The organism is Micromonospora sp. DT231 (assembly GCF_049847025.1).
In the GTDB taxonomy this organism is placed as follows: Bacteria; Actinomycetota; Actinomycetes; order Mycobacteriales; family Micromonosporaceae; genus Micromonospora.
Genome location: NZ_JBNCNO010000003.1, coordinates 126,086 through 182,381 on the forward strand (window position 1 = coordinate 126,086; position 56,296 = coordinate 182,381).

Consider the following 56,296-nt stretch of genomic DNA (forward strand, 5'->3'; position numbering starts at 1 on the left):
CCGCCGCCCCCCCCCCCCCGGGGCGCCCCGCGCCCCCCCCCCCCCCCCCCCCGCGGCCCCCCCCCCTCGCCGGGGGCCCCCCCGCGGCCGGGACCGGCTGGTTGTACGTCCTGCCCGCCCTGGTGATGTACGCGGTGTTCGTCCTGCGCCCGCTCGTCCTGACGCTCCAGTACTCGCTCTACGACTGGAACGGCATCGGGGTGGCCCGCTGGGTGGGCCTGGACAACTACCTCACCGTCTTCACCGACAGCGACCTGCTGAAAATCATCGGCAACGCGATGGTGCTGATCGTCTTCTTCAGCTTCATCCCCGTCGCGCTGGGGCTGTTGGTGGCGAGCATGGTTCGCCGGATCACCACCGGCGCGTTCGGCACCGTCGTCCGTACCATCCTGTTCCTGCCGCAGGTCATCCCCCTGGTGGCGGCGGGCATCGCGTGGAGTTGGCTGCTCTCGTCGAACGGTCTGGTCAACCAGGCGCTGCGCGCGGTCGGGCTGGGTGGCGTCGCCCGCGCCTGGCTCGGCGACTTCGACACGGCGCTGCCAGCCGTCGGCGTCATCGGGGCCTGGGTCCTGCTCGGCCTCTGCACGATCCTGCTGGTCACCGGCATGAGCAAGATCGATCCGGCGCTGTACGAGGCCGCCCGCCTCGACGGTGCCGGTCCGGTCCGCGAGTTCCTCGCCGTGACCCTGCCCAGCCTGCGCCAGGAGATCGGCGTCTGCCTCACCGTGACGATCATCGCGGCGTTGGCGAGCTTCGACATCGTCTACATCTCCACCAGCGGCGGCCCCGGCCTCCAGACCACGGTGCCGGGCCTGGAGATCTACCGGCTGGCCTTCTCGCAGCGGCAGGTCGGGCTGGCCTCGGCGCTCGCCGTCGTACTCATGCTGCTCGTGCTGGCGTGTGTGCTACCGATCCAGCGCCTGAGCCGAGGGGACAAGCAGTGAACCTGAGCCGACGCGAACAGTTGACCGGCCGGGTCTTCCTGATCGCCCTGATCGTCGTCACCCTGCTGCCGTTCGTGAGCATGCTCTCGGCGGCGTTGCAGCCCCGGGGCACAGTGCCCAGTGGGCTCGACTGGCCGTCCGACCCGCAGTGGGGCAACTTCGCCGACGCCTTCACCGCCGCGAACATGGGCGCCCTGCTCCGCTCCAGCCTGCTCATCGTGGCCGGTGTCGTACCGGTGTCGGTGCTCATCGCGACCATGGCCGGCTTCGGGCTCGGTCAGCTGCGGGTGCCCGGCGGCCGACTCGTCTTCGGTCTCTTCCTGCTGGGTCTGACCCTGCCGTTCGAGGCGGTGGTCACGCCGCTTTACTACCAGATGCAGGACCTCGGCCTGCTCAACACCCGTTGGGCCATCATCCTGCCGCTGATCGGGCTGTACATGCCGTTCGCGGTGTTCTGGATGCGGGCACACTTCACGAACGTGCCGGTCGAGTTGTCCGAGGCGGCCCGGGTGGACGGCAGCAGCACGTGGCAGTTGTTCTGGCGGGTCCAGGTGCCGCTCGCCCGGCCGGCGATCGCCTCGCTGACGATCCTGATGTTCCTCTGGACGTGGAACCAGTTCCTGCTCGCCATCGTCCTCGTGGACGACGCCACCAAACGCACCATGGCCGGGGCGCTCGGAGCGTTCCAGGGCCAGTGGGGCACCGACCTGGTGCTGCTGTGTGCCGGGTCGCTGCTGATCCTCACCCCGACCCTCATCGTGTTCCTGATCTTCCAGCGACAGTTCATCAAGGCCCTGATCCAGGGGTCAGTGAAGGGGTAGGCAGTGGTCACACAGCCGCAGATCCACGGCGACGTCGACGATCGCTTCGGGCGCGTCGCCGACGTCTTCCGCGACAACTTCACCTCCCGGGGAGAGGTCGGCGCCGCGGTCACCGTCTACGTGCGCGGCAGCAAGGTCGTCGACCTGTACGGCGGGGTGGCCGACACCCGTACCGGGCGGCCCTGGGACGCGCAAACGCCGGTCGTCGTCTTCTCCTGCACCAAGGGGATCCTGGCGATCTGCGCCTACCTGCTGGCCCAACAGGGCCGGCTCGACCTCGACGCTCCCGTGACGCGCTACTGGCCGGAGTTCGGACAGCACGGCAAGGCGGACATCCCCGTGCGCTGGCTGCTCACGCACCAGGCCGGTCTGCCCGCCGTGGACCGACCGCTGACCCTCGACGAGGTGCTGGCGTGGGATCCGGTCATCAAGGCGATCGAGGCGCAGGCCCCGCTGTGGGAGCCGGGCACGGCGCACGGCTACCACTCGATGACCTACGGCTGGCTGGTCGGAGAGGTGATCCACCGCATCACCGGCCAACTGCCCGGCGCGTTCTTCGCCGACACCGTCGCGGGCCCGCTCGGCCTGCACACCTGGCTGGGGCTCCCGGCCGCCGAGAGCGACACCGTCGCCTGGGGCCTGGCCCCGCCCCCGGACCCCGACCCGTTCGTGGACCCGGTCGCCGAACGGGGCATCACCATGGGTGGCGCATTCGCCTTCCCCGCCGACGCCGACGGCCTGGTGAGCTTCAACGACGACGCCATCCGGGCCGCCGGTGTCCCCGGCGCGGGCGCGGTGAGCACGGCCGAGGGCCTCGCACGCCTCTACGCCGCCTGCGTGTCGGAACTCCACCGTGGACCGCTGCTCACGGCGGCGTCGGTGGACGACGCGGTGGTGGTCCGTTCGCGTGGGCAGCAGCGGCACGGGCCGCCGGACACCGGGCAGCGCTGGGGCACCGGCTTCCTGTTGCACTCGCCACCGGCCCGGCCCCTGCTGGGTGAGCGCAGCTTCGGCCACGACGGCGCGGGCGGGAACCTGGCCTTCGCCGACGCCGAGCATCAGCTGGGCTTCGGCTACGTGGTCAACCAGATGCGCGGGATGGGCGACGAGCGCGCCAATCTGCTCACCGCCGCCGTCCGCGCCTGCCTGGACGACTGAGGCGACCGGGCCCAGCGCGGCTCCGGTGATCATGAAGTTGTTGCCATTAAGCCCGGCGCCTCGGCGCAACAACTTCATGATCACCGTGGTTCGGAACTCGCGTCACCGGTTCCGATCTCCCGGAGCACTGCAAAAAACCTGCAAGCGCTAACCCTTGCCTTCGGGGAAACCGCTTTCCTACCATTGCGTTACATCGATGTCTTATTCCTGGATCGGGTCATCGCGCATCGATCAACGTGGCCGGGGCGGTGCCGTTTGGGCGGCCAACCCCGCGCTTGTCAGGGCCGGGCAGCCCTCGGCAATTAATTCTCGTCAATGCAGCGTCTCCGTGATCGCACCCGAGTGCGGTCGGGCGACCGCGGCGCTCCGGCGATGGACCTGACGAATGCGAAGGTGAGGCAAAATGAGACGACCAGTCGCATTGCGACTTCAGGCAGCACTGGCCACGGCGGCCGTCGGGGTCGCCATCGGCGTGACTCTGCCGACGCCCCAGGCGTCGGCGGCGGTCGGCAGCGCCACCGGCTATGCCACCCAGAACGGCGGGACCACCGGCGGCGCGGGCGGCCAGACCGTACGGGCCACCACCGGCACCGCGATCCACGCGGCGCTGTGCGGTCGCGCCAGCGGCAGCACCCCGATCACCATCGAGGTCACCGGGACCATCAACCACGGCAACACCAGCAAGGTGTCGGGGTCGAGCTGCAACACGGCGGACGGTGTGATCGAGCTCAAGCAGATCAGCAACGTCACCATCATCGGTGTCGGCAGCGGCGCGCTGTTCGATCAGCTCGGCATCCACATCCGCGACTCCAGCAACATCATCATCCAGAACGTGACAGTCCGGAACGTCAAGAAGTCCGGCTCGCCCATCTCCAACGGTGGGGACGCCATTGGTATGGAGAGCACGGTCCGCAACGTCTGGGTCGACCACGTCACCCTGGAGGCCTCGGGCGGGGAGTCGCAGGGGTACGACGGTCTGTTCGACATGAAGGACAACACCCAGTACGTCACCCTGTCCTACAGCATCCTGCGCAACTCCGGGCGCGGCGGCCTCGTCGGGTCCAGCGAGACTGACCTCTCCAACAGCTTCATCACCTACCACCACAACCTGTACGAGAACATCGACTCCCGGACGCCGCTGCTGCGCGGCGGCACGGCCCACATCTACAACAATCACTACGTGAGCCTGCGCGAGTCGGGCATCAACTCCCGGGCCGGTGCGAAGGCGAAGGTGGAGAACAACTACTTCCGGAACTCCAAGGACGTGCTGGGCACCTTCTACACCGACCAGCGCGGCTACTGGCAGGTGAGCGGCAACATCTTCGACAACGTCACCTGGTCCGGCGCCGGCAGCGACAACTATCCCGCCGGCCCCAACCCGACGTCCAACACCACGGTCACCATCCCGTATCCGTACAGCCTCGACGGCGCGAGTTGCGTGCCGGAGATCGTCCGGCAGACGGTGGGCGCCAACACGGGCCTGCGGGTGTCGAACGGCAGTTGCTCTCCGCAGAGCCCGCCGCCGACCACGACTCCGCCGACGAGCGCCCCGCCGACCACGCCGCCGCCGGGTGGCGGGACCAACCTCAGCCTCGGCGCTGGTGCCGACGGATCCAGCAAGGCCAGCGGGACCAGCTACGGCAACGTGCGGGACGGCAACATCGGCACCTACTGGTCACCGGCCGGAGCGACGGGCACCATCTCGATCAAGTGGGGTTCCGCGACCCGGGTGTCCCGAGTGGTCATCCGTGAGCCGTCGGGGACCCAGGGCTCCATCGGAGCCTGGCAGCTCGTCAACAACGACAACGGGGCTGTCCTGGCCTCCGGCAACGGGGCGGGTTCCATCACCTTCTCCTCGACCGCCCTAAGCAAGATCAACTTCAGGATCAACAGCTCCAGCGGTACGCCGCGGGTCGGCGAGTTCGAGACGTACGCCAGCTAGCGCCTGTGGGCGGGAGCGGCGGAACCTGTCGCTCCCGCCCGGGCTGACGGTCACCGCTGGTTGTGGATGAGAGTCAGGAGGGCGCCGTGCGTCCGCTCGTCGGCGGCGACGACAAGACCTTTCCCGCCGGGGTGAACCGGCCCGCCGTCGATCCCGGTGACCACACACCCGGCAGCCTGGCCGAGGGCGATTCCGGCCGCGAAGTGGACGCTGTCGCAGAGGTGCTCGCCATCGGTGACGTAGCCGGCGCGCCGACCGGCGGCCACCCAGGCCACGGCCAGCGTGGTGGAGACGACGCGTGGGCGGAACTGTTCGACGAACCCCTCGTCCGCGAGCATCCGGGCGGCCAGGAAGACGTGCCGGTGGGGAAACGGCGGGTCGAGATTGACGTCGACGAGTCGTGACTCGGCCGACGGGGTGAGCGGCTCGTCGACGCCACCACGCCTGGCGTACGCGGCGGTGCCGTCGGTCCAGAACACCTCGTCGGTGAACGGGTCGGCCGAAGCGGCCACGGAGACGCGTGTCCCGGCCCGGAGAGCGACGTTGACCGAGGTCAGCATGGTCCGTACGGCATAGTTCAGCGTTCCGCACAACGGGTCGACCAGCCACGTACGTCCGTTCCCGCCGGTGCCGGTGCGCCCGCTCTCCTCCGCCAGCACGGCGTCTTGCGGGCGTCCGGCGCGCAGGACGTCGAGGATTGCCTTCTCGGCCTCGACGTCCGCCGTGGTGGCGAAGTCGTCCCCGGTCTTGCTGAAGCGTGCCAGCGATGTGCCGTACTGCTCGCGGACGACAGCGGCTCCGGCTTCCGCCGCCGCGATGGCCAGTGCGTGGTCGGTGATTGACATGTCCGACATGATGCCGCCCGCCCCCACGACGGGCGGGCGGGCGGCATCGCAGGCACCTCAGCAGCCGCACTCCGGCGGCACGATGTAGAAGAAGACACTGCCCGTGGTCGTCCGGTACGTGGCGGTGCCGGACCAGGAGAACTCGTACTGGAACTGCGGGTAGGTGCTGGCGTCCATGGTCGGCGGCGAGTCGCGGTAGGAGAAGGTGCCGTCGGCGGCGGTGGTCACGCTCGGGAGGGTGAGCGATGAGCCGTCCGGGCCGATCCGCTGCACGGTCAGCTTCAACCGCCCGCTGATCGACTCGCCGTGGAGATCCGTGACCGTGCCCTCGATGACCGCCTGCTGCCCGTTGAGCAGGGTGCGGTCGGGAGAGGTGGCCTCGATGAACGACGGCTGTTTCTGCACGGTGACGGAGATGGCGCCGGTGGTCCTGCGCTGGGTGGAGTTGCCGTCCCAGGCCACGGTGTAGGTCACCGGCCCCGTCCTGCCCACGGTGTCGTCGAAACCGAACCCGCACGAGGCGTCGGTGGTGACGTCCGGCAGTCGCTTCGCCGCACCGCCGTTGATCCGCCGGCTCAACTGCACCACGGTCGGGCCCTGGCACACGCCGACGTCGTAGGTCACGGCACCGGTGACCCGCAACGGCACCCCGATGTACGCGGGCTCCGCCACCTGCCCGGCGATGTGCGAGTCCGCGGATGTCACCGCGACCTCGTGGCTGGCGGACGGTGACGCGTACACGGAGTCGCCGTGCCAGGTGACGGTGTAGACGTGCCGGCCGCCCTGGCTGGGTGTGTCGAGGATGGTGAAGGCGCCACGGCTGTCGGTGGTGACGTTCGGCAGTTGTTCGACGGCGCCGTCGAGGCGGTTGTTCCAGATCGTCCGGGTCACCGCCAGGGTCTGTGGCTGCTCCGGAGCCTTGCCGTCGAGGCCCAGGACGCCGGAGAGCGAGAGCCGGCTGCCGTCCCTGCCGTTGCTCGGTCCGCCGAGGGTGAGCGTCGCGGTGCGGCCGTCGACCGGGACGGTTACCGAGGCGGTGCTGCGTTGATAGTCCGCGGTCGGATTCCAGTAGACGTCGTAGCGGATCTGACCACTCAGCGGGGGGACGTCGGTGAGGGTGAAGGTGCCGTCGGCCGCGGTGGTGACCGAGAGGGTGGCCCAGGTGCCGTCCGGAATCGTGCGGGTGACCTGCAGCTCCTGCACCCCCGGAGCGGCGCCGTCGGCAAGGGTGAGCCGGCCGGTGATGCGCAGCGGGTCGAGCGCGGTCCCGGAGGCGGGCGCGGTCAGGGAGATGGCGGACGCCGGAAGCGTCGCGTCAGCCACTCGCCAGAGCCAGAAACTCTCGGCCCCCTCCATGACCGCGAAGGCGTCGTTGCCGAGGAAGCTCACGGCACCACCCACCAGGTAACCCCTCTCGGGGCGGGCGGTGTTGACCACCGTGCCGTTGGCGGTGTCGTGGATGACCAGCGCCGGACCGTCAGGGGAGCGGTGGCCGGCAGCGAGGTGTCGGCCGTCCGAGCTGAACGCCGCCGCCGTCGCCCAGGCCGAGGAGGAGTCGCCGTAGCGGCGCACCTCGGCGAGGGTGGTGGTGTCGTACGCGAAGTGCAGGAAATCCGCTCCCCAGGCGACGACCAGCAGCGAGCCGTCCGGGGTCAGCGCCAGGTCGTTGAGAGTGGGCACCTCGATCGTGCCGCGCTCGGTCGCCTGCTGGCCGTCGACGGAGTAGACGTGAACCACCGACGGATGCAGATCAGTCTCACCGAGGGCCAGCACACCGCCGGCCACGGCGACGGCCGGCGCACCGAACGTGTTGTCGATGATGGCGGCGACGGTGGGGGTGGCCGCGGCGACGTCGAGGGTCAGCACTCCGCCCTCGTGGACACCCTCGCAGCCGTAGCCGATCCAGAGCCGACTGCCGGAGAGCGCGAGGTGCCGGGGGCAGCGCCGCCCAACGTCGATCTTGCGGGTGACCTTCGCGGTGCTCGGGTCGATCTCCGCCACCTCGCCGCTGTCGTACAGCGCCACGTAGAGGCGGTCTCCGCTGGGCGTGCTGGCGAGGCCGTTCGCGCCGGCAAGCCCCGTCACCGTGTCGGTGATGGCGCCTGTCGCGTCGGCGACGATCACCCGGTCCTCCGCGGAGACGAAGACCCGGCCGCCGCCGGCAGCGGTGTCGGCGACGTCGGTGACATCTGGCAGGAGCGTCATGCTGTCAGCGGAAGCGCTGGGTGGGGCCGCGGCGACGGCCGGCCCGGCCACGCCGACCGCGGCGGCGGCGACCAGGGTCGCCACGGCGGTCACGCCCGCGATCCGGCGCGGTAGTGCGGCGCGCGCCCGTGCGGATGATTGTCGGTGCAGCATCGATGTCCCCCGTCTGGGGCGTCAGGTCGGCACCCCGCAGGGGATCATGGCTGGCCCCTCCGGCGGGAATCCACCCGACTTCGCCAGGCGACCGGACATCTTCACATGTCGATAACTGCGACATTGTGCGTGCCGCACCTCGCGGCGACGGGCGGGTGACGGTCAGGAGACCGCCGCCCGCACCAGCTCGACGACCCTCTTCTCCACGGCGGGGCTCCACTTCTGCAGCGCGTACGCCACCGGCCACAGGTCGCCGTCGTCGAGGTTTGCCGCGTCCTGGAAGCCCAGGGTCGAGTAGCGGTAGTTGAACTTGCCGGAGTCCTGGAAGAAGACGACGATCTTGCCGTCGGCGTTCGCGTACGCGGGCATCCCGTACCAGGTCTTAGGGGACAGCTCGGGGGCGGCGGCGGTCACCGCCACATGGACGCGCTCGGCGAGCGCACGGTCGTCCGGCTCCATCTGCGCGATCCGGTCGAGGAGCGCCTGGAGCCCGTCGGCCTTCTTCGCGCCCTTCTTGCCCTCGGCGCGCAACTCGGCGGCGCGCTCCTGCATCGCCGCCCGCTCCTCGGCGCTGAAACCGTCGGACGTGGTCGTGGTGGTCTTCGCGGACATGCGCGGGCTCCCTCTCGATCAGGTGCGGCACCATGCCGCGACCTGGGAAAAGGTTAGGCCGGACGACACCGGCCGGGCTTCTCGATTCCTGATCGGTTAGGCCGACGCTCGGGCAGCGGCGATGGTTCGTCCGCGTTCGGACTCTCCGAAGCGGTCGAGCATGGCCCGCACCTCGTCGGCGCTGACGTTGGCGCCGAACAACTCACTGCCGGGTTCGAGTCGTACGCCCTCGGCCAGGGGGCCGGCGACGACCGGATCGAAGCCCAGCGCGTCCACCAGAGTCGCGACCGTGGCAAGGTCCGTGGCGTCGTCGCCGGCGATCGCGATGGCCTTGCGGTCCGGCGTTCCCCTCGGCCGCGACCCGTCCTCCAGATCGTGGTAGCCCATGTGGTTGAACGCCTTGACGACGCGCGACCCGGGCAGGAACGCCTGGACGATCTCGCTGGACGAGGTACGCGCGTCGGTGAGGTCGTCGCGGATGCCGTCGATCTCCCACCAGTAGTTCATCGCGTCGACGACGAGCTTGCCGCGCAGCGCCTCGGCGGGAACGCTGCGGTACTTACCCAGCGGCAGGGCGAGGATCACGATGTCGGCGGCGGCCACCGCGTCGACGGCCGTGGTGGCCGCCGCCCCCGGAGCGAGCACCTCGACGGTGAGGGCGATCTTCGCCGGGTCGCCGGAGCCGGCGACCAGCACCCGGTAGCCGGCGGCGACGGCGAGCCGAGCGAGCACCGTGCCCACCTTGCCGGCCCCGAGCACACCAAGGGTCTGGGGTCGGTCGTTGTCGAACATGTCGTCCTCTCGGTTCTGACGTGCTGATCAGGCCAGCAGTTCGCGGACCATGGGGATCACCCTGGAGCCGTACAGTTCCACGGCCCGCATCCGTGCGCTCGCCGGTTGCGCCCCGGCCGAGTAGATGAGGTCGAACCGGCCGACTCCGAGGCTGCGGATCGCGCGGGCCATCCGGCGGGCCACCGTCTCGGGTGAGCCGATGTAGAGGGAGCCGTGCTCCACCTCGGAGTCGAACTCCTGGCGGCGGATCGGTGGCCAGCCGCGCAGCGCGCCGATCCGGTCGCGCATGACGCGGTAGTGCGGCCAGTAGATCTCCTTGGCCTCCTCGTCGGTGTCGGCGATGAAGCCCGGCGAGTGCATGCCGACCGGGTGCGCCGTCGTACCGAGTTGGTCGGCCGCCCGGCGGTACAGGTCGATGTAGGGCGCGAAGCGTTCGGGAGCGCCGCCGATGATGGCGAGCATGAGTGGCAGCCCGTACTGGGCGGTGCGGACGACCGACTGTGGTGAGCCACCGACGCCGACCCAGGTGTCCAGGTGACCCGACTCCGTCTTCGGAAAGACGTCGGCGTTGTCCAACGGGGCACGCAGGGTGCCACTCCAGGTGACCGGCTTCTCGTCGAGCAACTTCACGAACAGCTCGATCTTCTCCTCGAACAGCGTGTCGTAGTCGCGCAGGTCGTAGCCGAAGAGGGGGAACGACTCGGTGAACGAGCCGCGCCCGAGGATGACCTCGGCCCGGCCGTGCGACAGCGCGTCCACAGTGGCGAAACGCTGGAACACCCGGACCGGGTCGTCCGAACTCAGCACGGTCACCCCGGAGGCCAGCCGGATCCGTGAGGTACGGGTGGCGATGCCCGCCAGCACCGTCTCCGGGGTCGACACCGAGTACTCCGGCCGGTGGTGCTCGCCCAACGCGATGACGTCGACGCCGAGTTGGTCGGCGAGCACCGCCTCGTCGACGACCTGGCGGATCGCCGCGGCGTGGGAGACGAGATTGCCGGCGTCGTCCTCCGGTACGTCGCCGAACGTGTCGAGGCCGAACAAGAGATCAGACATGGGTGGGCTCCTTCGCCAGCAGCTCCCGGACCCGCGGCGCGACCTCACTGCCCAGCAGTTGGATGGTGCGCGCGCGTGCCTCGCGGGGCAGGTGCATGATGTCGTACTTCAGGTCGAAGCGGTTGAGCCGCAGGTCGCGGGCGACCGTGGCGATCTTCTGCGCCACCGTCTCGGGTGATCCGACGAAGAGCGCCCCGTGGTCGATTTCGGCCTCGTAGCGTGCGCGGTCCGGTTTGTAGAAGCCGCGTTCCGCGGCGAGCGCCGCCGCGACCGGCTGCCAGTACCGCCACCACGTCTCCACCGCCTCCTCGTCGGTGTCTGCGACAAGGCCGAGTGAGTGCTGCCCGATTGGCTGCGGGGTATGCCCGAACTGTTCGAGCGCTTTGGTGTACAGGTCGACGTGGCCGGCGAACCGCTGGGGTCGCCCACCGATGATCGCCAGCATGAGCGGGAGACCGTGCCGGGCGGCGCGGACCACCGAGTTCGGGCTGCCCCCGACGCCGATCCACGTCGGGATCCCGCCGGGTCGCATCCGTGGGTGCAGGCGCTTCTCGGTCAGCGGGCTTCGTACGGTTCCCGACCAGGTGACCGTTTCGTCGCGTCGCAGCCGCAGGAAGAGGTCCAACTTCTCCTCGAACAACCGCTCGTAGTCGGCCAGGTCGTAGCCAAACAGTGGAAACGACTCGGTCGCCGACGCGCGTCCGAGGACGAGCTGGGCGCGGCCGTTGGACACGGCGTCGAGGGTGGCGAACTCGTGGTAGAGGCGTACCGGGTCGTTCGTGCTGAGCACGGTGACCGAGGTGCCGAGGCGGATCCGCTCGGTCGCCGTCGCGGCCGCCGCGAGCAACACGGGTGTCGCCGAGTCGTTGTGGCCCTCCCGGTAGTGCTCACCGAGGCTGAACACGTCGAGTCCGACCGACTCGGCGAGTCGTGCCTCGTCCACGAGGAGTCGGACGGTCTCGGCGTCGCTCAGGACCCGGTCGCCGTCGGTGGCCACCTCCCCGAACGAGTTGAGCCCCAGTTCGAAACCTGTAGCTGTCATCGTGACCTCCTCGGCTCCCGTCGGCGACCCGCGGGAAGCGGACCTACCGGTTGACGTGTCAATGATGCTAACTTGGCGATTGACACGTCAATTCCCGGGAGAGGTGAGATGACGGAGACCACACCCGCCCGGCGGGGAGGACGCCAGCTGCCGGCGGCCGAGGAGTTGCGGATCTGGCGGGACTTCATCGAGACGACGGCGGCGCTCAGCTCCCGGCTCGAGTCCCGCCTCCAGGGTGACTCCTCTCTCTCGACCGGGGACTACGCCGTGCTGCTCGCTCTCAGCGAGGCGCCGGACCGGGCGATGCGTTCGTCCGCGCTCGCGGCGCACATCGGCTGGGAGCGGAGCCGGCTCTCCCACCACCTGGGCCGGATGGAGCGGCGCGGCCTCATCCGCCGTCAGGAGTGCGCGACGGTCCCCCGGGGAGCGGAGGTGCAGCTCACCGCCGCCGGTGCCGAGGCGTTCGGCAACGCGACATTTCCCCACCTGCGCGCCATTCGCGAGCTCTTCGTCGACGCCCTCACGCCGGAGCAGATCGTCGCGGCCGGCGAGATCGCGGCCGCGCTGCGAGCGCGCCTCGACGCGCCGGACGCGGGGTGATCACCAGGGAGGCTCCGGTCACCTGGTGAGTTGCCCGAGCACCGTGGGGTCGGTGATCGTGTCGTCGGCCGCCAGCATGATCGCCTTGGACAGGATCGTCGACAGCATGGGGTCGTCGTCGAACGGCAGGTGCAGCCGGCCGGTGCGGTCGCGCGCCGCGACGATGCACAGGTAGGCGTCGTCGGGCTCCATCAGGATGGTGCCGGACCCGAGGTGGATCCGGTACGTGCGGATGGTGCCGCGGACGTGCAGGTACCGCTCGGAGAGGCGCACCCGGTCGGCGATGGTGGTGCGCGGCAGCAGCCGGGCCAGCGCGTCCCGTCGTACCTGCGCCGAGGGTGCCAACTCCGCGACGACAGTGCTGCGCCAGTAGTCGTGGAAGCGGTCCTCGCCGCGGTCGGCCCACTGTGGGTCGCTGGCGATCGAGGTGACGCCGACGAACAGGTCCACGTCGCGCATGGCCTCGCTGAACACCAGTGGTGGCACGTCGACGACAGGCGTCGGTTGCCACGTCGCGCCGTCGCGGCGGGCGAAACGAACCTGGTCGGTGGAGCAGTACTCCACGTCGAAGCGGCGTTCATCCGCGTTGTCGACAAGTTGGTGGTGAAACGACGCCCGCCACGCGCCACCGCCGAAGGGCTTGGTGGCTTCGCTCTCGTAGCCGCCGTCCCAGGTGCCGAGGTATCCGGCCTGCCAACCCCGGGCGCGCAGGAGCGCGTTCGCCTGCCGGTACCGCAGGATGTGGGCGGCGAACCTGTTGGAATAGGTGTGGGTCAGCTCCTCGGCGGGCGTGCGCAGATAGACCTCCCGGAAGGCCTGCTTGAACGGCTGTGTCAGACCGGTGGCGAGGATGTGCTCGCGCCAGGCGAAGACCTCGTCCGTCGTCGCGCGGGCCGGATGCCAGAGCCTGACCCGGTCGCCGGGAACGGCCCGGCCCTCCCGGTCGGCGATCGTCCAGCCGTCGCTGTCGCGTCGGGGCAGACCCGCCGTCCACAGGTGGCCGTCGGTGCTGGTCTCCCACACCAACCGCCGGCCGTAGGCCGACGTGATCGGGTGGTCGAGGAATCGGGACGACCAGTCCGAGGGCGACCAGGTGCGCTCCTCGGAGAGCAGCCCCTCCACCCGCTGGCGCTCGGCGGTGAGGGTCGCACCGACGCGTTTGGCGAGGTCACGCAGCTGCTTGAGCTCGTCACCGTACGCCTGCTTGACCGCGGCTGGCACGCCCTTGAGCGCGACGGCGTCACGGGCGAAGGCCAGGCGCGCCTTCTCGCCGGTCACCTCGACCGCCGCGTCGTACGGCCCGACCCGCGCGCACAGTCGCCCGTCGGGGCCGAGCCCGTGGTCGTCGACGGTGAGGTCCATCATCTCGCTGACCGACCACCCGCGCAGCGCCCCGAGGTGGGACAGTGCGGCCTGGATCCGGCTCTGCACCGCCTTGTTGCGGACCGTGACCGCCAGCCTCGCCAGCGTGCGGACCGGCGCCTCGCCGCCCCGCCCCGCGAGTAGCGCGATGGCCGCCACTGCCGTCCTCTGCGCGTGGGGAAAGCCGGGCGCCTGTCGTGGCGCCGCTGCCGCGGCGGTGGTGACACGTGCCAACAGGTCGGTGGCCGGCTCGTCCGGCTGCCGGGACAGCGCCCAGGCCAGGCCGCGGAGCAGGCGGTCCGAGTCGTCGTGCAGGGGCCGACCGTAGCCGGCGAACGCGTCGAGGATCGATCGCACGGCAGCGGTGCCGCCCGGTGTGGTGTCGAGGAGTTCGTCCAGGCGGCGTTGCCATTTCGCGGGCGCTGCCGGCCTCTCCAGCGAGGCGCAGTGCGCCAGCAGCTCCGGCACGCCCGGCGCGGCGAGGACGGTATCCAGCTCGGCGCGGACGAGCGGCCCGAACCCGTCTCCGTCGTGGAGCAGCCAGGGCGGCACGCGTCGGCCGGTGGCGCGATCGAGGGCCTCGCCGATCAGCCGGACAGCGCGCCGCCGGGGCTCGACGGCGACGACGTGGTCGCCGACCAGGTCGTTGACCAGGGCGTCGAGGGTCGGCACCAGGTCGGCCAGCTCGGCCGGTGTCAGACGCGCGGCGATCAGAGCCGGCAGCTCCAGGTGGGCGCCGTTGTCGTAGCACTCTCCCCGTGCGACGACCTCCAGGCACCACACCAGATCCGCCCGCGTCCAGGGCAGGGCGCCGTCGGCCAGAGCGCGCAGCACATCGTTGAGCGCGGTGGGCACCGAACCTGTCGACACCTCCAGGTGCCCGGCCAGCGCGGCGCTGCGGCGGACCTCGACCGGCCACGACTCGACCGCGCTCCACTCCGGGACGCTCGTTGCCGACGAGCCCCAGTGGTGAGTGCTGGCGGCGTGCAGAACGGCCCGGATCCGAGCGTCGGCCTCGCTGAGACCGCGCTCCACCCGCCGTCGGTCACCATCGGTCAGGTCGGGAAGGAGGGCTGCCCAGTCACCCATGTCAGCCCCCCACCAGCGGAACGAGCCGCACGAACGCCACATCCGGGTCGGTGCGCAGGTCGATCTCCTCGTCGAGGTCGTCGATCTGGCGGTGCCCGACCAGCAGCAGGAAGCCGTTACGGGCGAAGGCGGCGCAGGCGGCATCCGCCTGCCGCTCCCAGTCGAGCCGCCGGCCCGGGGCGACCCGGTAACCGTTGAGTGTGGCCTCCGTGTCGGTCGGCTGCACCAACCCTCGGAAGTGCCGGGGCTGCTCGGCGTTGAAGCGGGCGACCTCCTCGCGAACCCGCAGGCGCACCAGCTCCCGAGCGGAGATGCGCTCCGGCAGCCCGGTCAACGACCAGTGGTCGATGGCCTTTCCTGTCGCTGTCTCGTCCCGAACGATCGCCGTGGCCATGCCGCCGTGCTCCTTGCTGTGAGGTGAGCGCGAGCATGGCACGAGCCTCCGACGAATTCAGCGGCGCATTCCGTCCCGACCTCACCACCCATGACTACACGTGATCAGTCAATTGCGGGGAGCTATCTGGGGGTGGTCCAATCCTCCAGGAACCCGCCAATCCGCCTGCACAGGCTGAGACGGCGACGGCTGCGCCGCCCGGGAGGTACGACCATGATCGAGACCGCCGCCGCAGAGGCCCACCGCACCCCACCAGCCCGCTCCGGCCCCGGAAGCGCCGAGTCGGTGTTGCCGGAGCTGCGGGAGATGTGGTGGGAGACGGGGGTGCGGGCGCGCGCCGAGGCCGGTGTCTTCGCCGTCTTCGCGGAGCTGCCCAGGCTCGTGCGGACAGCCCTGGGCATCAGTTGGCGCGCGGACCGACTCCGTACCGGCGTGGTGGCCGCGGCGACGGTCGGCGCGGGGGTGATGGCGGCCTTCGGGTTGCTGGCCACCCAGCGGGTGCTCGTGGAGTTGTTCGCCGGCGGCCCGACCGCGGACAAGGTGCGGGCCGCGATGCCCGCCCTGGCCGTGCTGGCGGTGGCGACCGCGCTGCGCGCCGGGATGGGCATCGCCACCGGGTACGCGCAGAACGGGTTGACGCCGCGGGTGAACCGCGAGGTGGAGCGGGGTCTGTTCGAGGTGTCCACAGCGGTACGCCTGGAGGCGTTCGACGCCGACGCGTTCGCCGACGACATGGAACGCGCCTCGCGGGGCACCGAGTCGACGATCGGGCTGGTGCAGGCGTCGATGAACCTGCTGGCCGGGCTGGCCGGGCTGCTCGCCGTGGTGGCCGCCGTCGTCATCATCCACCCGCTGCTGCTGTTGGCGCTGCTGGTGGCCACGGTGCCGAACGCCTGGGCGTCGTTGCGGGCCGGGCACCTGCGCTACCAGACGTACACCGCCGGATCGGTGCGCAGACGTCGACTGTGGCTGCTGCACAAGCTGATGGCCGAACGGGCCTCGGCCCCGGAGCTGCGCTCGTACGGGTTGCGCGGTTTCCTCCTCGACCAGTACGACCGGGTGATGCGGGTGGAGACCGACATCCAACTCGCCCTGGCCCGTCGGGTCACCACGACCACAACGGTCGGGGCGATCATCGGCGGTCTCGCCACCGGCACCGTCTACGTCCTGCTCGGCCTGCTGCTCCTGGACGGGCAGATCCCGCTCGCCGCCGCGGCGACCTGTGTCATCGCGGTGCAGTCCGCGCAGCGGTCCCTGGCCATCGCCACCTTCCAGGTCGACCACGTCTACACCGAGGGTCAGCACTTCGGCGACTACACAGGCTTCATGACCCGTGCCGACGCCTACCTTCCGGACGCCACCCGGCCGTCGGCCGCCGCCAGTCCGCAACGGCTGCGGGAGTTGACGATCAGCGAGGTCAGCCTGCGCTATCCGGACCGGGACACCCCGGCCGTCGACGGCGTCACGTTGCGGATCGCCGCCGGCCAGACCGTTGCGTTCGTCGGGGAGAACGGCTCGGGCAAGACGACCCTCGCCGCGATGATCGCCGGCCTCCGGGCGCCCTCCGAGGGCAGCATCGAGTGGAACGGTCGACCGCTCGCGGACTGGAACGTCGCGGGGCTGCGGGCCCGGATCGCTGTGGTGACGCAGGAATACCACAAGTGGCCGTTCACCGCGGCGACGAACATCGCCATCGGCGACGTCGACACCGAGGCCCGGCAGGACCTCATCGAGGCCGCCGCCGCCCGCGCGGTCGCCCACGACATGATCAACGAGCTTCCACACGGGTACGAGACGCTGCTCGACCGCACCTTCGCCAGAGGTCAGGATCTCTCCGGCGGGCAGTGGCAGCGGATCACCGCGGCCCGCGGGTTCCTCCGTGACGCCGAACTGCTGATCATGGACGAGCCGTCCTCCGCCCTCGACCCCCGGGCCGAGGACGCCCTGTTCCAGGCCATCCGTGATCGTCGAGGCCGCGCCACCACGATCCTCATCACGCACCGGCTCGCGAACGTCCGCCACGCCGACCGGATCTTCGTCCTGCACCACGGCCGGCTGGTGGAGGCGGGCACCCACGACGAGCTCGTGGCCAGCGGCGGCCGCTACGCCGAGCTGTTCGCTCTCCAGGCTGCCGGCTACGACGCCAACCTGGCCGAGCGGCCGCGGCTACCGCACCAGGACCCCTCGTCCTCGCACTGAGGAGCGACGCCAGGACGGAGGGGTACGTCCACCGGTGAGGTCCGACGCTCCGGGCGTTCGTCCGCCTGCCTGCCGGAGGCTAGGCTGCGCGTATGTCAGGGGCGCGATGGCGTGGCCGGGCGGCGGATGTCGCCCTGGTGGTCGCCGTCGGTCTGGTCGCCTGCGCCGGCCTGGTGGTGCAGGCGCGGGGCATCGACACCACCGCCGAGTGGACGACACTGCTGGTGGTGCTCGCCTCCTCCGCCGCGCTGAGCGCCCGCCGCCGCCACCCGGTGCCGGTGGGTGTGGTGGCGCTGGCCGCCGTCGTCGCGTACGGGGCGTTGCTGCACAAGGCCGGCCCGATCATGCTGGTCTTCGTCGTGGCGCTCTACACGGTTGTCGACGAGGGACATCTCTGGATCGCCACAGGTCTCGGTCTCGCCTCGGTGATCGCCTTCGCCGCCGCGGACGACGACAACCGGTCCCCGGACACCATGAACGGGGCGACGCTGCTGCACGCGGGTTGGCTCGTCGCGGTCATCGTCGGCGTGACCCGCAACCGCCGGGCCTACCTCGCCGAAGCGCAGGCCCGCGCGGTCGTCGCCGAGCAGCGGATGGAGGAGGAGGCCCGGCGGCGGGCCACCGAGGAGCGGTTGCGCATCGCCCGTGAGGTGCACGATGTCCTCGGCCACCACCTCTCGCTGATCAATGTGCAGGCCAGCGCCGCGTTGCACCGGCCGGACCCGGACCGCTCCGAGCAGGCGCTCACCGCGATCAAACAGACGAGCAAGGAGACGTTGCGGGAGCTGCGGGCGACGCTCGGCGTGCTACGGCGGGAGGGCGGTGCTCCGACCGCGCCCGGCCCCGGCCTCGATCGCCTGGGCGATCTGATCCGGACGGCCGGACGGCCCGAGTTGACGATCAGCACCGACCTTGCCGAAACCAGGTCGCTGCCCCCGGAGGTCGACCTGGCGGTGTACCGGATCGTCCAGGAGGCACTCACGAACGTGGCCCGGCACGCGGGCGCCTCCGCCGCGGTGGTCCGGGTGCGACCCGACCGCGACGACGTGGTGGTGGAGGTGGAGGACGACGGCACCGCCACACCCGGGGCTCCGGGCAGCGGGATCATCGGCATGCGTGAGCGTGCGAGCGCGCTCGGCGGTTCACTGACCACTGGCACGCGGCCGGACGGCGGTTTCCGGGTCCGCGCCCGACTGCCGCTGCGGCCCGGCCCGGCGACTGTGGGAGAGCCCGCGTGATCCGACTGCTGCTCGCCGACGACCAGACCCTGGTCCGCGCCGGCTTCCGTTCCATTCTGGACGGCGAGGAGGGCATCGAGGTGGTCGGCGAGGCCGCCGACGGCGCCGAGGCGGTGCGGCTCGCCGCGCACCTGCGGCCGGAGGTCGTCCTCATGGACATCCGGATGCCCGTCCTGGACGGCCTCGCCGCCACCCGGCAGATCGTCGCGACCTGCGCGGCCCGGGTGATCATCCTGACCACGTTCGACCTGGACGACTACGTCTACGGCGCGCTCCGGGCCGGCGCCAGCGGCTTCCTGGTCAAGGACACCGAGCCGGCCGAGCTGATCCACGGGGTGCGGGTGGTAGCCCGGGGCGACGCGCTCATCGCGCCGTCGATCACCCGTCGGTTGATCGCCGAGTTCAGCGCCCGGGCCACGCATCCGGACCCCGGGCCGCGACTGAGCGTGCTCACCACCCGGGAGCGCGAAGTGCTCGCGCTTGTCGCCGCGGGCCTGTCGAACGACGAGATCGCCGCGCGGTTGGTGCTGAGCCCCGCCACCGCCAAGACGCATGTCAGCCGGATCATGACCAAGGCGCAGGTCCGGGACCGTGCCCAGTTGGTGATCCTCGCCTACGAGTCCGGTCTGGCCGTTCCCGGCTGGCTCACCCGCCCCTGACCGCGACCTCAGGCGGTCAGGCGGGCACTGCGGCGGGCCCGGGCCAGGGCCAGTCCACCGAGGACCACGCCGACCAGCCCGACCGCCAGGGCCACGAAGGCCCCGCCGCGCCCGTTACCCGTACCGATGCCGCCGTCGGAGGTGGCGACCACCACCCCGCCGAGCACCATGCCGGCCAGTCCCAGGGTCAGGGCCAGGACGGCTCCGAGTGGCGCCGAGCCGGAGCCGACGCGGCTGGCGGGGCGAGCCAGCGCCAGCCCGCCGACGACGACGCCGACCAGCCCCAGCAGTACGGCCGTGGTCGCGCCGAGTCGCCCGGTACTCATGGCGAGAGCGGTGGCGGCGGCCGGCTGACCCGAGGCGTGGGCGGTCAGCTCGATCCCGGCGGGCGGGGCGGCTACGGCGGCGACAAGCAGATGACGGACGGACATCAGGGGTTCCCTTCGGCGGTGTGACAGCTTCCGGTGGCAGCGTAGGTAACGCAGCGCACACGAGTCGTCATGCCGGAGTTGCCGATCGGCCCACAACCCGGGAGGTACGCGCCCGGGGCGACGTACCGCCGCAGTCGTCTCCCCGAGCCTTCGACGTACGCCCACCACCCCCGGTCTGTCGGCGGCCGGACAGTTGCCCGATCGACGAACGGCACCCGTAACCCCCGTGCGGTGAGCGCTAAATAGGGCTCTGACCTGCGGATCTGTCGGATCCCAGCAGTGGCTTTCCGGCCCCGCGGGTGGTACGACTGGTGCGTTGCCGGGCCGGACTGTGCGGCGGCAGGAGGAGGTCTTGCCTTGCGTCTCGCAGATACCACGTCTTCGCGGCGGCCCCGGCACGTGTCGCTGGCCGCGGGCGGGATCGACGCCGCACCGCCGCCGACGGTGACACCGCGGTGACCGGCCCGGAGACCACCGACGACAGGGCCGCCGCCTACAGCCGTGGTGTCGACGCGGGTCGGATCGAGCAGCGTCTCCAGGGGCACGACGAGCACCTGCGGCACATCAACGGCTCGATCGAATCGATGACCCAGGCGTTGCGGAGTCTCACCGAGGAGCTTCGCGCCAACGTCGCCCTGTTCACTGCCGGCGCGACCGCGGCTCGTCGGGACACCAAGGAACGGGACCGGATCGCGGAGGTCCGGGTGGAGGAGGCGGGCATCGTCGAGTCCCAGCGGACGGTCCGGTGGACGGCCTGGCAACGCGGGTTCGCCGTGGTCGGCGCGATCATCCTGATGGTGAACTTCGGCCTCGGCCTCTACGTGGCCTTCTACCGCTGACGCCTCTACGTGGCCTTCAACCGCTGACGCCTCTACATGGCCTTCAACCGCTGACGCGACGCACCGTGGCCAGGAGGAACGCCTGATCGTCCCGCTCGGTGCCCCGAGCGCGCCGCACCAGGCGGCACTCCTCCCGCAGGCCGGCGGCCTCGAGCTCGGCGGCGACCTGGTCCGCCGTGTAACGGTGTCGCTCCAGGTGGATCTCGTGGCCGAAGCGGCGGCGGTAGGGCCCGGACAGGTCGCGCGTTCCCTCGCCGGCCTGGAAGCCGACGAGCAGGTGGCCCGTGGGTCGAAGGACCCGGGCCACCTCGGCGAAGACGTGTGCCTGCCCGGCGGGGGGTGTGTGGATGGTGGAGTACCAGAGCAGGACGCCGGCGAACCTGCCGTCCGGGTAGGGGAGGGCGGTCAGCGAGCCCACGGTGAACATCAGGTCGGGGTGGTCCCGTCGTGCTCTGACGACCATGCCCGGCGACAGGTCGACGCCGTGCACGAGACACCCACGGTCGGTGAGGTACCTGCTCATCCGGCCTGCGCCGCATCCGGCGTCGAGGACCCGGGTGTCGCCGCCCGCCGTCACCGCCTCGGCGAACGCGTCGACAACGGCGAGGTCGAGTGCGGCCTCGGCGCGGGTGTCCGGCAGGAGGGTGGCGTAGTCCTCGGCGACGGTGTCGTAGGCACGTCGCACACTTCGTAGGTCGTGGGGATCGGCGGGCGAGGGGGTCACGGGCCGCATCATCGCACCGGGGGATCACCCGTCGATCCGGCGGCGGGTCTTCGGCGCGTGCATCGCCACGAGCGACGGTGTCGCGCCGAAGACCCGGGTGCCGAGCCCCGCGCCGGAGCCGGCCGTGGGGGTACTACCGCTGCCAGGTGTCGATGGTCCGCACGCCGTCGCGGACGACCCGGTCCAGGATGGCGGGATTGCCGCTGGAACCCTCCCACCCCTGGTCGTCGAACACCGTCACCACCGTGTCGACGCGGGCCACCGCGATCTGGCTGGTCCCGTCGCCGCCGGTGTGTTCACCGTTCAGGTTCGTGTAGGGCCACGTCCGGGTCAGCAACAGCGCCTCGTCGCCGACGCCGGGCAGGGCCTGGCTCTTGACGGTGGCCCGGTTGCCGGAGTGCTGGTAGGTGGGACACGCCTGCAGGTCGGTGCGCAGACGCGTCATGTACTCGGCGGCCCCGGTGCCCCCGAAGGTGAAGATGGTCTGGTGGATCATCCCCTGGGGCGTGTTGGAGGGATTGTCGTCGGCCTTCTTGTAGGTGACGGTCATCGCCGCGGAGGCGGTGACCTGGCGGCCTCCGGTGCCGAACTCGTTGCCGCAGAGCTTCGGCAGGGCCTCCTCGACCGGCACCGTCCGGCGCGGAGACTTCCGCAGCTCGGTCGGCAGCTCGACGAACGCTGACGTCGGGATGGTCGTCGGGCCGCTCGCGCTCGGCGAGGGCTGGCCCGTCGGGTCCACCCCTGCCGCCGCGGAGGTCGGTGCCGCGCTCGACGTGGTCGAGCCGGGTGGGTCCGCGGTGGTGGTGCAGGCGGCGGCGAATGTGATGGTGCCCAGCAACGGGACAAGCGCAAGCACGCGTCGCGTACGGGCGGGCGGTAGCGGTGTGTGTCGGCTCATGATCACCTTTCGTCGATGTCGGGGCAGTTCCCGGTGGCGTCCCGTCCCAAACGACACATCACGACCACCGGACGTTCACCCGGGCGGTGGTAATCGGGATGCCGACACATCCACCGGCCGGCTAGGGTGCCCGCATGACAAGCGTGATCGCCACCTGCACCGGAGCGTCGTGTGACGTCCAGGTCGGTGCACGGCGACGCCGGCGATCCGTCGCCCGCCCGCGCTGACCTGTTTCCCTGCGACCGGCGGATCGAGCCGCCGGTTGTGCGCTGTCGTCCTCGGTCCGCCCGCATCTCCTGTCGTCCGAGGCCCGCCTGACCGTGCGGGTCCGAGTGAGATCGGCGTACTCATGGATCTTGAAAGGTTGTTGTCCGACCGGCTGGCACCGGCGTTCGCCGCGGTGGCCGGCGGACCTGTCGACCCGCTCGTGCGGCGCTCTCCGCGCGCGGATTTCCAGTCCGACGCGGCGCTGGCGCTGGCCCGGCGGCTCGGCCGCCCGCCGCGCGACATCGCCGCCGCGGTGCTGACACACGCGGTGCTCGACGACGTCGGCGTGTCGGCGGAGGTCTCCGGGCCGGGGTTCATCAACCTCACGGTCGCCGACCCGGCACTCGCCGACCTGGTCTCCGGGCTGGCCGGCGACGCCCGGCTCGGCGTGCCGGTGACGGCGGCCCCGCAGACCGTGGTGGTCGACTATTCGGCGCCGAACGTGGCGAAGGAGATGCACGTCGGGCATCTGCGCTCCACGGTCATCGGCGACGCGGCGGTACGGCTGCTGGACTGGCTGGGGCACCGGGTGGTGCGGGTCAACCACCTGGGTGACTGGGGGACACCGTTCGGCATGCTGATCGAGCACCTGGCCGACCTCGGCGAGGTCGGGGCGGCGCACGAGTTGTCGATGGGTGACCTGGACGGCTTCTACCGGGCGGCGCGGGTGAAGTTCGACGCCGACGAGACGTTCCGGGAACGCGCGCGGCTGCGGGTGGTCGCGCTGCAGGGCGGCGACGAGCGGACGCTGCGGTGGTGGCGGCTGCTGGTGGCGCAGTCCGAGCGGTACCTCCTGACCGTCTACGACCTGCTCGACGTGACGTTGTCCGCGGACGACTTCCGGGGCGAGAGCGCCTACAACGATCTGCTCGCGGGGGTCGTCGACGACCTGGACCGGTTGGGCATGCTGACGTCCAGCGGTGGGGCCGACTGTGTCTTCCCGGCCGGGTTCGGCGGCCGCGACGGCGAGCCGATGCCGCTCATCGTGCGCAAGAGCGACGGAGGGTACGGCTATCCCGCCACCGATCTGGCCGCGCTGCGGCAGCGTGTCGGTGAGCTGGGCGCCACCCGGCTGCTCTACGTCGTCGGGCTGCCGCAGCGGCAGCACTTCGCGATGGTGTTCGCGGTTGCCCGGGCGGCCGGTTGGCTGCGTCCGCCGGCCCGGGCCGAGCATCTGGGCTTCGGGTCGATCCTCGGCGCGGACGGGCGGATGCTGCGCAGCCGGGCGGGCGAGTCGGTGAAGCTGGTCGGGCTGCTGGAGGAGGCCGTCACCCGGGCCACCGACCTGGCCCGGAGGAGGAACCCGGAGCTGGACGACGAAGCCGCCGCCGAGATCGGCCGCGCGGTGGGGATCGGCGCGGTCAAGTACGCCGACCTGTCCACCGATCGGACCAAGGACTATGTCCTGGACTGGGAGCGGATGCTCGCCCTGGACGGCAACACCGCGCCCTACCTGCAGTACGTGTACGCCCGGATCCGGTCGATGTCCAGGCGCGCCGGGACCACCGCGCGGCCGGACACGCCCCTCGTGCTCACGCTGCCGGCGGAGCGGGCGCTCGCGGTCGAGCTGCTCGGCTTCGCCGCGGTGGTCGGCGAGGTGGAGCGCAGCCTCGAGTTTCACCACCTCGCCGGTTACCTGCACCGGCTCGCCACCGTGTTCAACGCGTTCTACGAGCGCTGCCCGGTGCTGCGGGCACCGGACGAGCTGCGGGAGAGCCGCCTGCTGCTGGCCGAGCTGACGGCCCGGACGCTGCGGCAGGGGCTGCACCTGCTCGGCATCCGCACCCCGGAGCGGATGTGAGGGGTCAGCGGGTCTTCTTCGTCGCCCGCTTTCGGGGCGGCGTCAACAGGTCGGCGATCTGTGCGATGGCGGCGGGCACCAGGCGGTAGTAGGCCCACACCCCCCGCTTGTCGCGCTCGAGTAGGCCAGCCTCGGTGAGGATCCGCAGGTGATGACTCACGGTCGGCTGGGACAGGTTGAGCGCCCCGGTGAGGTCACTGACGGACGCCTCACCTTCGGGCGCGGACTGGATCAGGCTGAGCAGACGCAGTCGCGCTGGATCGGCGAAGGCCTTCAGCACCCCCGCCAGCCGTTCGGCATCGGCCCGCTTGATTGGATCGCCGGTGAGCGGCGAGATCGCAGGCATGGCAGTTTTCGCAGTTCCCACGCCTGCCATAGTGACACCAACGCGATCGATAAGCCGGTAAAACCGACATCAATACTCCGATGGCGTCCGGATGGCCGCGCGGGGCGACTGAACGTGGTCACGTACCGGCCGTGTGGGGCGCCGCCGCACCCCACACGGCCCTACGCCGACGGACATGCCGTCGAGGCGGCCGCGACCGGAGGTCAGCGGCGAGGTCGGGGTGTGCTGCGCTGCTGCACGTACGGCGGTCCAGCGAGGAGCAGGTCCGACTTCAGCTCCTGGTACGCCCGCTTGGGCTGGTAGTTCTCGTCGTAGATGGTGGCCAGGCCCTCCGGCGGGTCGTCGAACCAGTCCGGCACCCAGGAGTGCTTGTCACTGAAACCCCAGACCGTGTACGACAGGCAGCTCCGCACCGCGAGGCACGCCTTCATCAGCACGCTGAAGTTGGCGGCCGACGCCTGCAACCGGGGGTTGATCTCCTCCGCGTTGCCGGCCTGGACGCCCGCCGTCATCTGGCTGCGGACGTCGACCTCGGTGAACGCGGTGGCGACGCCGAGCCCACTGAACTTCTTCAGCGCGGCGGTCACCTGGAGGGTGTCGAAGTTGCCGTACTGGGTGCCCAGGTGACCCTGGGAGCCGACGCCGTCGATCGGCACACCCTGGGCGCGCAGCCCCTTGGTCATCTCGTAGACGAACTGGGTCTTGTCGTCCGCCGGGTTACCGGAGCCGAACGCCTCGATGTTGTAGTCGTTGTAGAACAGCAGGGCCTTGGGGTCGGCCGCCCGCGCCCAGCGGAACGCGTCGGCGATGTAGCCGGGCCCGAGGTTCTCCGCCCAGAAACCCTTGTAGTGCAGGGTCGACGGGGTGTCCCAGGGGTCGCTGACCGCCTCGTTGACCACGTCCCACTGCCAGATCTTGCCCCGGTACCGGTTGACGACAGTGGTGATGTGCTTGCGCAGCAGCTCGCGCAGCTCCTGCTTGCTGATGGAGCCGTCGGCGACACCACTCGTCAGCCAGGCGGGCAGTTGGTTGTGCCAGACCAGCACGTGGCCGCGTACGCTCTGCCGGTTGCGCTTGGCGAAGTCGATGAGCTGGTCGGCCGCGGCCCAGTCGTAGGTGCCGCGGGTGGGCTCCAGGACCTCCCACTTCATCACGTTCTCGGCGGTGACCGAGGTGAACTCCGAGGAGGCCAACGCGCGGTACTGCGGGTCACCGGCGTCGTCGAGCGCGTCCATGTTGACCGCGGTGCCGACGTGGAGGCCGTGGCGCAGGCCGAGGGCGCCGAGGCTCTGCGCGGTGGGGTCGTACGGCCGGCTCGCGGTGGCGGGCACCGAGTTCAGCGCCGCAACGGTGACGACGGCGACCACGCCGACGGTGGTCCACTGTCTCAGCAACATGTGCCTTCCTTTCCAGACCTTGATCGACATACGTCGATCCATAAGGTGCGGGTCCGGTGTTGGCGGATGGGGAGCGGGATTCGCGATCGAGCGCCCTGGCGCGGGCAGTGGGCCGGTAGTTCCGGCCGGTGACCGGAAACCTGCTCGAAACGTTAAGGCCGTCCATGTCCGGGCGTCAACGCTGAAAACTTCCGGAAATTCGTCATATGACCTGCGCTGGCTCGCCGGAGATGCTCCCGAAATTTCCGGAGACCCGCGACCTGCTGCGACCACGCTGCCGACATCGCCGGACAACATGAAGCGCCCGCCTCCGATAACGGAGGCGGGCGCTTCATGCGTCTGGCGTTGCTTACGGTCGCTCGGCGACCTGACCAACGAAGGCCCGCCAGGACTCCGGTGCGAAGATCAGCGCCGGCCCGGCCGGATCCTTCGAGTCCCGTACGCCGACGATGCCGGGAAGGTTGTCGGCGACCTCTACGCAGGCCCCTTGATTGCTGCCGCTGCGGGTGCTCTTGTGCCAACGTGCGCCGGTCAGGTCCATGACTTTGCCGCTTCCGTTATCAGCTCGGTGGACTGTCGCAGGGTCAGCGCCTCGGCGAGGATGGCTTCCCACTGCTCACGCAGGGCCGCTACCTCGGCAGTCCGCTCGACCACCTGACCCCGGAGCCGGTTGTCGAGGTAGCCCACATCAACCACATCCGCCAGGGTCGCGAGGACAAACGGCCCGTCGAGGCCAGCGTACGCGCCGACCCCGCGCGGAACGACATGGATTCTCACGCGCCGCCGGTCCTGGTTGAGCTGCGCCAAGTGGAACAGTTGCTCACGCATCACCGCCGCGCCACCGACGGGACGCCGAAGGACGGCATCGTCCAGGACGGCGACGAGGTGCGGTGGGTCGTCACTGGTAAGGATCTTTTGCCGGGCAAGCCTTCCAGCTACCCGGGTCTCGACCTCCTCGGCGCTAACCCGGCCATCGCTGGCGAACACGGCACGGGCGTACGCCTCGGTCTGCACGAGACCCGGCACCCACGCGACCTCACACCATCGCAACGCGCGGGCCTGCTGCTCGAAAGTGATCCACTCGCGCAGCCAGAGCGGCGCGGCGTCAAGGTCGGAGAGCCGATCGAGCAGCCGGGCGAACATTCCTCCGGTCTTCAGCGCACGATCGATGGCCGTGGCGTAGTCGCCCGTCGGCGGCCGCGAACCAGTCTCGACGGCGCTGACGTGTGTACCCGAATAGCTGATGAGCTTGCCAAAGTCGTCCTGACTTATCCCGCGTGAGGCACGAGCGTGCCGTAGCTCATCGAGAAGGATTTCGGCAGCCGTCATGCTCATGTCCCCCGGCCCTTCCCCGCCTCTAGCTCGCGTACCCCCATGTGTCCCCACCAGGGCGAACGCTGGCCTTCGCGGTCTCTCCAACGTGGTCGAACACCTTCCGACACTAGGCGGTCACGCACAAGAGTGGAACCAGGTGGCGCGGCCGGCAGGGACCCGAACCCGGCGGACGCGTTCGCACCGGGGCCGCCCCTGCGGGCGAGCGCTCATGGGGCGGCCCCTTCCCAACAGCAGCAGGGGGAGAACTGTGCCCGACGAGAAGCCGAAGCCGAAACGTGAGCCGACGCCGCCCGCCAACCCCGACGCACCGATAGCGCCGTTTGACCCCTGGTCGCCTGGACCGATGATCCCGTCCGCTGGCCTACCGCCGCCGGCCGATCGCCGCGTCCGCCGCTGGACTTCTCGCGTCGCCCGCGCCCATATCCCGATGCGCCCCGCGTGGCTGTGCCGCAACTGCGCCGCGCCCTGGCCGTGCAACCCGGCGCAACTCCACCTCGCGACCGAGTTCTACGGCCACTCGATCGCTCTCTCGTTCTACCTGGCGTTGAACCTGCAAGACGCGATCGACGACCTGTACGCCCTCGGCGCACGTCCCGACGTACGAGCGCTGCACCTGCGCTTCCTCGGGTGGCTGTCGATCTCCCGCCGACCCCGCCGCGCCGCCGAGCATGGGTAGCCCTCACCGCTCTAAAGGCCCGCACCCATCGCCCCGGAAGAAACCCGTGCCGCCTGCTCGCGTGCCGCTACGGGAAGTGACCTGTGCGGTCAGCGCAGGCCGGCGAAGAGGTCGTCCTCGGGGGTCGGCGCGTCGGTGTGGTCGCGGACCCGAACGAAGGTCTCCACTCCCATCAGCTCCGTGAACCGCTCCCGGCCCAGTTGCAGGAAGAAGATGTTCTCGGTCTGGCTGGCGTGGGTGGCCAGGGCGTCGAACTTCTGCGCCCCGAAGCTGCTCGTGTCGACCCACGTGCTGATCTCGTCGTCGGGCAGGCCGAGCTGCGGCATCGGCTCCGGCTCCGCCCCCGGGGCCGGCTCGTCCCACTCGACGCCGAGCTCCTGCATGATCTGACCGAACTGCTCGAACGCGGTGCGCGGCACAGTGGTCCAGTAGACCTTCGCCGGGGTGTCCGTCAGCTCCACGGCGGCCATGGTGATCCGGTGCGCCTGGATGTGGTCCGGGTGGCCGTAGAAGCCGTTCTCGTCGTACGTGACGATCACGTCGGGCTGGTACTGACGGATCAGCTCGGCGAGGCGGTCCGCCGCCTCCGCCACCGGCGTGGTCCAGAACGCGCCGGGCTGGTCGTTCGTCGGCCAGCCCATCATCCCGGAGTCGGCGTAACCGAGGGTTTCCAGGTGGCTGACCTTCAACACCGCGCAGCTGGCCTCCAACTCGGCCTGGCGCATCGCCACGACGGCGGCGGGGTCGTGCTTCGGGTCACCCGGCTTGACCCCACCCGGGCCGTCGCCGCACCGCCCGTCGGTGCAGGTCACCAGCACCGTCGTGATCCCCTCCGCGGCGTAGCGGGCAAGGACGCCACCGGTGCTCGTCGCCTCGTCGTCGGGATGGGCGTGCACCGCCATCAGGGTCAGAGGTCGCTCAGCCATGCCATCACCCTACGGTCGTTTCCGCACCCGGAGTCGCGCGGGGCGACGCTGTGTGCATCCTAGCCAGCGCGCGGCGGGCCGGGGCCGAGCACCGGCAAACCCCGATCGCCCACCCGGCGGTTCCCTACATTGAAGCGTGGCCAGCACGTCCGAGGGGTTGGTACGCGAGGAGAGGTCCGGCATGGGGGCATCGTTCGGTGACGTGCGGCAGGTCGACGCCGGGGTCCTGACCATCGGGTACGTGGACGCCGGCCCGTCCGATGGTCCCGCGGTGATCCTCCTGCACGGCTGGCCGTACGACATCCACAGCTTCGTCGACGTCGTGCCGCTGCTCACCGACGCCGGCTACCGGGTCGTCGTGCCGTACCTGCGCGGCTACGGCACGACCCGGTTCCTCTCCGACGACACCATGCGCAACGGCGAACCGGCGGCCATCGGGCTCGACCTCATCGCCCTCATGGACGCCCTGAAGATCGACGCCGCGAAGCTGGCCGGGTTCGACTGGGGCGCGCGGACGGCCGACGTCGTGGCCGCCCTGTGGCCCGAGCGCTGCCGGGGGCTGGTCTCGGTGAGCGGCTACCTGATCGACGGCCAGGCATCGGGCACGGTGCCGCTGCCCCCGAAGGCGGAACTGGCCTGGTGGTACCAGTACTACTTCGCCACCGAACGTGGCCGGGAGGGCTACGACAGGAACCGGCGCGACTTCGCCAGGTTGATCTGGCACACCGCGTCCCCACAGTGGTCGTTCGACGACGCCACCTTCGACCGCAGCGCGGCCGCGTTCGACAACCCCGACCACGTGGACATCGTGATCCACAACTACCGGTGGCGGCTGGCCCTCGCCCCCGGCGAGTCGCAGTACGACGAGGTGGAGAAGCGGCTGGCCGCGAAACCGAAGATCACGGTGCCCAGCATCTCGCTGGAAGGGGACGCCAACGGCGCGCCGCACCTGGAACCCGCCGTCTACGGCAAGCAGTTCGCCGGGCGGTACGAGCACCGGACCATCGGCGGTGGCGTCGGGCACAACCTGCCCCAGGAGGCGCCCCGGGCGTTCGCGGACGCCGTGCTGGACGTCTGAGGCCTGTCGCTATCCCCGGCGGCCCGGTCGCTGGGGCTCCGGACGTTCCACCCGCACCGGGTCGCCGCGGACCAGGTCGTCGTGCACCCGCCACTGGGCGGTGGTGACGGCGGCGCGGGCCGCCTCGTCGCCCTGCTCGACGCGTTGGCGCAGCAGTCGCAGGGCGACCCGGCGGTTGAGGCTGAACTGCCGTTCCTCGTCCACCACGACGACGAGGCCCGACGGGCGGTGCGTCGCGCGGACCGCCGTGCTGGCCTTGTTGCGGTGCTGACCACCCGGACCGCCGGTGCGGCAGCCGACGATGTCGACGTCCGCCTCGGCGAACGGCGTCGGCGCGGCGTCGGGCAGCGGCTGCTGCGCGGTGACGTACCAGTTCTTCCGGCCCGTGCTCGTCCGGTACGGGCTCGGCGCCTGCCAGCACAGCGTCCCGGTCCACGAGGCCGCGAACGCGTCCGCGTCCGCGCCGGTGATCCGGATGAGCGCCGAGCGGTGGGTGCCGGGCCGATCGCCGGGCGTCACCTGGACCTGTTCGATCGTCAGACCTCGGCGGGCGCCGGCGTCGCTCAGCCGATGCAGGAGCTGGGCCAGCGCCCAGGCGCACTCGCGCGGACCACGACCGGCGGACAGCAGCAGGAGCACGCTCACGACCGGCCCCGTCCGTCGCGGTGGCCCCGCCGCTGGCTGCGGGAGGTGGACCCGAGGTCGGGCGTCTTGTAGGTGACGAGGGGAGTCGTCCGGACCACCGGAGTGGCCAACCGGTGCGCGACGAGATCGGCGATCACCTGCTCGATCCGCTTGTACGCCGTGGGCGCCTCCTCGAAGAGCAGCTGGCGGTCGCCGCACACCACGAGCGAGCCGACGGGCGTGCGGCGGAGCTCCTCCACCGTGTGCTTGGCCCGGCCCCGCCGCAGGGCGTCGGCGCGCGACATCTTGCGGCCGGCGCCGTGCGCCACCGAATGGTTGGCCTCCGGGCCGGCGTGGGCGGCCACCAGGTAGGAGGCCGTGCCCCGGGTGCCGGCGACGAGGACGTCGCGGCCGTCGCCCGGGGCCGCGCCCTTGCGGTGCAGGTAGACCCCGTCGGAGACCTCGACCAGGTTGTGGCACTGATCGACGATCGGCGCGGTCGGCTCCGCCCCCAACGCGTACGCGACCCGGGCCGCCAGCACCCGGCGGTTGAGCGAACCCCAGCGCACGGCGTCGTCGTGCATCGCCAGGTAGGCGGCGGGGTCGGGAGCGGCGCCTGCGCCGTGCACCTCGGTGTGCGCCCGCAGGATCCGCTCGCCCAGGCCACGGGAACCGCTGTGGACGATGAGCACGAGATCGCCGGCGTCGAGGCCGAGACGACTCGCGTGCTGCGCGTCGAGGACGGTGTCGACGCGCGCCAGCTCGACGAAGTGGTTGCCGCGACCGACCGTCCCGAGCCCCTCCAGGTGACCGGCCGGGACGTCACCCTCGACGACAGCCCAGGCCGGGTCGTCGGCGTCCCGCTCCGGGTCCAACGCGCGGTCGAGGTCGGGAAACCGGGTGGCGAGACGCTCCGGCACGGCACGCTTGAGCGCGATGGGGAACACGGCGATGCCGCAGCCGATGTCGGAGCCCACCAGGAACGGGTACAGCACCCGCGACGTCATGGCCGCGCCGATGGGCGCGCCCTTGCCGGGGTGCAGGTCCGGCATCGCCGCAACGTGGATCATGCCGTCGAGGGCGGCAACCTGCTGGCACTGGTCGAGCGCGGCGGACTCGATCCAGCTCGCGGGTGAGGCGAACACCGTGACGGTGGCCGGGACCGACGGGGACAGGGACTCCCGAGGGGAGTGGTGCTGCGACAAGGAGGCTCATTTCGCACAAGACGCGGGAACGGACGACGGCGCGCCCGCCGGGAGATGTCACCGGGGGCGGATGCGTGGGGGAGTTCCGTCAGTACGTCATGGACGTCACTCTCGTGCAGTCCGCGAAGTAGGGCAAACGATTTTCCGCCCCGACGGACGCCGCCGCAGCGGCCCGCCGCGCGGGCACTGACGGTAGCGCGACAGCTGTCGGATGACTGATCGCCCCTGGCCAGCAGTTGGTTCACTATGCGTTCATGCTGACTGGGCGTGACGGCCTGCTGGTGGAGGCCCGTACCGCGCTGGTCCGGGCCGCCGGTGCGGTGTTGGTCGGCCCGGCCGGTGTCGGGCGCACCGCCCTCGCCCGGACCGCCGTCGCCGACCTGCCGCCCCGACTGTTCCGCGAGGTCTGGATCACCGCGACCGAAGCGAGCAAGGAGGTGCCGTTCGGCGCGCTCGGCCAACTCCTCAGCGGCGGTCACCTTCCCCTGCACCCGGCCCTGGTGCACACGAGTGTGCTGGCCGCACTCCGCGACAGGTGCGGCCCCGGTCGTACCCCGGTCCTGGTCGTCGACGACGCCCACCTGCTCGACGGGCCGTCGGCCGCGGTGCTGCTCGGTCTCGTCCAGGCCCGCGCGGTCCGTGCGCTCGTCACCGTCCGGTCCGGGGTCGCGGCCCCGGACGCGGTGGTCGCGCTCTGGAAGGACGTCGGGCTGCCCCGGCTGATCGTGCCGGCCCTCGCCGAGGACGCGGTCGGCGCCCTGGCCGAGCAACTGTTGTCCGGCCCGGTCAGTCGCGCCACCACCGGGCTGCTGTGGCAGTGGACGGGCGGGCTGCCACAACTGGCGGTCGCGCTGATCGACCACGGACGCGAGATCGGTGCGCTGGTACGCGACACCGACCAGTGGCGGTGGCGGGCCGCCCTGGCGGTGCCGGCGCAGGTGGCCGACCTGCTCGACCGCGAACTGGACCGCGTCGGCCGTCCCGGCGAGGACGCCCTGGCCGCGTTGGCCCTCGGCGGACCCCTGCCGCTGTCCGTCGTGGAGGCGGCCGCGTCGGCGGAGGTGATCGCCGATCTCGAACAACTCGGCATGGTCCGCAGCGAGCAGAGCGACGATCAGATCCTGGTACGACTCCGCCACCCGATGCTCGGTGCCGCGGTGCGTCGCCGGATGTCGCCCGCGCGACGTCGCCGGGTGTCCGCCGCCCTGTTGGCCAGCACGCCCCCGGGCGCGACCCGAGGAGCACACGCGATGGCCAGCGCGCTCTGGGCGGTGCACGCCGGTCGACCGGCCGGGTCGGCAGAGCTGATCAGGTCCGCCAACCTCTGCCGGTACGCGGATCCGGCCGCCTCCGAACAGCTCGCCCGACGGGCCCGGGAGCACGGTGGCGGGGCGCCGGCGGCGGTGGCGCTCGCCGCCGCCCTCGTCGAGCAGAGCCGCACCGTCGAGGCGTACGAGACGCTGGCGGCGGCACACCGGGATGCCGAGGCAACCGGTGACCGGGGCGCCCAGTTGACCGTCCGGGTGGCGCTGGCCCGGCACCGGGCCTGGGTGGGGCGTGCGCCTCGGCAGGCGTACGACGATCTGCTGCGGATCCGCGCGGACGCCGAGGCCACCGGCGACGTGGACGTCCGGGCGGAGGCGGCGACGGTCGCCGTGGTGGTGCGTCTCTTCAGCGGGCAGGCGGCGCAGGCGCTGCACGGTGCCCGCGAGTTACTCGCCGCGTCGCTTCCGCCGGCCGGCCGGCTCCGTGTCACGTTGGCGTCGGTGGTCGCGCTGGCGCTGACCGGGCGCACCGAGGAGGCGGCGCGGGTGGGCCGTGCGGCGGTCGCGGCGGTGGAGCGGTCCGGCTCGTCGGCACTGCCGTTCGCCCGGGGGATGGCCGGGGCGGCACTGGCGTTCGCCGAGCTGTGGCGGGAGCCCGTCCCGACCGGCCCGGTCTCCGACCCGGCCACGGGACGGTGGCCGATGCCCAGTGATCCGCTGGTCTCCGGTCTGTCCCACACCGCGTGGCCGGTCTTCGACGGGTACGCCCAGCGGGTCAGCGGGGACCGGGCCGGGGCGATCAGCCGGCTCCGGGACGCCGTCGCGCAGCAGGCCGACGGGGAGGGGCTGTTCCGCTCCGAGGCCACCGGCTGGCTTGCCATCACCCTGGCCGAGGACGGCCACCCGGACGAGGCCGAGGCGGTGCTGTGGGAGCACCCCGTCGACGCGGTCGCGTTGGTGCCGGGGCTGCGGCCGTGGGCGACGGCCGCGGTAGCCGCGGCGTCCGGTCAGCGAACGCGTGCGGCACTGTTGATGGACGAGGCGATCGCCGTCGCCCGCACGTCCGGGTGCTGGCTCGTGGAGCTGGGGTATCTCATCTACGCGGCGCACCTCGATCCGGTCGCCGGCCCGTCCCGGTACGCGGCCCGCATCGCCGAAGCCCTCGGACACGTGGACGCCGAACGGCTGGTCACCGCCGGCCGGGCGGTGATCGCGCTGGCCGGCCGGAACCCGACGGTGATGCTGGAACACGCCCACCGCCTGGTGGAGCTGAACCTGAACGGTGAGGCGCTGCGGATGGTCGACGAGGTCGCCCGGCGATCCGGCACCCCGACCAGCACCCGGCTCTTCGTCGACCTGCGCACCCGCCTGCGGGCCGCGGCGCCCGGCGACCCGGCGGTGGCGGCGGGGCTCACCGCACGGGAGACCCAGATCGCCGGGTTCGCCGCCCGTGGCCTGTCCGACCGGGAGATCGCCGACCAGTTGGTGCTGTCGGTGCGTACGGTGCAGACCCATCTGGGTCGGGCGTACCGCAAACTCGCGGTGACCTCCCGGCGTGAGCTGTCCGACGCGTTACGTCTGGCCGGTTGAGGGCTGGGCGACGGCCGTGGGTGTGCCACGGCCGTCGCCTCCGGCGAAACCACTAGCTGTTCTTCGTGTAGCAGGTGATCTTGCCGTTGGAGTCCTCGTGGCACTCCGCTCCTTTGGCGCCGAGGAGGTTGACCGCGCCGACCAGCAACGTGATGCCCAGCCCGGTCAGGATCCCCTTGCCCACCGTCTTGGCCAACTCCTCGAAGTTGGCCGTGACGTCCAGGCGGAACGTGACCGACGCGTACCGGATCTGCTCCCACAGCTCGGCGATGCGCGGGTCGTGGCCGGTGATGCTGAAGTCGTCGCTGCTGTGCTCGTCGGTCACCCGACCGGTCGCGACGGCCACGAACACGTTCCTGTTCTGGTGCACCACGTTCGGTCCGGCGGCGAAACTCCAACTGTGGCTGAGGAGACCGTTCTCGTGGACGTGCCCCTGGAACCAGTAGTGGCCGTCGCTGGCCATCCGCAGCCACGCGGTGCCCTTGACGCTCGACGGCAACAGGCTGCCGGAGAACGTGTTGCTCCACTCCTGCTCCAGCCGGTCCATCGCCGTCCGGGTCGACCCGGACGGATGCCCGACCTGCTCGCCGACCTGGCGCAGGGTCAGCGGCGCCCGGATGTCGAGAAACTGCGCGGCGGCCGTACGGACGCTTGCCATGCCGTCACTCTCTCGACTTCCACATGTGCACGGTGCCGTTCTCGTCCTTGTAGGCGTGGACCTTGCCCGGCTGACCGAAGAACGCGACCCACCCGGCGACCACCGCCCCGAGGATGACAAGCGGAATCCACTTCAGGATGTTGCCGATGAGCTGGCCCACGTTCATCGTCACGCTCAGCCGGAAGTTCACCGTGGCGTTGGTGAGCTGATCCCAGTACTGCGCGATCCGCGGATCGTGCCCGTGCTCGGCGAAGTCGTCACTGCTCTCGTTGTCCGACACCTTGCCGCTGGCGGAGAAGACGAAGGCATTGCCGTCCGCGTCCACGAAGGCAGGCGTGGCCACCATCGACCAACTGTGCGCGACGGCGCCGTTCTCGTGCACGTGCCCCTCGAACATGTAGAAACCGTCGCTGAACAGCCGCAGCCACGCGCTGCCCTTCACACTCGAGGGCAGCAGGCTGCCGGAGAACCACTCGCTCGACGTCTGGTCGAGCTGCACCAGCAACTGTCGGGTGGACCCGGTGGGGCGGCCGAGGTCGGCACCGACCGCCCGCACCGTCATCGGCGCCTCGAACCGGAGATACTTGCCGGCCGCCTGACGCAGGCTGGTCATGACGTGGTCACCAGGATCGGCACCAGCGCCCGACCGGTCGGCAGCGGACCCAGCGCCTTGCCCAGGATCGCCCCGACCGCCTTGAGCGGGTCGGCCACCCGCATGGCGTGCCCCCGGGTGGGGGAGGTGGTCAACAGGTCGCCGGGTCGCACCGGGCCGTGTGTCGCGTCGACCAGGCAGTAGACCTTGCCGGCCAGGGCCAGCGGTCGACGCGTGTCGCTGTCCGGCTGCCGGTCCAGGACCATCGCCGGGGCGAAGCTGTCCGCCCCGGAGACCACGCCGGCCACCGCGCTGTCGTACGGCTTGTCGGCCAGTTCCAGCGCACCGGTCTCGCCGATCACCAGCACCGCGCCGGGAATCGCCGCGGTCAGGTGACCGTCGGCGACATCGAACTCCTCGGCCAGATCCGCGTTGCTGAGCGAGATGTCGCCGTGCACACCGTCGATGACCACCGTGTACTGCCGGGTGTCCGGGTTGGCGAAGGCCATCGAGCTCTGGTCGCCATTGATGCCGATGGTGTAGGTGCGGGTCTTGCTGTGGCAGAACTTGATGTGGTTGTTCGTGCCGTCCAGGTCGACCTGGTTCGCCGCGACGATCTTCGAGCTGACCGCGTTCGTCGCGGACATGTTCGTCGCGGTGACGCTGGGGCTGTTCAGGTTGTTGGCCGCCCACAGGTCACCGGTGGTGCCGTTGAGCAGCAGCTTGTACTGCCGGGTGTCCGGGTGCGCGAACGCCATCGAACTCTTCTCACCGTCGATCCCGACGGTGTAGGTGCGGGTCTTGCTGTGGCAGAACTTGACGTGGTTGTTCGGGCCGTCCAGGTCGACCTGGTTGGCGCTGAGGCTGCGGCTGTTGACGTTGTTGGCCGCCCACAGGTTGCCGTTCTGCCCGTCCAGGATTGTGGTGTAGGCGCGCTTGTCGTTCGCCAGGCTGATGGTGCTGGTGCCACCGTTCATCCCGATCGTGTACGCCCGGGTCGTGAAGTTGGTCAGCACCAGACCGTTGTCGGCGCCGTCGAGCACGACGGCCCGCGCGGCCACCGTGTCGGCGGTGATGGTGGTCGGCGGCGACGGGGTCGGCGTCGTCGGTGCCGCCTGGGCGTCGCCCTTGACGACCGGAGCGGACGTGGCCGGCGGTCCCTCGGCGCGCTGCGCCTGCTCGGTCTGCCGGGTCTGCTCGGGTGCGCGCACCGGCGGCGGCGCCGGTGCGGCGATGTCCGCCTTGGCCGGCGCGTCGTCCGGGGTGGTCCGCTGCGGAGGTGTGCTCGGTGGGGTGCTGGGGCGGACGATCGCCTCGGCGCTGTCCGGGTTGCTGGCCTTCGCGGCCTCGTTGCTTGTCATGCGTCCATTGCACCGGCCAGCCGGCCGGCGATCGTCGGTAGTCGCTACGTAGGTCGGTCCGCCCGACTACGCAGCCACTGCCCCGGCGTACGCTGCCGCGATGACCGTACCGCGTCGCATCCTGGTCTACGGGGTGCACGGCTCGGGCAAGTCCACTCTCGCCGAACGCCTGGCCGAGCGCCTCGGGTTGCCGTGGCATCCGGTGGACGACCTGGTGTGGCGGCCGGGTTGGGTCGAGGTGCCGGTTGCCGAGCAGCGCGGCCGGATCGAGGAGATCTGCCGTCGGGACACGTGGATCCTCGACGGCGCGTACCACGGGTGGCGGGACGTGCCGCTGGCGCGTGCCGACCTGGTGGTGGCCCTGGACTACCCGTGGTGGCGCTCGTTCTGGCGGTTGCTGCGCCGTACCCTGCGCCGCCTGGGCTCGGGCGAGGTGATCTGCAACGGGAACCGCGAATCACTTGGCAGCGTGCTGTCCGCGGACTCGATCCTGGTCTGGCACGTCGCCGCGTTCGGCCGGGAACGGCGGCGGATGCGGGCCTGGCAGGCCGATCCGGCCGGGCCGCCGGTGCTGCTGTTCGCGAGCCCGGCGGGACTGGACGACTGGGTGGCGGGCCTGCCCACCAGGTGACGCCGGTCGCGTGCGGATCCACACCGGCGCACCCACCGACCAGTCGGCCCACCCCGCTGGGGAGTGGGCCGACTGGTGGTGTGCGTGGTCAGTCCCGGAGGCGCCCGACCGGTGCGTCACCGGCCGGGCCTCCGATCAGGACTCCCGGGTGCGACGCCGGGCGAGGAAGAACGCGGACGCGCCCAGCAGGACGAGCACACTTCCGATGCCCGTCATGGCGGGGACCGCTCCACCGCCGGTCACCGGCAGGACGGGGCGATCCCTGCCGCCGGGGCTACGGGGTGCGCCAGGCGATCCGGGTGCTCCCTGTGGCCCTCGCGCTCCGGGTGCGCCCTGCGGCCCGGGTGCGCCTTGCGGTCCTCGTGCTCCGGGTGCGCCTTGCGGCCCGGGTGCGCCCTGCGGTCCAGGTGCTCCGGGGCTGCCGGGCGCGCCAGGCGCTCCGGGTGCTCCGGGACTGCCGGGTGCGCCGGGGCTACCGGGTGCGCCGGGACTGCCGGGTGCGCCAGGGCTACCGGGTGCGCCGGGGGTACCGGGTGCTCCGGGACTGCCGGGTGCTCCGGGACTGCCGGGTGCTCCGGGACTGCCGGGTGCTCCGGGACTGCCGGGTGCGCCGGGGCTGCCGGGTGCGCCGGGGCTGCCGGGTGCTCCGGGGCTGCCGGGTGCGCCGGGGGTACCACGCGCGCCGGGGCTCCCGGGCGGACCGGACGGGCCGGGCGGACCGGACGGGCCGGGTGGTCCGCTGGGCCCGGCGCACAGCGGCGCCGTGATGACGTTGTCGTCGAGGGTGACGGCGGCGGTACGTGCCAGCGCACGACCCTGGAGGGTCGCGCCCGTGGCCATCGTGATCGCTGCCTGGGCCATGACGGTGCCGACGAATGTGGTGCCCGTGCCGATCGTCGCCGAGCTGCCGACCTTCCAGAACACGTTGCAGGCCGAAGCGCCGTTGATCAGGACGACGCTGCTGTTCGACGCCGTCGTCAGCGAGGAGTCGATCTGGAAGATGAACACGGCAGAGGGGTCGCCCTGGCCGTTGAGCGTCAACGCCCCGGTCAGCTGTGCGGCCCCGAGGCGGTAGACGCCGGGGTTGAGCGTGTTGCCGCCGAGTTCCGCGGGCAGGATGGTGAACGGTGTCCGCCCGGCGGCGTCGTTGTAGGCGATGGTCAGGTCACTCTGGGCCTGGAGAGCTATCGCGTCACCGAGGTGGACCTCACCGCCGATGGTTGCCGTGCCGAAACCCGCCGCGGTGTTTCCCGGGAACCGTCCAAGGCTTTGACCCAGGAAGCTCGGGCCCGTGTTGGTGGGCTCGGCTCCGGCGAGGACGGAGAAGTTGCCGGCCGTTCCCAGGTTTACCGGTGCGTCGGCGGCACTGGCCGGAGTCGAACCGAGCAGCAGGAAACTCGCGGCGACGGCGGCGGCCGCGGACGCCGCGAGCGCGGTTAGCAGCCCTCGGCGACGACGATGATGATTGGGCTTTGCGGTCACAGAACACCCTCCGTGGGTACTACTTCGCAGGAGAGCCCGGTGAGCCACGACCCTGCGTGAAACGTCCTGATGGCACTGTCAAAGTGCGGTCACCACCACATCACGACACGGTCGCTTATGCGTACAAAACGGAATATTAGGTACGCTGAATTGGCAATGTCCATTCGCATTCACCTTGCCCGGAACCGCGTGATCGGTTGGTCCGCCCCTGTGCCCGACATCGCGAAAGGACGAGCCTTGTCGAATCGACAGTCGTCCTTATTCCCAGCCCAGCGGCCTTCCTCAGGGCTGGGGTGCCGCCGCGGGCCTGATCGCCCGGCCGTGCACGCAGGGTGCGGACGGGCTGTTGCTGGTGGCCGGGAAACGGAACCGACGTAGCTCCTCGATCACGAACCCCTCGGCGCTGATGGCGGCGACGGTGTCGCGGTTGGTGTGACAGCCGGCGAACAGCTTCGGCCACAGTGTCGCGTCGAGCAGTCGTTGGGCTCGGTGCAGGCCGCTGTGCCGCTCGGCGGCGACATGTTCGAAGAAGCGCAACTGACCACCCGGGCGCAGCACCCGGCTGGCCTCCGCGAGCGCGCTCGCCTGATCCGGCACGGTGCACAACACAAGCGCGACGACCGCCGCGTCGAACTCGCCGTTCCCCGCGGGCAGGGCCTCCGCCAGACCGTCGACGACGGTGATCGGCACCGGCGCGCCCGGCGCCGCCCGCTCGGCGGCGGCGCGCAGTCGACGTTCCGGCTCGACCGCGACGACCTCGGTCACCGCGGGTGGATAGTGGGCGAACATCCTGCCGTTGCCCGCGCCGATCTCGATCACCCGACCGGACAGGCCGGCGACCAGGTCCCGGCGGAACTCCGCCGTGCCGGCGCGGTCCATGGCGACGCTGAGTCTCTCGTACACCCGGGCGAACACCGGATGGGACACCTCGGCCACGTCGACCTCCGGGGGGATCAGGTGATCCTCGTCGAACTGTTCTTGGGCGATTGTCCTACATCGCTGCACGGTTTCCGTCTTACTGATTGCAGCGGTTGACAACCCAGCGCAGACAGGACGTGTCCGACCATGAAGATCGTCGTCATCGGTGGCAGCGGCCTCATCGGCTCCAAGCTCGTGGACAATCTCGGTGCCCGGGGGCACGAGGCGGTGCCGGCGTCACCGAAGACCGGTGTCAACACACTCACCGGCGAGGGAGTGGCCGAGGCACTCGCCGGCGCCGATGTCGTGGTCGACGTGTCGAACTCGCCGTCGTTCGAGGCCGCCGCCGTGCTGGAGTTCTTCGAGACGTCCACCCGCAATCTCCTCGCCGCCGCGGCGGCGGCCGGGGTGGGCCACTACGCGGCGCTCTCGATCGTGGGGTGCGACCGGATCCCGGACAGCGGGTACATGCGGGCCAAGGTTGCCCAGGAGAAGCTCGTCGTCGCGGCCGGGATCCCGTACTCCGTCGTGCACGCGACGCAGTTCTTCGAATTTCTCCAGGGGATCATCGACGCCGCCACGGACGGCGACACCGTGCACCTCGCGCCGGTCCTCATCCAACCGATGGCGGCGGACGACGTCGCGGCCGAGGTGGCCGAGGTCGTCGTCGGCGCGCCCGCGAACGCGGTGGTCGAGATCGCTGGCCCGGAGCAGTTCCGCCTCGACGAACTGGGCCGATCCATCCTCGCGTCCCAGCAGGATCCCCGGTCGGTGGTGGCCGACCCGGATGCCCGGTATTTCGGTGCCACGCTTGGCGAACGCTCGTTGGTCCCCGCCGACGGTGCGCGCATCGCCGCCACTGGCCTCGACGACTGGCGTGCCCGGGCGACCCGCCCCCGGTGAGGCGGTTCGCTACCGGGGCGCGGCGGGTGGGTCCGTCCGCCCACCGAGACGTCGCACCAACTCCCGCACCGCCGCGGTGAACGAGGCGTCCGCCTCGTCCGGCCAGTGTCCGTGGATGGGCGGGGGAACGCTGTCGCTGGCCGGCGTCACCACGGCGCGGGGATCGCGTTGTCGACGATCCACGGCGTCTGCCGGATCGCTGCCCGGTGCCGCCCGGGGTGACCGGTGGGAGGAGAAGACCCAGCCGCCGATCGGGTCGGTGTCGCGCCACAGGTTCACCCAGCGCCAACCGACCCGGTGGCCGATGTCGTGCAGTGCCGCATCGTCGATGTAGGCGGGGAAGAGCCGCGCGTAGAGGCGACGCAGCGGTGACCCGTGGGTGAGCAGGGCGACCCGGCTGCCGACCTCCGGGGGTAGCTGAAGCACCGTCGCGGCGAGCAGGACGGAACCGTGGCTGTGCCCGGTGAGCAGCACGGCATTGCCGCTCTCGACGAGGTACGTGATCCGGCGGGTCAGCTCCGGCACCGCGCGTTCGGCGTAGCAGGGCGGTGCGAAGGGATGGGCGGCTCGGGGCCAGAACGTGCCGAGGTCCCAGAGAACGCCGACGTGCCGCCGGAACGGGATGGTCCGGTAGGCGAAGACGCTGCCGACGATCAGGCCGAGGATGATCGCGGCGATCAGCCAACTGCCGAACGCGATGCTGAAGGTGACCGCGTCCGCCGGCAACCCGATGGTTCTCTCGACGAGGTCGCTGGGGAACTGTCCCAGCAGGCCGACTGTGGTGTTGGCCGTGGCGAGGCCGGCGAGGCAGCCGAAGAGCACCGCCAGCGGCACCAGTTTCTCGGTGAACCGGGCCCGGGCTATCGCGTCGCGGACCTGTCGCAGTCGGGTCCTGGCCTCCGCCGGCGGGTCCGGGTAGTCGTGGGCGACGATCGCCGCGGCGTCGCGACGCCGGCCGCGGCGGGAGATCACGACGACCAGACCGGCGACGATCAGCGTGAGCACGATCGCGCGCAGGAAGCCGAAGATCACCCACGTGTACGCGCGGGGCGGGCCGGCGGCGATGCCCGCGCCGGTCGGCACGTCCCGGTCGAGGAAGTCCGCCGCCCGGTAGACCAGCTCGGCGGAGTACGCCACCGCCACGCTGACCCCGGCGGCCGCGATCGCGAGCCCACCCAGCCCGACCAGCGGTGTCGCACCCCGCCGCCGGTCCCGGCGCCGGAGCAGCACCACGCCCAGCGCGACCAGCAGGGTCGTCTGTGCCACGAACAGCCCGGCCAGGGTCGTGTCGTAGCCGGGCAGTTCGCGACGTTCGTCCCACGGCTGCGGGCTGGCCAGCACGTGGGCCACCACGACAACGGTCAGGACGATGGCGGTGGACCGCAGCGCGTGGGTGATCCGGTCGAGTCGCCCATCGCTCGCGGCCCGGTCGATCAACGGGGGAGCGCACAGCGATCCCACGCAGGCGGCCAGGACCACCACGGTGGCCACCGTCAGGGCGACGCCGAGGGCGGTGGCGCCGCTGGCGATCCGGGCGAGGAGCAGGGTGAGGTCCAGCGTCGCGAACGCGGCGGCGACGTGGATCGAGCGCAGCCGCCCGACAAGCGGCTCGGCGTCCCACTGACCGACCGCGCCGAGCCGGTGCCCGGAGACCTGCTCGGGTGCACGAAACGCCTCGAACGTCCGCCCCGGCCGGTTGCTGGCCCGCCAGATCAGGCCGATCGCGGTGGCCGGGACCAGCGCGAGCACCGCCAGTCGCAGCCCGACCGGCCGCCCGCTCAACCAGGACAGCCAGCTACGTCCGGCGAGGCAGTTCGACGAGTTCAGACACTTCCAGCCGACGAGATCCAGGGCGACGCCGGCGATGGCGAGCACGTAGAGCACGGTGAGCGTGAGCGCCAGCACCCGGTACAGCGACCTGACCACCGCCTCGGAACCGGAGTTCGCGGGACGCATCCAGATCGCCACGTTGACGAGCATGAACGGGAGCAGGAAGACCAACCCCAGGGCGCGGGCCACGGTCCCGGAGGGCAGATCACCCCAGCGGTACGCCTCCAGCGTCAACCCGTGTGCACCCGTGGCGTCCGAATATTGGGGGCGCGGCCGGTAGAAGCCTCCGCTGCGGTCACCCGCCACCTGCGCGGTCTGCCGTAGGTCCAGCACCTCTTCGGCGTTCGCGCCGGAGACCCCGTGCACCCGCAGCTCCACGATGCCGCCGGCGATGTCTGGCCCGCTCAACCGCGCTGATCCATCCGATGGTCCCCCCGAGGCGTCTCGGCGGCCCCGTGGCACACGTTCCACCCGGGGCCAGCCCTGTCCGCACCGTGCCGGGGTCGCCACCGGCGACGGCGGCAGACCGCGGTCTACCCGAACCGGACGGCTCCAATCGCGGCCCGTTCCCGCCGCGGCCGGACGGTCGACGCCGCGTACCGCAGGCGCGGGCGGGGCGTCGATCCAGCGGCGCGGGGGATTGAGCGGGTGCTGGCGGGGTAGGTGCCGCCATGGTCGCTGCCGGTCGGCACGGAGTGGACGGCCGCGCTCCGATCATGGTCCGGCTCTGGGACCGCGCGGTGCTCACGCTGCGCGACCGGTTGCGTCGGGTACGGGCCATCGGCGGGCTGGCTGTGCAGGCCGGCCTGGCCGCGGCGCTGGCGTGGTTCGTGGCGCACGAGCTGCTGCACGTGTCGCAGCCGATCTTCGCACCGATCTCCGCGGTCTCGACTCTCGCCGCGTCCGTCGGCCAACGGCTCCGCCGTACCGTCGAGCTGATCATCGGTGTCACCGTGGGAGTGCTGATCGGCGATCTGCTGCTCCTGCTGATCGGCACCGGGTGGTGGCAACTCGTCCTGATCGTCGCGCTCGCGATCATGGTCGCGCTGTTCCTCGCGGGCAGTGCGGCGGTGGTGGTCCAGGCCGGCGCGACGGCGGTGCTGATCGCCACGCTCAGTCCGTCCGTCCGTGATCTGGAGATCCCACGGTTCGTGGACGCGCTGGTCGGGGGCGGCTTGGCGCTGCTCGTCACCACTGTGCTGTTGCCGTTGAACCCGCTGCGGGTGCTCAACCGGGCCGCGCGGCCGGCGTTGGATCTGCTCGTCACCCAACTCGACGCGACCGCCCGCGCGCTGGCCGAGCGGGACGCCGATCGGGCCCGCGCCGCGCGGAGCGAACTGCGGCGGAACAAGGGCCAGTTGCAGGCGTTCGTCGAGGCGACCCAGGGCGCCCGGGAGGCCAGCGCCCTGTCGCCTGTGCACTGGCGGGATCGGCACGGGCCGGTGGGCCGGTACGCGCAGGCGGCGGAGCCGATCGACCGGGCGATGCGCAACAGCGGCACCCTGATCCGTCGGTCGGTGACGCTTATCGAGGACGGTGAACCGGTCCCGGACGCCCTGCCGGGGGCGGTATCCGATCTCGCCGAGGCCGTCCGGTTGCTAACCCGGCAGTTCGCCGCCGCCGTGGAGCCGAACCGGGCACGCGAGCAGGCGCTGCAGGCGGTCCGGACGGCCGGTCAGGCCTACCGGGAGGGGGTCGGCTTCTCCGGAGCGGTGGTGGTGGCACAGGTCCGGACGACGGTCAGCGATCTGCTGGTGGCCACCGGGCTGACCCAGGGGGAGGCGAATCACCTGGTCCGGGGCGCGTTCGGCGGCCTGGAAGGGCAGGGCGTGCCACAGCGGGGCTGACCCACCGGCATCATCCTGAGCCATGGGTGTTGCACTCTGAGCCAAAGTGGTGCCATGATGGTGCCATGGAGTTGAGGTCATACGTAGAGAACCTGCGCGACGAGTTCGCCGTGGCCGCGGAGGGGGTCGACCCCGAGGCCCGGGTGCTGGCCGAGCGGCTCTTCACCCAGTTGGAGGCGGCGACCCGTCTCACGTTGCTCGAGGCGCTGTCCGACGCCGCCGACGAGATCACCCGCGATCTCGCGCCGGGTTCGGTGCACGTCCGGTTGCGGGGGCGCGAGCCGGACTTCGTGGTGACACCGGCCAGCCCTGTCGACGAGCTGGCTGAGGCGAGCGAGCCGCCGACGCTGTCCGCGCCGGCCCCCGCGCCCGAGGGGGAGGACGGCGGCACCTCGCGGATCAACCTCCGACTCCCCGACCACCTCAAGGCCAGCGTCGAGGAGGCCGCCGGGCGCGCCGGGCTCTCGGTCAACGCCTGGCTGGTGCGCGCCGTCGCCGGTGCCGTCGGCGCCGGCGAGACGCAGCGTCGTCCGTCTCGCCGGGTGGAGCCACGCTCCGGCCAGCACATCACCGGCTGGGCCCGCTGACCCTCCGTATCCCTCTGTTTTCGCGCCGCTGACCAGCGGCGACATTCGCCGACCACCTTCCGGGAGACCACCATGCCAAGTTTCGAAACGCCAGAACCCATCGCCGTCCGGATCGAGCTGCCGGTGGGAGATGTCTGGATCACGGCGACCGACCGCACCGACACCGTGGTGACGGTGCGACCCCGCGACCCGTCGAGCAAGGCCGACGTGAGCACCGCGGAACAGACCACCGTCGAGTACGCGGCGGGACAACTGCTGATCAGGGTGTCGAAGAGTTGGCGCCGCTACGGCTTCGGTTCCGGGCCGTCGGTCGACGTCCGGATCGAGCTACCGGCCGGGTCGCGGGTGCACGCCGAGTCCTCCTGGGCGGCGTTCCGGTGTGAGGGTCGGCTGGGCGAGTGTCGGATCAAGACGGGCAGCGGGATCCGGCTCGACGAGACCGGGCCGTTGGACATCGACAGCAGCCACGGCGAGGTGGCGGTGGAGCGGGTCGCGGGCTCGGCCCGGGTGAAGGTCTCGTCCGGCAAGGTACGCATCGGCGCGGTCGACGGCTCCGCCGAGATCAAGAACTCCTCCGGCGACTGCTGGATCGGCCGCAGCGGCGGCGACGTCCGGGTCAACACCGCGTACGGCGACATCACCCTCGATGCGCCGCTGGCCTCGGTGACGGCCCGCACCGCCTACGGCAACGTCCGGCTGGGTGAGGTCGTCCGGGGGGCGATCGAGCTGAACACCTCGTACGGGGCGATCGAGGTCGGCATCCGGCGCGGGACCGCCGCCTGGCTCGACGTCAGTTCCAAGCACGGCCGCGTGCACAACGCCCTGGAGACGACCGACGGTCCGGCGCAGACCGACGAGACGGTCGAGGTCCGGGCGAACACCGCCTACGGCGACATCATGATCCGCCGCGCCTGACCCGTCCGCACCGCGACCACGCAAAAGAGGAGACCATGACCAGCTCCACGAAGCCCGCGATCGTCGCCACCGGCCTGCGGAAGTCCTACGGTGACAAGGTCGTGCTGAACGGCATCGACCTGATGATCACCGAGGGAACGATCTTCGCGCTGCTCGGCCCCAACGGCGCCGGCAAGACCACCACGGTGCGGATTCTCTCCACCCTGATCAACGCCGACGGCGGCAACGCCCGGATCTTCGGCCACGACCTGACCCGGGAGCCGGACGCCGTACGCGAACTGATCGGCGTCACCGGCCAGTTCTCCGCCGTCGACAACCTGCTCACCGGCCGGGAAAACCTCCACCTGATGGCCGACCTGTGTCACCTGGACAAGGGCGTCGGTCGGCGTCGGATCACCGAGCTGCTCGACCAGTTCGACCTGACCGAGGCGGCCGGCAAGCCGGTGTCGACGTACTCGGGGGGCATGCGGCGGCGTCTCGACCTCGCGATGACCCTGGTCGGCGCGCCCCGCGTGATCTTCCTCGACGAGCCGACCACAGGTCTCGACCCGCGCAGCCGCCGCGCCATGTGGCACATCATCCGCGCGCTCGCCGCGGAGGGCGTCACGATCATGCTCACCACCCAGTACCTGGAGGAGGCCGACCAGCTCGCCGACCGCGTCGCGTTCCTCGACCATGGCCGGCTGATCGCCGAGGGCACCCCGCGCGAGCTCAAGCGGCTCATCCCGGGCGGCCACGTGGTGCTGCAGTTCGCCGACCCGGACGGGCTCGACTCGGCGGCCCGTACGTTCCCGGCCGGCCGGCGGGATGACGCGGCACTCACCCTCCAGGTGCCCAGCGACGGTGGGGTCCTGTCGCTGCGCTCGCTTCTCGACCAACTCGACCGCGAATCGATAAGCGTGGCCGGGCTCTCCGTGCACACCCCCGACCTCGACGACGTCTTCCTCACCCTCACCGGCCAGCCCGACTCCGGCGCCGGCCGACCCGACCACGAAAGGGCCCCAGTGCGATGAGCACCGTCTCCCTCGCCGTCCGCGACTCGGGCACCATGCTGCGGCGCAACCTCCTGCACATGCGGCGGTACCCGTCGATGACCATGCTGCTCATCGGCATTCCGATCATCATCCTGTTGCTCTTCGTCTACGTCTTCGGCGGCACGCTCGGCGCCGGCCTCGGCCCGTCCGGCGGCCGCTCCCAGTACGCCAACTACGTCACCCCCGGCATCCTGCTCATCACCGTGGTCAGCGCGGCGCAGGGCACCGCCATCTCGGTCGCGATGGACATGACCGAGGGCATCATCGCGCGGTTCCGGACGATGGCGATCTTCCGACCGTCGGTGCTCACCGGCCACGTACTGGGCAGTCTGGTCCAGACCCTGCTCAGCCTCGCGGCCGTCATCGTCGTGGCGCTGCTCGTCGGGTTCCGGCCCACGGCCAACCCGGTCGAATGGCTCGCGGCGATCGGCGTCCTCGCCATGATCACCTTTGCGCTCACCTGGCTGTCGGTGGCCCTCGGTCTGGTCAGCGAGAGTGTCGAGACGGCCAGCAACCTGCCCATGCCGCTGATCCTCCTGCCGTTCCTCGGCAGCGGCTTCGTCCCCACCGACTCCATGCCGACCCCGGTGCGGTTGTTCGCCGACTACCAGCCCTTCACGCCCGTCATGGAGACCCTCCGTGGCCTGCTGCTCGGCACCGGGATCGGCGCCAACTGGATCCTCGCGGTCGTCTGGTGCGCGGTCATCACCGTGGCCAGCTTCTTCTGGGCCAAGGCCCTGTACAACCGCAGTCGGGCCACCTGATCCGCACCACCCGCTCGACGTCCCGCCATCGCGACGGACAGCCGGCGACTCGGCCCACGGGGCCGAGTCGCCAGCTGTCCATGTCGCGCGGTACGGGCCGCCGGCCGTCGGTCGCGAGGGCTTGATCAACTCGGCTTTCATGAAGTCGGCCTGTCTCCGCCACTAGGACCTCCCGATTTCAAGGAACGCGAGTGGATCAGCGCCGCCCCGCTCGCTCGGCCTGGCTCGGCTCGACCGGCGGGCTCGCGGCCGTTCCCGGCCGTACCCAAAGGTCGAATGTTATCGATAACACCGGCCCGTCGCGCGGCCCCGGGGTGAGCCCACAGCCCCTGGGGAGCGCTCACTCATGAGTCATCGCGATACCGGCAGTCATGCCAGAGGTATGACCAAGGGAGCGCGGCGGTGGCGGTGATGTTATCGCCAACATCAACAGGCGGCCGTGCTCGGGAAGGCGTCTCGTGGTGAGAGTGGTGCGGTCGCCGTCGCCCCGCCCGTCGAGGGGCTTCCGGTCGGTGGCGGTCCGTGCGCCGGGCCGCGTCCCGCCCGCCCGGTCGGTGGCCGGTCGGTGCGACGCCCCCCGTCCCGGCTGCCCGATCGGTGGCCGACACCGGATTCGCGTGCTTTGTGCCGGTCCGCCAGCGACGCGCCCGAGTCGGCCCGGCTTCCGCGTTCCGTTACGGAGCTGTTGCGCCTAGATGTCTTGACGAGGCTGGATGTGAGCGTTAACACTATCCCCGTTAACGGTGGAGGTGAACATGAACCGTGTGGACGGAGCTGACGACCGCTACGTCGTCGGTGTCGACTTCGGCACCCTGTCCGGGCGAGCTCTGGTGGTCCGTGTCGGTGATGGTGCCGAGTTGGGGACCGCGGTGCACGAGTACGGCGACGGCGTTATCAGCACGGCGCTTCCGGGAGGCCGCACGCTGCCCCCGGACTGGGCTCTGCAGAACCCGGACGACTACCGCGACGTGCTGCGCCACGCCGTTCCGGCGGCGGTGGCCGCCGCGGGGGTGGACCCCGCCGCGGTGATCGGCATCGGCATCGACTTCACCGCCTGCACGGTGCTGCCGACGCTTGCCGACGGCACCCCACTGTGTGAGACGCCCGAGTTGCGCGACCGGCCACACGCCTGGGTCAAGCTGTGGAAGCACCACGCCGCACAGCCGCACGCCGACCGGATCAACGCGCTTGCCCACGAGCGGGCCGAGCCGTGGATCGGCCGCTATGGCGGCAAGATCTCCGCCGAGTGGCAGTACGCCAAGGGCCTGCAGATCCTGGAGGAGGACCCCGAGGTCTACGACCGGGCCGAGCGCTTCGTCGAGGCGGCCGACTGGATCGTCTGGCAGCTCTGCGGCACCGAGACCCGCAACGTCTGCACCGCCGGTTACAAGGGCATCCTCCAGGACGGCCACTACCCGTCCGAGGGCTTCCTGACCGCGCTCAACCCCGACTTCGGCGACTTCGTGACCAAGCTCGACGGCCCGTTGCTGCCGCTCGGCGCCCGCGCCGGCGCGCTCACCGCCCAGGCCGCCGCGTGGACCGGCCTGCCGGAGGGGATCGCGGTGGCCGTCGGCAACGTCGACGCGCACGTCACCGCGGCATCCGCGCAGGCCGTGGAGCCCGGCCGACTCGTCGCGATCATGGGCACCTCGACCTGCCACGTCGTCAACGGCACGCAGGTCGCCGAGGTGGCCGGGATGTGCGGTGTCGTGGACGGCGGCATCAGCCCCGGCGCGTGGGGTTACGAGGCCGGGCAGAGCGGCGTCGGCGACATCTTCGGCTGGTTCGTCAAGCACGCCGCCCCGGCCGGCATCGACTCGCACGAACAGCTCACCGAGCTGGCCGCGAGCCAACCGATCGGCGCGCACGGGTTGATCGCGCTGGACTGGTGGAACGGCAACCGCTCGCTGCTTGTCAACCACGACCTCAGCGGGATGATCGTCGGAATGACGCTGGCCACCCGGCCGCAGGACATCTACCGGGCGCTGCTGGAGTCCACCGCCTTCGGCACGCGGATGATCATCGAGGCGTTCGTCGAGGCCGGTGTGCCCGTGAACGACCTGGTGATCGCCGGTGGCCTCACCAACAACGCGCTGCTGATGCAGATCTACGCCGACGTGACCCGGCGGCCGCTGAACATCATCGCGTCCGCGCAGGGGCCGGCGCTCGGGTCGGCGATCCACGCCGCCGTCGCCGCCGGTGAGTTCCCGTCGATCCACGAGGCGTCGCAGGCGATGGGTCGGGTGCACGAGGCCGTCTACCGACCGGACCCGGACCGGGCGAGCGCCTACGACGCCCTGTACGCCGAGTACCGCACGCTGCACGACCACTTCGGTCGCGGCGGCAACGACGTCATGCTCCGCCTGCGGGCGATCCGCAACGCGGCGGCCGAGACCGCCGCGTCCCCACAGGAGGCCGCGCTGGAGGTGGTCGCGTGACAGCGATCAGCGAGCTGCGCGAGACGGTCGCCCGCCTGCACACCGAACTCACCAGGTACCGCCTGGTCGCCTGGACGGCCGGCAACGTCTCCGCGCGGGTGCCCGGCCGGAACCTCATGGTGATCAAGCCGAGTGGCGTGAGCTACGACGACCTGACGGCGGACACGATTGTGGTGTGCGACCTCGACGGCGTCCTCGTCGAGGGGGAGTTCGCCCCGTCCAGCGACACTGCCTCCCACGCGTACGTCTACCGGTCCATGCCCGAGGTCGGCGGGGTCGTGCACACGCACAGCTCGTACGCCACCGCCTGGGCCGCGCGGGGCGAGCCGATCCCCTGCCATCTCACGGCGCAGGCCGACGAGTTCGGCGGGGAGATCCCGGTGGGTCCGTTCGCCCTGATCGGCGGCGACGACATCGGCAAGGGCATCGTCAGTACGCTCGCCGGGCACCGCTCACCCGCGGTGCTGATGCGCAACCACGGTGTCTTCACCATCGGCCGGGACGCCCGCGCGGCGGTCAAGGCCGCGGTCATGTGTGAGGACGTGGCCCGTACGGCGCACCTGGCCCGCGCGCTCGGGCAGCCGGTGCCGATCGCGCCTGCCGACATCGACGCCCTTCATGACCGTTACCAGAACGTCTACGGTCGACAACCAGTCCCACCGGCGAGTTCCTGACCCTCTGCGGCCACACCCGACCCGCCGGTCTGCACCACCCCGAAGTAGCAGCACGCAACACCCGCGTACGCCGCTCCTTGCACATCGGCGGTTGGCGCGGTTCCCCACCACACCGAGCCAAGGAGATTCGATGCGCAAGATGCGAATGCACTCCGCTCCGTGGCGCGCTGCCACGGTCCTCGCCAGTGTGCTGCTCGTCGGCAGCATGGCGGCCTGCGGCAACAGCGACACCGGCGGCGGCGGCGGCGACACCAAGGACGACGGCAAGATCACGATGGGCTTCTCGCAGGTCGGCGCGGAGAGCGGCTGGCGTACCGCGAACACCACCTCGATCAAGGAATCCGCGACCGCGGCGGGCATCGAGCTGAAGTTCGACGACGCGCAGCAGAAGCAGGAAAACCAGATCAAGGCGATCCGCAACTACATCCAGCAGAAGGTCGACGTGATCGCCTTCTCGCCGGTGGTGGAGTCCGGTTGGGACACCGTGCTCAAGGAGGCCAAGGACGCCGGCATCCCGGTGATCCTGACCGACCGCTCGGTCGACTCGGCCGACAAGTCGCTGTACAAGACGTTCCTCGGTTCGGACTTCGTCAAGGAGGGCAAGCTCGCCGGTGATTGGCTGGTCGAGCAGAAGAAGACCGCCACGGGTCCGGTGAACATCGTCGAGCTGCAGGGCAACACCGGTGCGGCGCCGGCGAACGACCGGAAGAAGGGCTTCGGCGAGGCGATCGCCGCCAACCCGAACCTGAAGATCATCGCCTCCCAGCCGGGTGACTTCACCCGCGCCGGTGGCAAGCAGGTCATGGAGCAGTTCCTCAAGGCCAACAAGAAGATCGACGTGCTGTTCGCGCACAACGACGACATGGGCCTGGGTGCGCTCGAGGCGATCACCGCCGCCGGCAAGGTGCCGGGCAAGGACATCACCATCATCACGGTCGACGCCGTCAAGGATGGTATGCAGGCCCTCGCCGACGGGAAGTTCAACTTCATCGCGGAGTGCAGCCCGCTGCTCGGCCCGCAGCTGATGGACCTGGCCAAGAAGGTCCACGCGGGTGAGACGGTGCCGGCTCGGATCGAGACCGAGGAGACCACCTTCACCCAGGCGCAGGCCAAGGAGGCTCTGCCCACCCGCAAGTACTGATCGACGTCGGGGGGTCGCCGCGCTCGCGTGGCGGCCCCGCCTCGTCGCCCCATAAACCCGAACGGACCGGGCATGACCCGCGATGACCCGCGCCACGCCCGCCCGAGCCTCCCGCAGGGGCGGCCGGGCGGGCGCGGTGGGAGCGCAGCGGCCCTTCCGCGTCGACAACCCCCAGAAGAGGTCTGATGGGATGACGGATAGCCGTCCGGTCCTGACGATGACCGGGATCAGCAAGTCCTTTCCCGGGGTGCGCGCACTCCACGACGTCAATTTCCGGCTTTTTCCCGGCGAGGTGCACGCCCTGATGGGCGAGAACGGCGCCGGCAAGTCGACCCTCATCAAGGTGCTGACCGGTGTCTACGACACCGACGAGGGCGCCATCACGCTGGACGGCGAGCCGGTGTCCTTCACCGGGCCGATGCAGGCGACCGCGGCCGGCGTGAGCACCGTGTTCCAGGAGGTCAACCTCTGCACCAACCTCTCGGTGGCGGAGAACATCTTCATCGGTCGTGAGCCCCGGCTGCTGGGCGCCGTCCGCTGGGGTGAGGTCCGCCGTCGTGCCCGAGCCCTGCTCGACCGCCTCGACCTCGACCTCGACGTCAGCGCGCCGCTCGGTTCGTACTCGCTGGCGATCCAGCAGATGGTCGCCATCGCCCGCGCCATCGACATCAAGGCCCGGGTGCTGATCCTGGACGAGCCGACGTCCAGCCTCGACGCCGGCGAGGTGGCGCAGCTGTTCCGCATCATGCGGCAACTGCGCGACGAGGGCATCGCGATCCTGTTCGTGACCCACTTCCTCGACCAGGTCTACGAGATCGCGGACCGCATCACCGTGCTGCGCAACGGCGGACTCGTCGGCGAGTACCTGACCGCCGAGCTGCCGCAGCTCTCCCTCGTGGAGAAGATGATCGGCAAGGAACTCGACGTGCTCGAGGGCATCGAGGAGCACTCCCGACGCGACCTGGCCGCGGTGGAGGAGGGCACCCCCCTGGTGGCGGTGTCGGACTTCGGGCGGGCGGGTGCGGTCGAACCGTTCAGCCTCACCATCCACGCCGGCGAGGTGGTGGGCCTGGCGGGCCTGCTGGGCTCGGGGCGTACCGAGGTCGCACGGTTGTTGTTCGGCGCCGACCGGACCGACGGCGGCCAGGTAGCTGTCGACGGTGCGGCCAGCAGCCTGCGGACCCCCGCGCAGGCCATCGACCACGGCGTCGGCTTCTGTTCGGAGAACCGCCGCGCCGAGGGCATCGTCGCCGACCTGTCGGTCCGCGAGAACATCATCCTCGCGATGCAGGCGGCCCGCGGCTGGCTGCGGCCCATTCCGCGTCGTCGCCAGGACGAGCTTGTCGACAAGTACGTCAAGGCGCTCAACATCCGGCCCGCGGACCCGGAGGTGCCGGTCCGCAACCTCTCCGGTGGCAACCAGCAGAAGGTGCTCCTGGCCCGGTGGCTGATCACCGAGCCACGGCTGTTGATCCTCGACGAGCCGACCCGGGGCATCGACATCGGCGCGAAGACCGAGATCCAGAAGCTCGTCACGCAACTGTCCGACGGTGGCATGGCGGTGCTGTTCATCTCCGCCGAGTTGGAGGAGGTGCTGCGCCTCAGCCACAAGGTGGCCGTCATGCGGGACCGCCAGATGGTCGCACAGCTCCCCAACGACGCCAGCCTCAACGCCGACCGCATCATGCAGACCATCGCGAGTGGATCCCACCGCGAGGAGGCAGACCGATGAGCGACACCATGAGCCGCTACCGGACGATCACCGGTCACCGGCTGTTCTGGCCCGCGGCCGTGCTGGTCGTCATGCTCGCCGCGAACACGATCTACCGGCCCGGGTTCCTGTCCATCGAACTCAAGGACGGGCACCTGTACGGCTCGCCGATCGACATCCTGCGGCTGAGCGCGCCGTTGATCCTCGTCGCGCTGGGCATGACCCTCGTCATCTCGACCGGCGGAATCGACCTGTCGGTCGGCTCGATCTGCGCGATCAGCGGCGCGATGGCCTGCATGTACATCAGCAAGCAGCCCGACCAGAACAGTCTCACCGTGGTGCTGACCGCCCTCGCGATGGCGTTGGGGGTCGCGCTCGTGCTGGGCGTCTGGAACGGGGTGCTGGTGGCCGTGATCGGGATCCAACCGATCATCGCCACCCTGATCCTGATGGTGGCCGGCCGGGGTCTCGCCCAGCTGATCACCCAGGGGCAGATCATCACCATCAATTCCGGGCCGTTCCGGGCGATCGGGCTGGGTCACCTGCTGACCCTGCCGCTGGCCATCTTCATCGCGCTCGCCGCGGCAGTGCTCGTCGCGGCGTTCACCCGCCGCACCGCACTCGGCATGATCATCGAGTCGGTGGGCGGCAACGCGGAGGCGAGCCGACTCGCCGGCATCCGCTCCGGCCGGGTCATCTTCCTCGCGTACGTCGTCAGCGCCGTCTGCGCGGCGGTCGCCGGCTTCATGATGACGGCCAACGTCTCCAGCGCCGACGGCAACGCGGTCGGCCTCTGGGTGGAACTGGACGCGATCCTCGCGGTCGTCATCGGTGGCACGTCCCTCGCCGGCGGTCGGTTCTTCCTGAGCGGCACCATCCTCGGCGCGCTGATCATCCAGACCCTGACCACCTCGGTGTACGCCATGAACATCTCGCCGCAGACCTCACTGCTGTTCAAGGCGGTCGTCGTCATCGCCGTCTGCCTCATCCAGGCGCCGGCCTTCCGGGCCAAGTTCGCCCGCCGCAGGCGCAGTGCGGCACCGCCCACCGCCATCGCCGACAAGCCGAAGGAGCAGGTGCCGGCATGACCACTGGAACGCTTACCGCCGGTCGTAACCGGTTCCGGCTGCCGAGGAAGCAGATACCGGTCCTGGCGACGCTCGCCCTGCTGCTGGTGATGTACGGCATCGGGGTGTCGCAGTACACGGCGTTCTCCAACGTGCAGGTCATCTTCAACGTCTTCATCGACAACGGCTTCCTGCTCGTGGTCGCGATCGGGATGACCTTCGTGATCCTCACCGGCGGCATCGACCTGTCGGTCGGGTCCGTCGTGGCGATGACGGCGATGGTGTCGGCCTGGCTGCTCCAGGAGGGCCTGCCCGCGGCGCTGGTGCTCGTGATCGCCCTGCTCATCGGTCCGACGCTCGGCCTGCTGATGGGCTGCGCCATCCACTTCTTCGAGATCCAGCCGTTCATCGTCACGCTCGCCGGGATGTTCTTCGCCCGGGGCATGTGCACGTTGATCTCCGGTGCGTCCATCCCGATCACCGACGGGTTCTGGACCAGGATGTCGCAGGAGCGGATCGGCGATCCCAAGGGCAACTTCATCTCGATCAGCGTGCTCATCGCGTTCGTCGTGCTCGCCATCGCCGCGTACGTGCTGGCCTACACCCGGCTGGGCCGCAACGTGTACGCCATCGGCGGCAACCCCCAGTCGGCCCTGCTGATGGGCCTGCCGGTGGGGCGGACCCGGATCGCCGTCTACACGATCAGCGGCCTGTGCTCCGCGATCGGTGGGATCCTGCTGTCCTTCTACACCCTCTCCGGTGCGCCACTGATCGCCGTCGGCATGGAGCTGGACGTCATCGCAGCCGTCGTCATCGGGGGCACCGTGCTCACCGGGGGCGCGGGTTACGTCTTCGGAACGGTGCTGGGCGTGCTGGTCCTGGGTGTGATCCAGACCCTCATCACCTTCGATGGGAGCCTCAACTCCTGGTGGACCAAGATCGTGATCGGCGGCCTGCTGTTCGCGTTCATCCTTCTCCAGCGCCTCATCGGAATCCGTTACAAGTGACCGCCCCTCTCGCGGAAGGCAACTCCATGGCACCACAAAACGCACCCGAGATCTGGTTCCTCACCGGCAGCCAAGGCATGTACGGCGAGGAGACGCTCCGGCAGGTCGCCGAGCAGTCCCGTCAGATCGCGGCCGCGCTCGACGACTCGCCGCAGATTCCCGCTCGGGTGGTCTGGAAGCCCGTCCTGACCAACAGCGGTGAGATCCTGCAGGTCTGCCGGGA

The 56,296-nt window shown here is 70.8% G+C and carries 52 protein-coding genes and 1 pseudogene (1 of these 53 only partly in view); 28 read left to right on the forward strand and 25 right to left on the reverse strand.

The annotated features are described in order from the left end of the window. The first annotated feature begins 101 nt into the window (after positions 1-101). From ACPXBU_RS08785 to ACPXBU_RS08800, 4 genes are all read left to right on the forward strand, one after another. Positions 102-944 carry a carbohydrate ABC transporter permease gene (locus ACPXBU_RS08785; protein WP_425757661.1) on the forward strand — a complete coding sequence of 281 codons (843 nt, stop codon included), beginning with the start codon at positions 102-104 and terminating at the stop codon, positions 942-944. Beyond that, complete coding sequence (locus ACPXBU_RS08790; RefSeq protein WP_112585274.1) at positions 941-1,765, forward strand: carbohydrate ABC transporter permease; 825 nt, start codon at positions 941-943, stop codon at positions 1,763-1,765. Before ACPXBU_RS08785 ends, ACPXBU_RS08790 begins: the two co-directional genes overlap by 4 nt. A gap of 3 nt (positions 1,766-1,768) precedes the next feature. Continuing rightward, the gene (locus tag ACPXBU_RS08795; RefSeq protein ID WP_425757662.1) at positions 1,769-2,923 is read left to right on the forward strand and encodes a serine hydrolase domain-containing protein; all 1,155 of its coding nucleotides are present in this window, start codon (positions 1,769-1,771) and stop codon (positions 2,921-2,923) included. A gap of 403 nt (positions 2,924-3,326) precedes the next feature. Further along, positions 3,327-4,865, forward strand: a complete 1,539-nt coding sequence (locus ACPXBU_RS08800; protein WP_425757663.1) for a pectate lyase family protein — start codon at positions 3,327-3,329, stop codon at positions 4,863-4,865. A gap of 50 nt (positions 4,866-4,915) precedes the next feature. Here the strand turns inward: ACPXBU_RS08800 and ACPXBU_RS08805 are convergent, their stop codons facing one another. From ACPXBU_RS08805 to ACPXBU_RS08830, 6 genes are all read right to left on the reverse strand, one after another. Continuing rightward, positions 4,916-5,710, reverse strand: a complete 795-nt coding sequence (locus ACPXBU_RS08805; protein ID WP_425757664.1) for an inositol monophosphatase family protein — start codon at positions 5,708-5,710, stop codon at positions 4,916-4,918. A 57-nt stretch (positions 5,711-5,767) separates the two neighbouring features. Further along, a complete protein-coding gene (locus ACPXBU_RS08810; RefSeq protein ID WP_425757665.1) occupies positions 5,768-8,008 on the reverse strand; it encodes a YncE family protein in 2,241 nt (746 codons plus the stop codon). Positions 8,009-8,230: 222 nt separating this feature from the next. Further along, positions 8,231-8,680, reverse strand: a complete 450-nt coding sequence (locus tag ACPXBU_RS08815; RefSeq protein ID WP_425757666.1) for an iron chaperone — start codon at positions 8,678-8,680, stop codon at positions 8,231-8,233. A gap of 96 nt (positions 8,681-8,776) precedes the next feature. After that, entirely contained in the window at positions 8,777-9,472 is a 696-nt protein-coding gene (locus tag ACPXBU_RS08820) for an NADPH-dependent F420 reductase (protein ID WP_393367266.1), read from the reverse strand. 27 nt (positions 9,473-9,499) lie between these two features. Further along, entirely contained in the window at positions 9,500-10,528 is a 1,029-nt protein-coding gene (locus ACPXBU_RS08825) for an LLM class flavin-dependent oxidoreductase (protein WP_425757667.1), read from the reverse strand. Further along, positions 10,521-11,570, reverse strand: a complete 1,050-nt coding sequence (locus ACPXBU_RS08830; RefSeq protein ID WP_425757668.1) for an LLM class flavin-dependent oxidoreductase — start codon at positions 11,568-11,570, stop codon at positions 10,521-10,523. The genes ACPXBU_RS08825 and ACPXBU_RS08830 overlap by 8 nt, the downstream gene beginning before the upstream one ends. Before the next feature lie 108 nt (positions 11,571-11,678). Here ACPXBU_RS08830 and ACPXBU_RS08835 point away from each other — a divergent pair, with 108 nt between their 5' ends. Continuing rightward, complete coding sequence (locus ACPXBU_RS08835) at positions 11,679-12,170, forward strand: MarR family winged helix-turn-helix transcriptional regulator (RefSeq protein ID WP_425757669.1); 492 nt, start codon at positions 11,679-11,681, stop codon at positions 12,168-12,170. Between the two features lie 18 nt (positions 12,171-12,188). On the opposite strand, the gene ACPXBU_RS08840 is transcribed toward ACPXBU_RS08835, so the two are convergent. Both ACPXBU_RS08840 and ACPXBU_RS08845 read right to left on the reverse strand, forming a co-directional pair. Next, the gene (locus tag ACPXBU_RS08840; protein ID WP_425757670.1) at positions 12,189-14,621 is read right to left on the reverse strand and encodes a DUF4132 domain-containing protein; all 2,433 of its coding nucleotides are present in this window, start codon (positions 14,619-14,621) and stop codon (positions 12,189-12,191) included. A gap of 1 nt (position 14,622) precedes the next feature. Beyond that, a complete protein-coding gene (locus ACPXBU_RS08845) occupies positions 14,623-15,015 on the reverse strand; it encodes a hypothetical protein (RefSeq protein WP_425757671.1) in 393 nt (130 codons plus the stop codon). A gap of 213 nt (positions 15,016-15,228) precedes the next feature. Here ACPXBU_RS08845 and ACPXBU_RS08850 point away from each other — a divergent pair, with 213 nt between their 5' ends. The 3 genes from ACPXBU_RS08850 to ACPXBU_RS08860 all read left to right on the forward strand — a co-directional run bounded on the left by ACPXBU_RS08850 (position 15,229) and on the right by ACPXBU_RS08860 (position 19,111). Then, positions 15,229-17,214 carry an ABC transporter ATP-binding protein gene (locus ACPXBU_RS08850; protein WP_425757672.1) on the forward strand — a complete coding sequence of 662 codons (1,986 nt, stop codon included), beginning with the start codon at positions 15,229-15,231 and terminating at the stop codon, positions 17,212-17,214. 92 nt (positions 17,215-17,306) lie between these two features. Further along, positions 17,307-18,452 (forward strand): sensor histidine kinase, encoded by a 1,146-nt coding sequence (locus ACPXBU_RS08855; protein WP_425757673.1) that lies wholly within the window; start codon positions 17,307-17,309, stop codon positions 18,450-18,452. Then, the gene (locus ACPXBU_RS08860; RefSeq protein WP_425757674.1) at positions 18,449-19,111 is read left to right on the forward strand and encodes a response regulator; all 663 of its coding nucleotides are present in this window, start codon (positions 18,449-18,451) and stop codon (positions 19,109-19,111) included. Before ACPXBU_RS08855 ends, ACPXBU_RS08860 begins: the two co-directional genes overlap by 4 nt. 8 nt (positions 19,112-19,119) lie before the next feature. On the opposite strand, the gene ACPXBU_RS08865 is transcribed toward ACPXBU_RS08860, so the two are convergent. Beyond that, positions 19,120-19,542 carry a DUF6223 family protein gene (locus tag ACPXBU_RS08865; protein ID WP_425757675.1) on the reverse strand — a complete coding sequence of 141 codons (423 nt, stop codon included), beginning with the start codon at positions 19,540-19,542 and terminating at the stop codon, positions 19,120-19,122. 455 nt (positions 19,543-19,997) lie between these two features. Here ACPXBU_RS08865 and ACPXBU_RS08870 point away from each other — a divergent pair, with 455 nt between their 5' ends. Then, positions 19,998-20,381, forward strand: a complete 384-nt coding sequence (locus ACPXBU_RS08870; protein ID WP_425757676.1) for a hypothetical protein — start codon at positions 19,998-20,000, stop codon at positions 20,379-20,381. Positions 20,382-20,424: 43 nt separating this feature from the next. On the opposite strand, the gene ACPXBU_RS08875 is transcribed toward ACPXBU_RS08870, so the two are convergent. Continuing rightward, entirely contained in the window at positions 20,425-21,105 is a 681-nt protein-coding gene (locus tag ACPXBU_RS08875; protein ID WP_425757677.1) for a class I SAM-dependent DNA methyltransferase, read from the reverse strand. A 133-nt stretch (positions 21,106-21,238) separates the two neighbouring features. Continuing rightward, positions 21,239-22,003, reverse strand: coding sequence for a hypothetical protein (locus ACPXBU_RS08880; RefSeq protein WP_393367276.1), 765 nt, complete (start codon positions 22,001-22,003; stop codon positions 21,239-21,241). 349 nt (positions 22,004-22,352) lie between these two features. Between ACPXBU_RS08880 and argS the strand changes: the two genes are divergently transcribed. Beyond that, entirely contained in the window at positions 22,353-24,071 is a 1,719-nt protein-coding gene (argS, locus tag ACPXBU_RS08885) for an arginine--tRNA ligase (RefSeq protein WP_425757678.1), read from the forward strand. Between the two features lie 4 nt (positions 24,072-24,075). Here argS and ACPXBU_RS08890 read toward each other — a convergent pair whose 3' ends face one another. The 4 genes from ACPXBU_RS08890 to ACPXBU_RS08905 all read right to left on the reverse strand — a co-directional run bounded on the left by ACPXBU_RS08890 (position 24,076) and on the right by ACPXBU_RS08905 (position 27,149). After that, entirely contained in the window at positions 24,076-24,417 is a 342-nt protein-coding gene (locus ACPXBU_RS08890) for an ArsR/SmtB family transcription factor (protein ID WP_208641223.1), read from the reverse strand. Positions 24,418-24,620: 203 nt separating this feature from the next. Then, complete coding sequence (locus tag ACPXBU_RS08895; RefSeq protein ID WP_393367278.1) at positions 24,621-25,814, reverse strand: endo-1,4-beta-xylanase; 1,194 nt, start codon at positions 25,812-25,814, stop codon at positions 24,621-24,623. Positions 25,815-26,163: 349 nt separating this feature from the next. Beyond that, positions 26,164-26,355, reverse strand: a complete 192-nt coding sequence (locus ACPXBU_RS08900; protein ID WP_425757679.1) for a DUF397 domain-containing protein — start codon at positions 26,353-26,355, stop codon at positions 26,164-26,166. Then, the gene (locus tag ACPXBU_RS08905; protein WP_425757680.1) at positions 26,346-27,149 is read right to left on the reverse strand and encodes a helix-turn-helix domain-containing protein; all 804 of its coding nucleotides are present in this window, start codon (positions 27,147-27,149) and stop codon (positions 26,346-26,348) included. The genes ACPXBU_RS08900 and ACPXBU_RS08905 overlap by 10 nt, the downstream gene beginning before the upstream one ends. A gap of 427 nt (positions 27,150-27,576) precedes the next feature. Between ACPXBU_RS08905 and ACPXBU_RS08910 the strand changes: the two genes are divergently transcribed. Then, positions 27,577-27,825, forward strand: coding sequence for a hypothetical protein (locus tag ACPXBU_RS08910; RefSeq protein WP_425757681.1), 249 nt, complete (start codon positions 27,577-27,579; stop codon positions 27,823-27,825). 89 nt (positions 27,826-27,914) lie between these two features. On the opposite strand, the gene ACPXBU_RS08915 is transcribed toward ACPXBU_RS08910, so the two are convergent. Beyond that, complete coding sequence (locus tag ACPXBU_RS08915; RefSeq protein ID WP_393367282.1) at positions 27,915-28,751, reverse strand: PIG-L family deacetylase; 837 nt, start codon at positions 28,749-28,751, stop codon at positions 27,915-27,917. Between the two features lie 136 nt (positions 28,752-28,887). Between ACPXBU_RS08915 and ACPXBU_RS08920 the strand changes: the two genes are divergently transcribed. Then, a complete protein-coding gene (locus ACPXBU_RS08920; protein WP_425757682.1) occupies positions 28,888-29,829 on the forward strand; it encodes an alpha/beta fold hydrolase in 942 nt (313 codons plus the stop codon). A 9-nt stretch (positions 29,830-29,838) separates the two neighbouring features. Here the strand turns inward: ACPXBU_RS08920 and prfH are convergent, their stop codons facing one another. Both prfH and ACPXBU_RS08930 read right to left on the reverse strand, forming a co-directional pair. Next, positions 29,839-30,474, reverse strand: a complete 636-nt coding sequence (prfH, locus tag ACPXBU_RS08925; RefSeq protein ID WP_425757683.1) for a peptide chain release factor H — start codon at positions 30,472-30,474, stop codon at positions 29,839-29,841. Next, the gene (locus ACPXBU_RS08930) at positions 30,471-31,658 is read right to left on the reverse strand and encodes an RNA ligase RtcB family protein (protein ID WP_425757684.1); all 1,188 of its coding nucleotides are present in this window, start codon (positions 31,656-31,658) and stop codon (positions 30,471-30,473) included. Before ACPXBU_RS08930 ends, prfH begins: the two co-directional genes overlap by 4 nt. Before the next feature lie 254 nt (positions 31,659-31,912). Between ACPXBU_RS08930 and ACPXBU_RS08935 the strand changes: the two genes are divergently transcribed. Beyond that, positions 31,913-34,513: a LuxR C-terminal-related transcriptional regulator gene (locus tag ACPXBU_RS08935; protein WP_425757685.1), complete on the forward strand. Its 2,601-nt coding sequence runs from the start codon at positions 31,913-31,915 to the stop codon at positions 34,511-34,513. 52 nt (positions 34,514-34,565) lie between these two features. On the opposite strand, the gene ACPXBU_RS08940 is transcribed toward ACPXBU_RS08935, so the two are convergent. From ACPXBU_RS08940 to ACPXBU_RS08950, 3 genes are read right to left on the reverse strand one after another with little or no spacing between them, the layout of a single operon-like run. Next, positions 34,566-35,171, reverse strand: a complete 606-nt coding sequence (locus ACPXBU_RS08940) for a hypothetical protein (protein WP_425757686.1) — start codon at positions 35,169-35,171, stop codon at positions 34,566-34,568. Positions 35,172-35,175: 4 nt separating this feature from the next. Then, complete coding sequence (locus ACPXBU_RS08945; protein ID WP_393367288.1) at positions 35,176-35,784, reverse strand: hypothetical protein; 609 nt, start codon at positions 35,782-35,784, stop codon at positions 35,176-35,178. Then, entirely contained in the window at positions 35,781-37,124 is a 1,344-nt protein-coding gene (locus tag ACPXBU_RS08950; RefSeq protein ID WP_425757687.1) for a hypothetical protein, read from the reverse strand. The genes ACPXBU_RS08945 and ACPXBU_RS08950 overlap by 4 nt, the downstream gene beginning before the upstream one ends. A gap of 100 nt (positions 37,125-37,224) precedes the next feature. On the opposite strand from ACPXBU_RS08950, the gene ACPXBU_RS08955 reads away from it, so the two are divergent. Further along, complete coding sequence (locus ACPXBU_RS08955; protein ID WP_425757688.1) at positions 37,225-37,755, forward strand: AAA family ATPase; 531 nt, start codon at positions 37,225-37,227, stop codon at positions 37,753-37,755. A 135-nt stretch (positions 37,756-37,890) separates the two neighbouring features. Here ACPXBU_RS08955 and ACPXBU_RS08960 read toward each other — a convergent pair whose 3' ends face one another. Further along, complete coding sequence (locus ACPXBU_RS08960; protein WP_425758017.1) at positions 37,891-37,998, reverse strand: LPXTG cell wall anchor domain-containing protein; 108 nt, start codon at positions 37,996-37,998, stop codon at positions 37,891-37,893. Positions 37,999-38,063: 65 nt separating this feature from the next. On the opposite strand from ACPXBU_RS08960, the gene ACPXBU_RS08965 reads away from it, so the two are divergent. Continuing rightward, positions 38,064-38,522 carry a hypothetical protein gene (locus tag ACPXBU_RS08965; protein WP_425758018.1) on the forward strand — a complete coding sequence of 153 codons (459 nt, stop codon included), beginning with the start codon at positions 38,064-38,066 and terminating at the stop codon, positions 38,520-38,522. Positions 38,523-38,577: 55 nt separating this feature from the next. On the opposite strand, the pseudogene ACPXBU_RS08970 reads toward ACPXBU_RS08965, so the two are convergent. After that, positions 38,578-39,285, reverse strand: a pseudogene (locus ACPXBU_RS08970) (ice-binding family protein); the annotation flags it as partial. Positions 39,286-39,519: 234 nt separating this feature from the next. Continuing rightward, a complete protein-coding gene (locus ACPXBU_RS08975) occupies positions 39,520-40,242 on the reverse strand; it encodes a class I SAM-dependent methyltransferase (RefSeq protein ID WP_425757689.1) in 723 nt (240 codons plus the stop codon). Between the two features lie 60 nt (positions 40,243-40,302). Between ACPXBU_RS08975 and ACPXBU_RS08980 the strand changes: the two genes are divergently transcribed. After that, positions 40,303-41,058 carry an SDR family oxidoreductase gene (locus tag ACPXBU_RS08980; RefSeq protein ID WP_425757690.1) on the forward strand — a complete coding sequence of 252 codons (756 nt, stop codon included), beginning with the start codon at positions 40,303-40,305 and terminating at the stop codon, positions 41,056-41,058. A 9-nt stretch (positions 41,059-41,067) separates the two neighbouring features. Here ACPXBU_RS08980 and ACPXBU_RS08985 read toward each other — a convergent pair whose 3' ends face one another. Beyond that, positions 41,068-43,296, reverse strand: a complete 2,229-nt coding sequence (locus tag ACPXBU_RS08985) for a hypothetical protein (RefSeq protein ID WP_425757691.1) — start codon at positions 43,294-43,296, stop codon at positions 41,068-41,070. Positions 43,297-43,559: 263 nt separating this feature from the next. Here ACPXBU_RS08985 and ACPXBU_RS08990 point away from each other — a divergent pair, with 263 nt between their 5' ends. The 12 genes from ACPXBU_RS08990 to araA form a co-directional block, all read left to right on the forward strand. After that, positions 43,560-44,735 (forward strand): FUSC family protein, encoded by a 1,176-nt coding sequence (locus ACPXBU_RS08990; RefSeq protein ID WP_425757692.1) that lies wholly within the window; start codon positions 43,560-43,562, stop codon positions 44,733-44,735. Positions 44,736-44,800: 65 nt separating this feature from the next. Next, positions 44,801-45,322 (forward strand): hypothetical protein, encoded by a 522-nt coding sequence (locus ACPXBU_RS08995; protein WP_425757693.1) that lies wholly within the window; start codon positions 44,801-44,803, stop codon positions 45,320-45,322. 72 nt (positions 45,323-45,394) lie between these two features. Beyond that, a complete protein-coding gene (locus ACPXBU_RS09000; protein WP_425757694.1) occupies positions 45,395-46,237 on the forward strand; it encodes a DUF4097 family beta strand repeat-containing protein in 843 nt (280 codons plus the stop codon). A 35-nt stretch (positions 46,238-46,272) separates the two neighbouring features. Beyond that, positions 46,273-47,250, forward strand: coding sequence for an ATP-binding cassette domain-containing protein (locus tag ACPXBU_RS09005; protein WP_393367298.1), 978 nt, complete (start codon positions 46,273-46,275; stop codon positions 47,248-47,250). Further along, positions 47,247-48,035, forward strand: coding sequence for an ABC transporter permease (locus ACPXBU_RS09010; protein ID WP_425757695.1), 789 nt, complete (start codon positions 47,247-47,249; stop codon positions 48,033-48,035). The genes ACPXBU_RS09005 and ACPXBU_RS09010 overlap by 4 nt, the downstream gene beginning before the upstream one ends. A 755-nt stretch (positions 48,036-48,790) precedes the next feature. Continuing rightward, complete coding sequence (gene araB, locus ACPXBU_RS09015; protein ID WP_425757696.1) at positions 48,791-50,473, forward strand: ribulokinase; 1,683 nt, start codon at positions 48,791-48,793, stop codon at positions 50,471-50,473. Continuing rightward, positions 50,470-51,147 carry an L-ribulose-5-phosphate 4-epimerase gene (locus ACPXBU_RS09020; RefSeq protein WP_393367301.1) on the forward strand — a complete coding sequence of 226 codons (678 nt, stop codon included), beginning with the start codon at positions 50,470-50,472 and terminating at the stop codon, positions 51,145-51,147. The genes araB and ACPXBU_RS09020 overlap by 4 nt, the downstream gene beginning before the upstream one ends. A 139-nt stretch (positions 51,148-51,286) precedes the next feature. Next, complete coding sequence (locus ACPXBU_RS09025; protein WP_393367947.1) at positions 51,287-52,288, forward strand: ABC transporter substrate-binding protein; 1,002 nt, start codon at positions 51,287-51,289, stop codon at positions 52,286-52,288. A 190-nt stretch (positions 52,289-52,478) separates the two neighbouring features. Next, positions 52,479-54,020, forward strand: a complete 1,542-nt coding sequence (locus tag ACPXBU_RS09030) for a sugar ABC transporter ATP-binding protein (protein WP_393367302.1) — start codon at positions 52,479-52,481, stop codon at positions 54,018-54,020. Further along, positions 54,017-55,087 carry an ABC transporter permease gene (locus ACPXBU_RS09035; protein ID WP_393367303.1) on the forward strand — a complete coding sequence of 357 codons (1,071 nt, stop codon included), beginning with the start codon at positions 54,017-54,019 and terminating at the stop codon, positions 55,085-55,087. Before ACPXBU_RS09030 ends, ACPXBU_RS09035 begins: the two co-directional genes overlap by 4 nt. Continuing rightward, positions 55,084-56,073, forward strand: coding sequence for a galactofuranose ABC transporter, permease protein YjfF (yjfF, locus tag ACPXBU_RS09040; RefSeq protein WP_393367304.1), 990 nt, complete (start codon positions 55,084-55,086; stop codon positions 56,071-56,073). Before ACPXBU_RS09035 ends, yjfF begins: the two co-directional genes overlap by 4 nt. Before the next feature lie 26 nt (positions 56,074-56,099). Next, positions 56,100-56,296, forward strand: the start of a protein-coding gene (araA, locus tag ACPXBU_RS09045) for an L-arabinose isomerase (protein ID WP_393367305.1). The gene runs 1,306 nt beyond the window's last position; 197 of the gene's 1,503 nt are visible here — the first part of the coding sequence; it begins with the start codon at positions 56,100-56,102; the stop codon falls past the right edge of the window.

Bases quoted from the DNA above. Each gene is read 5' to 3' on its own strand.
- ACPXBU_RS08800 (WP_425757663.1), top strand. From the start codon at position 3,327: ATGAGACGACCAGTCGCATTGCGACTTCAGGCAGCACTGGCCACGGCG.
- ACPXBU_RS08805 (WP_425757664.1), bottom strand. From the start codon at position 5,710: ATGTCAATCACCGACCACGCACTGGCCATCGCGGCGGCGGAAGCCGGA.
- ACPXBU_RS08815 (WP_425757666.1), bottom strand. From the start codon at position 8,680: ATGTCCGCGAAGACCACCACGACCACGTCCGACGGTTTCAGCGCCGAG.
- ACPXBU_RS08820 (WP_393367266.1), bottom strand. From the start codon at position 9,472: ATGTTCGACAACGACCGACCCCAGACCCTTGGTGTGCTCGGGGCCGGC.
- ACPXBU_RS08825 (WP_425757667.1), bottom strand. From the start codon at position 10,528: ATGTCTGATCTCTTGTTCGGCCTCGACACGTTCGGCGACGTACCGGAG.
- ACPXBU_RS08830 (WP_425757668.1), bottom strand. From the start codon at position 11,570: ATGACAGCTACAGGTTTCGAACTGGGGCTCAACTCGTTCGGGGAGGTG.
- ACPXBU_RS08835 (WP_425757669.1), top strand. From the start codon at position 11,679: ATGACGGAGACCACACCCGCCCGGCGGGGAGGACGCCAGCTGCCGGCG.
- ACPXBU_RS08840 (WP_425757670.1), bottom strand. From the start codon at position 14,621: ATGGGTGACTGGGCAGCCCTCCTTCCCGACCTGACCGATGGTGACCGA.
- ACPXBU_RS08845 (WP_425757671.1), bottom strand. From the start codon at position 15,015: ATGGCCACGGCGATCGTTCGGGACGAGACAGCGACAGGAAAGGCCATC.
- ACPXBU_RS08850 (WP_425757672.1), top strand. From the start codon at position 15,229: ATGATCGAGACCGCCGCCGCAGAGGCCCACCGCACCCCACCAGCCCGC.
- ACPXBU_RS08855 (WP_425757673.1), top strand. From the start codon at position 17,307: ATGTCAGGGGCGCGATGGCGTGGCCGGGCGGCGGATGTCGCCCTGGTG.
- ACPXBU_RS08865 (WP_425757675.1), bottom strand. From the start codon at position 19,542: ATGTCCGTCCGTCATCTGCTTGTCGCCGCCGTAGCCGCCCCGCCCGCC.
- ACPXBU_RS08880 (WP_393367276.1), bottom strand. From the start codon at position 22,003: ATGAGCCGACACACACCGCTACCGCCCGCCCGTACGCGACGCGTGCTT.
- argS (WP_425757678.1), top strand. From the start codon at position 22,353: ATGGATCTTGAAAGGTTGTTGTCCGACCGGCTGGCACCGGCGTTCGCC.
- ACPXBU_RS08890 (WP_208641223.1), bottom strand. From the start codon at position 24,417: ATGCCTGCGATCTCGCCGCTCACCGGCGATCCAATCAAGCGGGCCGAT.
- ACPXBU_RS08895 (WP_393367278.1), bottom strand. From the start codon at position 25,814: ATGTTGCTGAGACAGTGGACCACCGTCGGCGTGGTCGCCGTCGTCACC.
- ACPXBU_RS08900 (WP_425757679.1), bottom strand. From the start codon at position 26,355: ATGGACCTGACCGGCGCACGTTGGCACAAGAGCACCCGCAGCGGCAGC.
- ACPXBU_RS08905 (WP_425757680.1), bottom strand. From the start codon at position 27,149: ATGAGCATGACGGCTGCCGAAATCCTTCTCGATGAGCTACGGCACGCT.
- ACPXBU_RS08910 (WP_425757681.1), top strand. From the start codon at position 27,577: ATGCGCCCCGCGTGGCTGTGCCGCAACTGCGCCGCGCCCTGGCCGTGC.
- ACPXBU_RS08915 (WP_393367282.1), bottom strand. From the start codon at position 28,751: ATGGCTGAGCGACCTCTGACCCTGATGGCGGTGCACGCCCATCCCGAC.
- ACPXBU_RS08935 (WP_425757685.1), top strand. From the start codon at position 31,913: ATGCTGACTGGGCGTGACGGCCTGCTGGTGGAGGCCCGTACCGCGCTG.
- ACPXBU_RS08940 (WP_425757686.1), bottom strand. From the start codon at position 35,171: ATGGCAAGCGTCCGTACGGCCGCCGCGCAGTTTCTCGACATCCGGGCG.
- ACPXBU_RS08945 (WP_393367288.1), bottom strand. From the start codon at position 35,784: ATGACCAGCCTGCGTCAGGCGGCCGGCAAGTATCTCCGGTTCGAGGCG.
- ACPXBU_RS08950 (WP_425757687.1), bottom strand. From the start codon at position 37,124: ATGACAAGCAACGAGGCCGCGAAGGCCAGCAACCCGGACAGCGCCGAG.
- ACPXBU_RS08955 (WP_425757688.1), top strand. From the start codon at position 37,225: ATGACCGTACCGCGTCGCATCCTGGTCTACGGGGTGCACGGCTCGGGC.
- ACPXBU_RS08980 (WP_425757690.1), top strand. From the start codon at position 40,303: ATGAAGATCGTCGTCATCGGTGGCAGCGGCCTCATCGGCTCCAAGCTC.
- ACPXBU_RS08990 (WP_425757692.1), top strand. From the start codon at position 43,560: ATGGTCGCTGCCGGTCGGCACGGAGTGGACGGCCGCGCTCCGATCATG.
- ACPXBU_RS08995 (WP_425757693.1), top strand. From the start codon at position 44,801: ATGGAGTTGAGGTCATACGTAGAGAACCTGCGCGACGAGTTCGCCGTG.
- ACPXBU_RS09000 (WP_425757694.1), top strand. From the start codon at position 45,395: ATGCCAAGTTTCGAAACGCCAGAACCCATCGCCGTCCGGATCGAGCTG.
- ACPXBU_RS09005 (WP_393367298.1), top strand. From the start codon at position 46,273: ATGACCAGCTCCACGAAGCCCGCGATCGTCGCCACCGGCCTGCGGAAG.
- ACPXBU_RS09010 (WP_425757695.1), top strand. From the start codon at position 47,247: ATGAGCACCGTCTCCCTCGCCGTCCGCGACTCGGGCACCATGCTGCGG.
- araB (WP_425757696.1), top strand. From the start codon at position 48,791: ATGAACCGTGTGGACGGAGCTGACGACCGCTACGTCGTCGGTGTCGAC.
- ACPXBU_RS09025 (WP_393367947.1), top strand. From the start codon at position 51,287: ATGCGAATGCACTCCGCTCCGTGGCGCGCTGCCACGGTCCTCGCCAGT.
- ACPXBU_RS09030 (WP_393367302.1), top strand. From the start codon at position 52,479: ATGACGGATAGCCGTCCGGTCCTGACGATGACCGGGATCAGCAAGTCC.
- ACPXBU_RS09035 (WP_393367303.1), top strand. From the start codon at position 54,017: ATGAGCGACACCATGAGCCGCTACCGGACGATCACCGGTCACCGGCTG.
- yjfF (WP_393367304.1), top strand. From the start codon at position 55,084: ATGACCACTGGAACGCTTACCGCCGGTCGTAACCGGTTCCGGCTGCCG.